Source organism: Bacillus nitratireducens (assembly GCF_001884135.1).
GTDB lineage: Bacteria > Bacillota > Bacilli > Bacillales > Bacillaceae_G > Bacillus_A > Bacillus_A nitratireducens.
In genome coordinates, this window is sequence record NZ_MAOC01000091.1 from 230,687 (window position 1) to 288,357 (window position 57,671).

Genomic DNA, 57,671 nt, shown 5'->3' on the forward strand with positions numbered 1-57,671 from the left:
GTCCTACACTCCCTGGATTTATAATGATTTTTCCGTTCGCTAAATAAACAACTCTAGGAATATGCGTATGACCACATACTATTATTTTTTGTTCTATATTTTGGAGTTGATCCATTATATTTTTTTCACTCTTTAATACCGCACCATTTTCATTCATCTCTTCTAATAAATACACCTCATCTGAAGTCGGTGTACCATGACAAAATAAAATATCGTCTACAATACATTGTGAAAGATGTTGTTTTAACCAATCTATATGATGATTTGTTAATTGATTTCGAACAAAAGCTAGTGTAGTAGATTGCTCTTGTATAGGTTCCCAAAGCATGCGATCACAGTTGCCCTTAATATGTATCATCTCGTTATTCATTAATATTTCAATTGTCCCTAAAGGATCTAACGGCCCATACACGCTATCACCTAAATTTATTATCATTTCGACCTTGCGACGTACAATATCTTTTAATACATATTTTAAAGCGTGACTATTTCCATGGACATCTGAAATTATCGCTATTTTCCTGTTCATTGTAACACCTACTTTGATAAGTTATTTATGACATCTCAATTTCTAAACCTTCTCCTCATAAAATATAATTCTATTTAAAAACGGATCAATTACAGTTAATTCCATTGTATCCCACGGTGTTCTTTCTATATCAGGCTTTGAATAAGCATAATCTTTACTTGAGAAAATAGCATAATAACTTTTTAAATCCTTTATTTTCACACGAATCGCACCGCCTGGCGAAGCATCCCCATGATGTTCTGATAAATGTATTACAGCATCATGTAACGAAATTTGCATATATAATGGCATATGTTCCTCATACCGATGTTCCCAATCCATTTTAAATCCTAAAAAATCTAAGTAAAATAGCTTTGCTTTTTCAATATCAAAAATTCTAAATATAGGTGTAATCATTTATACTCTCCTCCTATTTATAAACATCTGCCGCCAATTCCCTCAAAACATCCACGTTTACTACTTCAAAACATCCATTGTTTTTCTGTATTATCCCTTTATCACAAAAGATATTTAATGTTCTTAATAAATGCCGATAACTCGTTCCTAACAATTCAGCTATTTCCGTTAAATTCCCACTAAACACAATTCTATTTCCGTGCTGAGCAGCTCGTTCCCCTGCTGCTAACATATAACTCGCAAGTCTATTTTCAAGTGGATATAGTAAATTAATTGTACTATTTTTTGAAAGTCGATTTAACTTATGCGCTAACGATCCACAAATACATCGTAAAAATTTCGCATCATGAAATAGTTGATTTCTCACTTTTCCTAAAGGTAAACCAACACAATATGAATCTGCCATCACTTGTACGTTTGAAGCAGTCTTTTGAGAATGAACTAACTCCACATCTCCTAACAGCTGCAAGCTATCATAAAAGCATAATAATACAGACTTCCCGTTACTTAATGTATTAAACGCTTTCGCTTTTCCTTCAACAAAGAAATATAAATAATCTATCTCTTCATTTTCTCTACAAATAAACTCATTCTTTTTAAAAAATATAAGTTCCATATACGGTTTCATATCACTACTAAAAAATGAATCGATATTATTTTGTTTCATATACTCTGCTAATTTATTAGAATTACATACTTTCTTCATAGTTCCCCCGCCTTTACAACTATCCCCATTGTAATTAAAATTTTCTTCTTCCACTATGACATATGTCATAGTAATAGACAATTTCAGCATGATACAGTCATTACAAATATGAAATATAAAGGGGATATTACATTGTATAACTTTTTTTCTGTCTTTATTGGCGTGCTTATCGCCATTATGCTTCCTTTGAACGGGATTTTATCTGAGTTAATTGGCAAGTATACAGCAAGCGTTGTCATTCACCTTGTCGGTTTAATTGCAGTTATTTTCGTTTTAATCATAAACAAAAATAAAATCCATTTTGATAAAGGTATTCCACTTTTTTTATATAGCGCTGGAGCAATTGGGGTATTCACTGTTCTTTTTAATAATATAAGTTTCTCCGTCCTTGGTGCCTCTATTACGATCGCATTAAGTTTACTTGGTCAATCCATTGCTGCAATTGTTATTGATCACTTCGGCTTATTAGGAATGAAGGTTGCAAAGTTTGAAAAGAAAAAACTAATTGGATTATTTTTCATCTCTTCCGGGATTATAATCATGACAATTTATTAATGGAGGCAAGAAAATGTTATATATTACTATCGCTATTTTAGCTGGTGTTTCTATTGTTGTTGCTAGAATTATTAACGCGAATTTAGCAAAGGAAATTGGAAATTGGGAAGGCACGTTTTTTAATTATATTACGGGATTATTTTTCTCTATGTTATTTTTAATTTTCAGTTCAGATTCATTATATATTCCTAGTCATACGTTACAATCTATTCCTATCGCTGTGTACTTAGGCGGATTAGTAGGCGTTATCGTTATTTCATTATCAAACTATATTACTCCTAAAATATCGGCATTTTATTTAACGTTGCTCATCTTTATCGGACAATTATTTGCGGGGACTATCATTGATTTCTTCCTGTCAAACGAACTCTCTTTAGGAAAAGTTGTCGGTGGGATTTTCGTATTAATTGGGCTTACTTACAATTTACTCGTTGATCGCCCTATTAAAACTGTACAGAATAAACACGTTCACCTATAATACTTTGCGCTTACCTATCATATATTAATAGAAAAGCTCTTCACACGAAGTAATAGAGAGGAGAATACCCTATTAAGAAAATCATTATATTGATAGGTAGCGCATTGATTATTTTTGGAACCGTATGGTTTTTAAACTCTGGAAAATCTATTCAAGATCTCTATACAGCAAGTAAACCTAAGAAGAAAGCTACTATTATTTCAACTCAAAGAGACCCGGATGCACCTCCTGTTTTTTTAGGGAAACAGGAAATAAAAGATATACATGTAGAGTCAATTAAAACAAAAAAGGATATCTTTCTCACAAAAACAGATGAGTTAAAAACATTCATTAACAGTATGGACACAGCAAAAAAAGGCGATTTAACGCTAGATGAAGAAGGTTCTGATTTAGTAGATTGTAACATGTGGATTACTTTCCAAGATGGGACTTATAAACAATATTTACTTTGGATAGTAGATAACAACAGTAGTGAAATTATGATTGCCCATCAAAACAATCCTGATGACTTAGATCTTACTTATTATCAATTAAATGAAGGCAATTCAAAAAAAGTATATAACTTATTTAAAAAAATTATATAAAAAAGAAAGTCATGGGCACATTAGCTCATGACTTTCTCTTTTATATATATTCAGGGAACACTTTACAGCTCTTTTCCTGCTCTATATCATGTCCAAAGAAAACAATTGGGTTCTCTTTCCTAACAACTTCTTTTAAACGTTTAATTGAAGATAAAGCTAATTCTGGATCAAATCCTGCGAACGGCACTTCATCTTCAAAATTTTCTTTCGTATACGATGCATCGATCGTTAATAACACTGGGCCAGAGTTCTCTGTCTCAATGAATAGTGACTGATGCCCCGGAGTATGTCCTGGTGTATACAATAATTGAACACCTGGTACGACTTCATAATCCCCTTCAATGATCTTGTATTTCAAATTCGGCAATATACACTCTTTCATATATTCTTCACTATGTTGTGCCGCCTCATATTCAGCACACTGCACAATAATCGGTGTATTTGTAAAAGCACCATTTCCTCCTGCATGATCAAAATGCAAGTGAGAACTAATAATATATAGAAGGTCTTCTGGCTCATACCCTGCACGCTTTAAAATATTTACAATTCTATCTTCTTCATTCATTTTCGGTAAAATCTGCCCCTCAACAAATGTACCGTTAAAAAGGCCTTCATTATTAACCGCACTTTCTGGCATACCTGTATCTACTAAAATAAGTCCTTCTTCAGTCTCCAAAAGATAACACCAAACCGGTAAGTCTAATAATTTTCCTGGTGTTAATGTACTGTTAACAGACGAATGATCCAACATACAACGACCAGCTGGTACGAAATAAAGCTTCTTTACCGTCATTATGTATCCACCTTTACATTTTATTTTGGATAAGGCACACAGTAAAAATTCTTCTTTCTAAAAATAAAATCCTTCTAGACCGTCATTCCATCTTTACTTACTATTTTTTCAATTTCCGAGCAGTAAAAAATACTAGAACAATCGAGATATAACATATAGCAATCCCTAAGAAACTAACGCTAAATCCATCTTCGTGAATAGTCATAATTTTAAAAATATAAATATCCAATAAGTGACCGATGAAAAGGTACATGGTAATAATTGCCGTTACTACGAAATAGTCATTTCTTCTTAACTGCATTGTCATTAGCCCTTCACCTCGCAATGTTTTCTATCAAAAACATACCATATATACTTAATATTTAAAATAATTTCCGATTTCATAAAAATAATTAAAGTATACTTTTTTACATAACAATCTTTCCCCCCTATAATAAAAGAGAAAAAACTCTTACTTTAATGGAGGGAATAGAAATGAAAGCAATTGGTTTACATGAATACTTACCTATTGAAGAAGAAAACAGTTTAATTGATATTGAAGTTGAAAGACCTGTTGCCACAGGAAGAGATATACTTGTTAAAATTAACGCTATTTCCGTTAATCCAGTTGATACAAAAGTTCGATCTCCGAAAGATAAAAAAGAAGAAGTAGCGAAAATACTTGGCTGGGATGCTAGTGGTGTTGTTGTGCAAACGGGCGAAGGTTGTACGTTATTTCAAGAAGGCGACGAAGTGTTTTACGCTGGAAGCATTACGAGACAAGGTACATATAGTGAATACCATTTAGTTGATGAAAGAATTGTTGGTAAAAAACCAAAAACGTTAAGTGATGCTGAATCTGCAGCAATTCCTTTAACAGCCATCACAGCGTGGGAAGGTTTATTTGAACGTTTAGGTATTGATTATAATAAGAAAGATACAAATACATTCAAAAACATTTTAATTATTGGCGGAGCTGGTGGTGTTGGCTCGATTGCTATTCAATTAGCAAAATGGGCTGGACTGAATGTAATCACAACTGCATCCCGCAATGAAACGATACACTGGGTCGAAAAATTCGGTGCCGATTATATCGTTAACCATCACCAACCTTTAAAAGATCAAATATTAGAGTTTGGGCTAAAAGATGTAGATTATATTTTCTGCTTAAACAATACAGATCAACATTGGCAAGCAATATGTGACCTCATTAAACCACAAGGAAAAATTTGCTCTATCGTAGAAAATGAACACCCTCTTGAAATGGGGATTTTAAAAAGTAAAAGTGCTACATTCGTTTGGGAGTTTATGTTTACAAAAGCGATGTATGAAACTGGTGATATGATTACGCAGCACGAACTATTAAATAAAGTGAGTGAGCTATTAGATGAAGGTATTCTTCATACAACTTTAAACGATACGTTAACACCAATTAATGCAGAAAACCTAAAAAAAGCACATGCATTGCTTGAAAGTGGACGTACAATTGGGAAGATCGTAGTAGAAAAATTTTAATCATATTAAATTTTCCTAAACTACACGACAGTGTATGAAATTATATCAACGATTCGACAAGACATATCGGTTTACCGGCAAAAAAACAACAATAAGAAAAGGCTGTTCATCTGGAACAGCCTTTTCTTTACTGACTTTATTTACTTGAAATCCCTTGATCATCTTGAGCGTCTAACGGAGCTCTCTTCCCTATTCCGAAAGCATAGAAACTAATTGTTACGATAGCTAAGAAAACAATACCTACAATTAGTGAAATACGAGTATCATCGTTAAACCACATACCGATTAATACCATAATTAAAAAGGCAATTGTTAAATAGTTTGTAACAGGAGCAAATGGCATTTTGAACGGATGATCTTTCATCGCTGCTCCTTTTTCTTTTCTAAAATTAATTTGACTAATTAAAATGACAAACCATGGCACCATACCAGGAAGTACACTCGCACTATATACATATACGAATAAGTTTTTTGGAGCGATATAACTTAAAACAACACCAACCGCTAAACCGATAATTACACCAACTGTACCGAATAAAGGTACACCGTTACTAGAAATCTTCGTAAAGTATTTCGGTGCTTGTCCATTTACACCTAATGTATAAAGCATACGCCCAGCACTATAAATACCACTGTTACAACCAGACATTGCTGCTGTAATAACAACGAAGTTAATAAGTCCCGCAGCTGCTGTAATACCAACTTTCGCAAAAGTTGCTACGAACGGACTACCAATTGAACTTAATTGATCCCAAGGATAAACAGTTACAATAACGAAAATAGCACCAATATAGAAAATTAGAATACGCCAAATTGTACTTTGAATTGCTCTTGTAAGTGTCTTCTTCGGATTTTTCGCTTCACCAGCAGTAATCCCGATTAATTCCACACCTTGATATGCTCCAACTACAAGTGATAAGGCAAAGAAGAATCCTGAAAAACCACCTGTGAAGAAACCACCATTTTTCCATAGATTAGATATACCAATTGCTTCTCCTCCGTTCCCAATTCCGAAGAAAATGAGACCGAATCCGGCAATAATCATTAATAAAATCGTAACGATTTTAATCATCGCAAACCAAAATTCAAATTCACCAAACGACTTAACCGAAATTAAGTTGGCAGCACCAAGAATGACCATTGCGATAACACCAGGTATCCAAGCTGGTAAATCTGGGAACCAATAGTTCATATACGCTCCAACTGCGATAATCTCTGACATCCCAACGATAACCCACTGGAACCAGTTACTCCACGCTGTCATATAACCAGCTAGCGGATGAATGTACTTGTGACCAAATGTCGCAAATGAACCTGTGCTTGGCTCCATATACAACATTTCTCCCATGGCACGCATAATGAAGAAGATAAAAATACCTGCAATCGCATAGGCAAGCATTACTGACGGACCTGTCCATTTAATCGTGCTGGCTGACCCCATAAACAAACCAACACCAATCGTTCCGCCTAAAGCGATCATTTGAATATGACGTGCTTCTAAGCCCCTTTTCAATTCTTTGTTTGCCACTTCATTTCCCCCTCTTAGATGATTCATAGCCGCATTTAAAGTAAGATGGTGTACCCTAATTCTTCTTTGGTCTGAAAATGATGAAGCGAGTATCATTTTTAGCGCACTTAAAAGTTGTCCTTTCCTTCTTATTAAGTCGTAAAAGCTTCTTCATTTTCCTCCCTTAGCAAAATTGTAAAATTGCTTATTTTATAATAATTCATTTATCTGAAAAATACAATTACTTTTTCTGGCAGATTGTTATATACGAATCGAATACAATTCATCGTCATATTAGTAACTAAATATATAGATAGGTGACAAAAATAAAAGGAACACTACTTTTGTTTTAAAGTAGTGTTCCTTTTTTTATAAACTATTTAATTATAAAAGATAAAACCCCTATAATTATACAAGCAATCCCGCTTAAGAATTGTCCCAGTCCCGCTGTTTCTCCCAAAATCAAGAAATTAAAAATATTTTTTCTCGTTTGTGTTTTTCCTATAAATGCTTCATCAGTTTTCATTCTGTATATCCCCCATAGTACTAAGACTACGCCAAAAAGTATAAATAATAGTTTTAAAATCATCGTATAGTTACCTCTGTTCAATATATTTTTTATTTATCCCTATTAAATCCAATTTCTATTCCTGATCAAATTACTTCATACCACCTATGTTTCTACAAGATAATAGTTTAATTTTTCATTTTAAGAGATTTATTTACTAGTTATAATTACATGCTATTTGGACTAACATCACCAACTGAGTCACCGTTATAAATTGGGAAAAACAGAGTAACAGTAGTTCCTTTCCCAACTTGGCTTTTTATACTTATTTTCCCACCATGACTTTCAATAATTCGGTAACTCATCATAAGCCCAACACCCGTCCCTTTTTCTTTTGTACTATAAAAAGGTTCACCTAGCCTTTTTATTCTTTCTGAAGGAATACCTATTCCTTTATCTAAAATACTAATCTTAATCTCGGTACTATTATGTTTTTTCACGCTTATAATGATCTCTTGACCATTTTGTATAGCCTCAATAGAATTTTGTAAAATACTATAGAAAACTTGTTTTAATTGAATTTCGCAACACTCAACTAATAAGTTTTCAGCATCCACATTTAATGTAATACGAATATTCTTCATTATTGCTTGTGTACTTATTAAGTCCACTACATTATCTAATATAGTACAAAGGTTTTTAGGCTCAAATACTGCAGCATTCGGTTTTGCAATAGATAAAAACTCTTGAATAACCTTTTCAATACTACTGATTTCTGAAAGTATTAGGCTTAAACATTCTTTATCCTTTCCTACTTCCTGTTGCAATAATTGCATGAACCCTTTAATTACTGTTAATGGGTTACGAACTTTATGAGCGACCCCAGCTGCCAATTGCCCTACTGCATTAAGGGTGTCCGATTTCTTTAATAATTCCGTCGTTATTGTACGCTCTGTAATATCACGCACAATAATCATAATTTTATCCTCAAAAAGCGGTAAAAGTCTTGCTTCAAAATAATAAATCTCATCATCTAGTTGTAGAGAATAATCTATTAATACAGGAGCGGACGAAGTTTTTATTTGATTAATAGCCTTCTCAAATTGCTTTATAATAGGAACTGGTAATATCTCTTGGAATTTCTTTCCTATAAATTCTTCAATTGGAACATAAAATTTGGATACAGAATTTACTTTACAATCCTTAATGGTCCCATCAAGTTCTGACAAAAAATACAAATCAGGAATCGCTTTAAAAATTAATTCTAGTTCATTCGAGGTTTGTTTAAGTTTCTCTTCCATCCTCTTACGCTTAGTTATATCAATTCCAATTGCTCCGACATTCCATCCTAAAGTTGGAATACTATGTAAAATATTGGACCACATAATAGTTTTTATCTCACCATTTTTACATGTGATATCCATCTCCCAATCTCTAAAATCGTTACGATTAGGTCTATAAGGATGTAGCAATTTCATCACTTTTGGATTGTTAATTATTTCATCTGCATTATATCCTGTTACTAATTCACATTCCCGATTCCACATAATAATATTTCCTTTTTCATCAATAGCATTAATCATAATCGGCATATTTTGTAATATACTGCCTAAACAATCTCCCTCATGATTTGTTATCGCATTCATTTGTGAATCTTTTTCATGAATTTTTTTAAGGTGTAATTGTTGTGTTGCCATCTCTTCAATTAGATTTGCAATGCATTTAAAATGTGTTATGTGAGAATCCGCAATAACCTCTTTATTCATACTTGCTCCTATAACAAAACTTGCTATATGTTCATTCTCAATAATGATGGGAATATGCATTTCTTGGGGCGTTTGGATTCTTTGGTTATGAAAAAAAGGGTCACCTTTGGTAAATATAACATTTTGATTATTATCAAGGAGACAGAATGGAACTTTAGTTAAATTATAAAATTGCTCTGTTATACTCTTAAACTTGTCTATACTTATAAGATCTTTAAGTGTGTATTTCATTATTTAACCCATCTCCTTTATATTTACTATATCTTTAAGAATCCCAATATAAATTTTCAAACTAGAAACAATTCCCTATTACAATGATGTATTCATTATGAAATACCATAGGATCAACCATATACTTGTATAGAGTAATAATACAAAGGTTTAAACTATAACAAGGGCCGCAAATCTTTCTTGTTTCACCTAAATAAAAATCAATTGTATTTCTTTTTGGATCAACGGCACGCTATAAGTAAATCTATTTTCCTCTTACTTTTATATAGACTATTTAATTCTGAATCATACTTATAAACTTAATTTATAATCTTTGTACAAACAAAAAATAATCTATATTCCCCCTATTACCTTTACTAATTTTACCATTTATAAACTAAGCAATTACTGATATCGTTGTAATCAGAATCATTACACCGTTTCATCATTCCTATCAGATCTCGAAATCTTATGTTGTATTATATCTATCATCTTAAAATGAGCATAAATTTTTGATTAATAATGTTTTCATTTAAATGCTATTGGTTTATTCATACGATTTCCCTTTATGTTTAAATCCATAATATGAGTATGTCCAAGTTTGATAATACATTTTTATTCACCAAAATTTTTTGTCCCCTCCTAAAGACATTTTTTCATGCTCTCCTACGTAATATAAGTCTATTTTGATAACAAAAATAGCTTTTGTAACTTTTGTAACTGATTTTGTAATTAATGAAACCAAACATAAACCAAACGAAAACGAAGCATAAACCAAATATAAACCAATCATAAACCAAACATAAACCAAACACAGAACAAACACAGCCCAATGCCAGGTTTTAGATAAAATCTTATATCTCCCCACATGGTAACTATATTCACAATTTATTGTAGATGATTAAAAACAATTGCTAAAAAATCTCTTGTTTAATAAATAAAATTTGTAAAACTGTAGTACTAAAAAGAGAGTCTCATTTTTCAATGAGACTCTCTTTTTTATATATTTAAACAGAATTTCCAGCTCTATCATTCCAAATAAATACTCGAGTGAAAACTACCATAATTACTACAATAACTAAAAAATATAGGGGCATGACTATTAAGGAACCTGTATGAAGCTGGCTCATTCCCCAAATCGTTATCGTCACTATTATATAATAGCCTAGGCTAAATAAGGCACCTGCAGTACCAATGACATCTTGAAAATCTACTAATGCTAGACTGAGACAGTTAGGTAACGCTATCCCAATTCCGAATAGTAATATAAACATCGCTACTAAAAATCCAATCATATATATTATGTTTGGATTTGATCCAAATGAAGTAATAACAGTTAAGAGGATAGCTCCCCCTGTCATTACAAGACAACCGATATATATAATTTTCTCTGGTTTATAAGTAGCAAGTAACCTTTTTGAAACTTTCGCTCCAATAATAGAAGCTGAAGCAACAACAATTCCTAGAAACCCGTACATACTAGGTGATAACTGAAAGTATTCGATAAAGATAAACGGCGCTTCCGCATAATAGCTAAATAAAACACCATTCGCTCCTCCAATTAATAACCCATATGTTACTACTTTCGGATTTGTAATTAACCTTTTCAATACTGAAAACACATTTATTTTATCAGTTACTGCGCCCGTTTTTGTTTCCGGAAGAGAAACAAACGTATACAGCAAAATCCCAACACTCATAACAACTAAACTTAAAAATACTATTTTAAATCCAAATATTTGATCAAGAAAGCCACCAATTAACGGTCCTATCGCTGGTGTAAAGGCAATAACTGCTGAAATTTGAGCAAACATAACATGACGTTTATGCCCCTCTACACTTTCACGAAGAATCGTTTGTGTCACAACTGAACCAGCACTTGCTCCAAATGCTTGAATAAAACGACTAACCAATAAAAATTCAATTGAATTTGCAATATAGCATAAGAAACTTCCAGCGCCATATACTACAATTCCAAATAACATTGCTGGGCGACGACCAATTATATCTGATAACCATCCAATAAAAAATACACCTAAAGCAAATCCAGCAAAATAAACACTAAGTGTTAGCTGTACCTCATTATTACTTACTTGCAACGCCTTTGAAATGTCCGGTAAAGACGGTGTGTAAATCGTTTCACTAATTTGCGGAAATGCCACCAGAATGATCATTAACCAAAGTGATGGTACTGAGACTTTTTTCACTTTTAATACCCTCCTATAACTTTGAAAATCTCAGAAATGAATAGACTTTCTTAGCTACGGAACAGGAGGGGCCATTATAGAAATTCGATCATAAAACAACAAAGAAAACACCTCAATTACGCATGTTAATACTTATAGGAGGGTAATATTAACATTGATTTTAAAATATAGTCTTTCAATTATATGATAGGTTGTGTTCGTTTTCTAGTGTTCATGATCTGAATATTTGTTAGTACACGAATGTCCTTTCAATTCTCTCGGAAAATTAATACGATTTAAAAAGCACAACTAAACAACTAAAACGCCCCTTCAATTGTTAAAATCAGTCTCACAATTGAAGGGGCGTTTTTTTATTGCTAAATTTTCACTGATTGTTCTTTTTGATAGATAATTTCACCATCAATAATTGTCGTTTCTACTTTTAAATCTTTAATTTCGTTTGGATTGACACTTAAAATGCTGTCATTTAATATAACTAAATCCGCCAGCTTTCCGACCTCTATGCTTCCTTTTATCTCTTCTTCAAAACTCGCATAAGCACCATTCCATGTGTATAGTTTAATAGCTTCCATTACGCTTATAGCTTGATTAGCACCAACCTCTATTCCAAACTTGGTTTTTCTATTGACAGCAACATGAATTCCTAATAAAGGATTATAGTCAGTAACTGGTGCATCCGAACTACCTGCTGCAATGATGCCACGATCAATAAAATCACGAGCAGCGTACATGTGATTCACACGATCGCCATAATGCTGGACATATATCTCTCCAAATTCATATGGAAATGGAGGGTTTGGAATTGGAACCATCTCTAGTTTTTTCATTCTCTCTTGTAAATCCGGTGAAGAAATTCCCGCGTGCTCGATTCGATGGCGATGATTTTTTCTTGGTGATTCCTCTAGCGCCCTTTCTACACAATTCAAATACATTTCAATAGCTTTATCACCTTGTGCATGTACAGTGATTTGATAACCTTTTTTATGCGCTTCACCTAAAACCTTATAGATTTCTTCCTCACTATAATAAAGAATGCCGTAATTGTTAGGGTCACTTGAATATGACTTACGGGTTGCAATTGTAGGGCCAGTGCTACTTCCATCTGTAAATAATTTAGCTGGTCCAACTTTGAATCTCTCATCTCCGGTACCAGTTACCACACCAGCTTCGACCATTTTATTAACAAATTCATGAGAGTTATTTATTTGACATATCATTGCATATATTCGAACACGAATATCCTTACTCTTCACAGCTTTTTGTAGTAAACGAAAACTTTCAGGGCCATCTCCACCTGCGTCATGTATACTTGTAATGCCAGCTGCAACGAAATGATCTGATGCAATTTTCACAGCCTTCATCATTTCACTTTCTGTATAACTTGCAACTTCGCTCATACTCATATTTGCTGCTTCAATTAACTTTCCTGTAAGCCTCCCTTCCTGATTTTTTTCAATAACTCCCCCACTCGTGTTCGGTGTGTTCTCGTTAATTTGCGCAATTTCTAATGCTTTGCTGTTCACCACGCTTATGTGGTGACAAGTACGGGTTATAATAATAGGGTGTTCAACTGAAATTTCATCCAGCTCAGTAATTGTTGGATAACGCTTTTCCTTCACAGCGGTTTCATTAAAGCCCCAAGCACGTATCCATTCACCTTTTGGCGTTTCTAAGGCCTTCTTTTTCAGATCATCTAACAAAGCATCGATAGAATCAATATGTTCAGCTTTACAACTGACAGCCAACTGATTTAGTCCATGAGAAATGATGTGAAGATGGGAATCAATGAATCCAGGAAGAAGTGTTTTTCCTTGCAAGTCAATTACATCCGTTTTTTCTCCTATAAAACTCTTAACCTCCTGATTTGAGCCAACAACTACGATATGATTATCTTTTATTGCTACAGCTTCGACTACTGCATTCTTTTGATCTACTGTAATAACTTCTCCATTTATCAATACAACATCAGCTTTCATAAACTCAACCCTTTCGGAATTACTCTTTTTGAGTAATTCATTCAGTATTTAAAGTTATATCTCCTAATAGGCTCATCCGCTTTTTAACAAGATTTATCAATAATTAATTAAAGTTGAGCTAAACATTCTTTCATTGTTTTAACGATAAAAGTAAAGTCTTCCTCTGTGATGCTTAATGGAGGTGCAAGCTGCAAAATATTATTGTAACCTGCAACAGTGTCACCATTTTTACCAATAATTAGACCTTTTTCTTTACAAGCATTGATGACTTTGTTTATCTTTTCAATGGAAGCCGGTTCTTTTGTTTGCTTATCTTCCACTAGTTCAATACCTAAAAGAAGGCCTTTTCCGCGAACATCTCCTACGTTTGGATGCTCTTTTACATCTTCTAGTTCATATAACAGTCGTTCACCCAATTCTTTGGAACGTTCAATGAGTTTCTCATTCTCCATAATTTCTAAATTCTTCAAAGCTAAGGCGCAAGCAGCAGGATTTCCTCCGAACGTATTTACATGGCGGAAGCGATCATAATCATCACTGCCTACGAATGCCTCATAAACCTCTCGTCTAACTGCTGTTGCTGACAAAGGAAGATACGCACTTGTAATACCTTTTGCCATTGTAATGATATCTGGTTTGACGCCATAATTCATAAATCCAAACGGCTTCCCTGTTCGTCCAAATCCACATATAACTTCATCACAAATGAGCAACGCACCATGCTTCTCGCAAATTTCTTTTACTTTTTCCATATATCCATCAGGAGGCATTAAAATTCCGCCCCCAGTAATGATTGGCTCCATAATCACACCGGCTACTGTTTGGCTTAACTCCCATGTCATGACACGATCGATTTCCTCAGCACTTGCCAGTGTATGAACATCCTCTGGATTGCGATACGTATCAGGCGGTGCTACATGCAAAAAACCTTGTCCTAATGGCTCATATTTATACTTTCTTTGTGCTTGCCCTGTTGCTGCAAGAGCACCCATTGAGTTACCGTGATAAGCGCGGTAGCGGGAAATAAACTTATAGCGTCCATGATCACCTTTTTGCTGATGATATTGACGAGCAATTTTAAATGCTGTTTCATTTGCTTCTGATCCACTGTTAGAAAAGAAAATGACGTATTCATCATCCAGCCATTCATTCAATTTCTCTGCTAATTTAATGGCAGGAACATGACTTTGTGTCAGAGGGAAATATGGCATTTCTTCAAGTTGCTCAAATGCCGCTCTTGCAAGCTCTTTTCGGCCGTATCCAACATTCACACACCAAAGACCAGACATACCGTCTAAATAACGGTTTCCATCAATATCCGTCACCCATGCCCCTTCTGCTTTTGTGATAATTAAATTCGTTGGACTAGGGGCCGCTCCTCTCATCGCATGCCAAAGGTACTTTTCATCTGTTTTTTTCAAACTTTGTGTTTGCTCTGTCACTTGCACAATCATCAGCTCCATTCTATTCTTTTATGATTTCACATGAATCTTTTAATAACGAGCCGTAAGCATTTTCTTGCGAGTATAGAATTCTACGCCATCTTTTCCATTTGCATGGAGATCACCGTAGAAAGATTTCTTATAACCTGAGAATGGGAAGAATGCCATTGGAGCGGGAACTCCAAGATTAACCCCAAGCATACCTGCATCAATTTCTTCACGGAATTGACGAATAGCTTTCGCACTATTTGTGTACAGACATGCACCATTTGCGAATGGTGATGCATTAGCAACATGAATTGCTTCCATCAAGTCTTTTACGCGTACTACAGAAAGAACCGGTGCGAAAATTTCATCTTTCCAGATTTTCATTTCCTGTGTCACATTGTCAAAAATCGTTGGACCAACAAAATAACCTTGGCTGTTTGCTGCATCGTCTTCACGTCCGTCACGAATAAGTGTCGCTCCCTGCTCTACTCCGGATTGAATGTATCCAAGTGTCCGCTCTTTATGTCCGTCACGAATAACAGGACCAAGGAACACACCTTCTTCCAAACCATTACCAATCGTAATAGCATTTGCCTCTTGAAGCAGTCTATTAACAAGCTCATCTGCAACGTCTTCTTCCACGACAACAACTGCCGCTGCCATGCATCGTTCACCAGCTGAACCGAAAGCAGCATTTGTAATTTCTTTCACTGTAGAACTAAGGTCCGCATCTTTTAATACGATTGAATGATTTTTTGCCCCCGCAAGAGCTTGTACACGTTTACCGTTAGCTGCTGCTGTTTTATATATATACTCAGCCACAGGTTGAGAACCAACGAAAGATACAGCTTTTACATCGTCATTGTCAAGAATGCCGTTAACGACGTCATGTGCACCATGTACAATATTTAGTACTCCATCTGGAAGTCCTGCTTCTTTAAACAGTTCAGCTATACGATTAGCCAATAGCGGTGTTCTTTCAGATGGTTTTAATACAAACGTATTTCCGCATGCAATCGCGAGTGGAAACATCCAGCATGGTACCATCATCGGAAAATTAAATGGCGTTATTCCTGCGATTACTCCGATCGGGTAACGATACATCCCTGATTCAACACCAGTTGCAATATCGGGAAGTTGCTCTCCCATCATTAAAGTTGGGGCACCTGCGGCAAATTCAACACATTCAATCCCCCGCTGTACTTCACCGTATGCTTCCTGATAACTTTTTCCATTTTCCAAGGTTACGAGCTTAGCTAACTCTTCCCAGTTTTCAATCAATAGCTGTTGATAGCGAAATAGAATCCGTGCACGCCGAGGTACAGCGATCTTTCTCCATGTTTTGAATGCTTCTTTCGCAGTTGCTACAGCTCTATCTAAATCTTCTTTAGTCGAAAGAGGCACACGAGCAATAATCTCTCCTGTTGCTGGATTTGGTACATCTTCAACTTGCTTACTTGTGGATTCTATCCATTGTCCGCCAATATAATTTTTCAACGTTTGTACATTTTTCGTTACTACCATGGTGAAGCCTCCTATTTTAAGATAACCATCCTATGTTATTGCACCTAAAAAGAAAGCGTATTCATTAGGTGGTATATAAACTTATTTACATACATTTCTTCAACATTACTACTCTAAATTTCTTATCCATTTCACACGCAGGAGTAGTCATCTGCTTAGCATTTGTCAACTCCCCAGTTCACATTATTTCAGAATAATCTCGTGGTTCATTTTATAATTCTTTTTCAAGAACACTGGGCAATCCCATTCACAAACAAGATCCTTAGCCAAAGAAACGACCCAGTCTTTTGTGATATGATACTTTTTCCCATCAACAGTAATAAACACTTCACCGTCTGTCACATAGAAAACTTCCTGTTCCTCTACATGCCAAGTACCTTTATTCGGTTCGCCTATCCATGGTTCCCATGTGTAGGCACCTAGTTGCTCTGCTTCTTCTGCTGTAAGTTTTTTCGCAAAAAACATGAAAATCCTCTCTCTTTCGTATTGGTAATTTTGAAGAAATAAGTCTATAAATCTACCGTCTTAACCTTTGGATCTTTTAAACGTTTAAACTCTTTCGTCATAAAGTATATGGCAATAAGAACACCTGGAATTTCTGCAGCAGGAGCGGCGTACCATACACCTTCTACGCCCCAGAATTTCGGGAATATAAATAGAAACGGTAACATGAACAACAATATTTTACTTACACTAATAAACGTTGCGGACCAGTTTCTCTCTTGTGATTCGAAATAACCGGAGATAAGCAAGCTGACTGCACTAAGCGTAAACAAACAATTGAATACAACTGTCGTCCAAATGCCCAGTTTTTGCAATTCAGGATTACCACCGGAAAAAAATGACACAATTGGATCTGCAAAAATGATTAGTATAGTTGTCACAATCACAAAGAAGGAAACTGTAAAAATGAGTCCCATCTTAATTGCTTGTTTCACACGATCAAGGTTGCCTGCACCGTAATTATAACTAATAATCGGTTGAAGTCCTGTCATCCCACCGAGCGCTGCTAAGGCGAGGAGATTTGTAATATAACCATTTTGAATCGTGAAAGCTGCAACGTGCAGACCACCACCGTAGCTTTGCAGTAAGTTATTGGTGAAAATAATCGCAATAAACATCATGAACTGACTCGAGAAAGATGCAAACCCCGTCCAAACTACTTCACCAATTTTCTTAAAATTAATCATCATGTCTTTCATTTTTGGTTTAAGTTTTGTTTTACCAAACCAGAAATAAAAGATTAAGAGAACAGGAATCGATTGCGAAATCGTATTAGCCCATGAAGAACCCATCATCCCCATGTCATACTTCACTACCATAATCCATTCCATAATCCCAGCAACAACCGCTGCAACTAACCAACTGTTCATTGATAATATAGGTTTTTCATCGATATTAGTTAAAATACTTAATACAACGGCCAATATCGTTAATGGTAACGAAATCCATAGCAGTCGGCTATATTGCACCGCATACGGAAGTGCTTCATCACTTGCTCCAAATAAAATCATAATATCATTTTCAAAGGCCAACCCAAGTATAGCTAACAAAGAAGACAGGAAAAGAGTAAACCATAAAGTTTGTCCCATAATACTTCTAGCTTCTTCGATTTTCCCTTTCCCCAGTCGAAGTGAAATGACCGCTCCGGCCCCCACCCCCAAAAGAACACCAATCATTCGGGTAATAACCATGACCGTAAATCCAATTCCGATCCCTTCGATTTCCAGCTCCTGAAAGCCACTGACGAAATAGCCATCGATAACCGATACAACCCCTAGAATTACGTTAGCCATAATTCCTGCCAAAGCAAACCGTAAATATAGTAACGGAATACTTTTGGTTCCCAGCACTGAATCATCTATCGGTTTATTCATTACTTCTCGTTTCTCTATTTTCGATGACGGACGGTTGTCCACTATTTTCATGAGCATATCCCCTTACAAATAATTTATATAGCAAGTTAAGCTCAATTAATTCGCATACCACCCTACCGGATTTGCATGCTGGTGGATATTGATTTGCTTCGTTTCCATAAAGTGCTCCAGTCCGACAACACCTAACGCTCTGCCGATACCACTTTGCTTATACCCTCCCCAAGGGCCTTCAACATAAGCGAGATGATAACTATTAATCCAAGTAATTCCCGCACGTAATTTACTAATGACACGTTTTGCTCGGTCCATATCTTCAGTAAATACAGCACCGGCTAATCCATAAATGGAATCATTCGCTTTTTGGATGGCATCTTCCTCATCTTTAAATTTCTGTACAACAAGAACTGGACCAAAAATCTCTTCCTTAACAATACACATATTCTCATTTACATCAGCGAAGATGGTTGGTGCAATGAAAAAACCTCGATCAAGCCTATTTTCTGTTAGGCGCTTACCACCGCAAACTAATTTTGCACCTTCTTCGATTCCTCTCTGGATATAATGTAAAACTTCATTCATATGAGACTCAGTTGTGAGAGCTCCCATTTCAATGTTCTCACTTTCCCCGTTGCCAACTACAATTTTGTTCGCACGCTCGGCCAATCTTTCAACAAACTTATCGTAAATAGTCTCTTGTACAAGCAAACGAGATGCAGCTGAACAAACTTGCCCAGCATTGTGGAAAATGCCAAACATCGCATTATCGACTGCGGTTTCAAAATCCACATCGTCGAACACAATAAGTGGAGATTTCCCACCTAGTTCAAGTGTGATTTTTTTCATATTGCCCGCAGCTGCGCGCATAATACTTTGACCTGTTTTTGTTCCACCGGTAAAGGCAACTTTGTCAACATCATGGCTCTCTGCAAGCTCATTCCCAACCTTTGATCCAGGTCCCAATACTAAGTTTGCCACTCCGTCTGGCAGTCCAATCTCTTCAATAATTTCAAATAATTTGTATACGCTTACAGGAGTGACGTCAGCAGGCTTAATTACAATTGTATTTCCTGCGGCAAGTGCAGGAGCAATTTGCCAAACTGCTAACATAAGCGGGAAATTCCAAGGTACAATAAGTCCACAAACACCAATCGGTTCATGAATAATAATCGTTTCCGAATCATCCTCGCGAGTGTAAGATTCTTTTTTCATGCCTTTAATCAGGTCAGCATAATAGCGGAAACATTGAATTGATACAGGAATATCTACATAGTTTGTTGCACGAATAACCTTACCGTTATTTTCAGTTTCCAAACGGGCAATTTCAGCTGTCTTCTCTTCAAGACGGTCTGCAATCTTATATAGATAGTTAGCTCTTTCATCAGCCGATAAGTTTGACCAGATTCCGCTGTCAAACGCTTTACGCGCTGCCTTGATTGCTATCTTCGCATCATCCGCCGATCCATGAGCAGACGTTGCGATAACCTCTCCGGTTGCAGGATTGATAATGTTTCGTCTAGCACCCGATAATGCTTCTACCCATTTCCCGTCAATGAACATGTTAATTTTCATAAACACCTCTCCTTTACGCGATAATATCTACGAGTTTGAAACCAATATGTGCTATATTGACCAGCATCGTTTTCTGATTATAGAATGGGAATGATTTAAGGCGTTCTTTTTCAAATCGATATCCACCTGCACTCCCCGTAACGATCCATTGTGCCAATAACTTACCAAACAATGTCGAGAGAGACGCGCCATGCCCCGTATAACCCGTTGCAAAATATGCGCCTTCTTTGGATCTACCGATAACCGGAAACGTATCAATTGTTACCCCAATAAATCCACCCCAACGGTAATCAATCTTGCTTCCTTCTAGTTTTGGCATTATTTTAACCATGGCATCGTAAACATTTTGATAAACAGCATCACCTAAGTTTGGACGAATATCGCCACCGCCAAATATGATCCGATTATCTGGTGTACGCCTGAAATAGTAAAGGAAACTGCTTGTATCAAAAACCATGCGATCTTTAGGAATGACGGCATTCACTAGTGATTCTGGAAGCTGTTCAGTACCAATAATACGTGCCGAAATTGGCAGTACACCTTTATTCAATTCAGCCATAATTTTTCCGGAGTAACCATCTGTAGCGACAATAATGTCTTTCGCTGTAACAGTACCTTTTTCTGTAATAACTTTCACACTATTTCGGCCGTACTCAATAGATAGTGCTTTCGAATGCTCAAAGATTTTTGCACCGATCGATTTAGCTGCTTCTCCCAAACCAATTGCATAGTTCAGTGGTTGGAACGAGTAACTCGAGTCGTCGACTAAGCAACCATAATATTGCGGGGAATCAATTTCTTGATGCAACTGACTTCGATTAAGCACGCTACATTCATATCCAAAATTTTTGTTTAAGTATTCACTTTCAAGTTTCAACCCTTCAAAATGCTTGGCTTTGTAAGCCGCCACAATGTGACCTGTCTTTCTGAAGTTACAGTTGATTTGATGCTCGTCGATAATGTTTTTAACTAGTTCAACACTAAGCAGAGAAAGATCGTTAAGCTGCCTCGCCTCTTCGGCACCATACTTCTTGGCAAGCTCCTGCATCGTTGACTTATAGCCTGGCAATACCATCCCGCCGTTGCGACCGCTTGCGCCATATCCGATTGTTTCCTGCTCAAGGACAATGACACTCTTCCCTAACTTTTGCAAATGATATGCAGAAGAAAGACCTGTGAAACCTGCGCCAATAATGACAACATCCGCTTCTTCATTTCCTTCAAGAGGTTTTCCTTTTTCATAGCTGTTTGCAGTCGCTTTCCAAAGTGAGAGAGTATCCATTCGATCCATTTTACCCATAGCTAATCCTTCTCCTTTCGTGACATGTATGTTACAATACACTCAAAAATATTCAAAATATTCACATTTATTGAATTAATAATATGACTTGGAGTTTCCTCCAAGTCAATAGCCATTTAAGGGTTTTTTGAATTCATTTTGCGAAAAAAATGGAGTAACTCCATTTTTTTCATTGGGGGGACATCTATGAAAATTGGTACATTTGCGAAGCTTTTTCATGTTACAACTGATACCGTACGTTATTACATTGAACTAGGATTATTAATACCAGACAAAAAAAACACCCAGTATCATATGAACCAATCGTGTTTAGACGACATGGCTTTTATTACTGAGCTGAAAAAATTTCATTTTTCATTGATAGAAATCCAACGAATTTTATCGTATCGTCGTGTCACAAACTTCTCGGACCATGAGGATATCGACTACTACAACAACTTACTCATTGATAAAAAGAACGAGCTGAACATTAAAAAAGAAGACATATCAAAAGCGATTCAATTGATTGAAAAAGCGGTTCAAACTAGCTCACCTTCACAAAAAGAAGAGAATATTACAGGAATCCCGCTTGACTTTGTAAATCTACTCTATTGTCCGAAGTGCCGCATTCCACTTGAAATGAAAGATGTAACAATTAAAAAAGTCTACATTAACACGGGGAGTTTAACTTGTAGCTGTGGATATGAAGCAGCTATCGAGGAGGGTATTATCATTACCGCGAACTTGTACGAGACGTCACCTTATCCATCTTATTTTTACGATAAAGAAACGATTAAAGAGATTAATCCCAAAATGATTAACTTATTTGAAAAAAGTAATTTTCAATTTCAAAAAGTTCTACAAAATATAGATTTAAAAAATAAATTAGTCGTGGAAACGAACGTTGACGCTTTTGTGTCACTACCGAAATATATCGATATTCTTGAACCGAGCGCATCCTATGTATTCAGTGGCTATTCGCTTGCAATGCTTAAGAAGGTGAGAAATAGAATTGAGCGTATGAATCCGAAGCCACGCGTCCTTTATATTTTGAATTCCGATTTAAATCTGCCATTGAAACCGCTTAGCATCGATGTTTTTGTGGATAGTTTTACAATAACTGATTTTTCACTGCTCAACCCAGAGTTCCCAAGTCACGTTCTAAAAAACTATTTACATAACAGTTCAACAATTGTCGGTGGATACTCGTATTATGATAACTCGGCCAAATCCTTGAAAAATATTTCAGCCTTATATCCAAATTCCCATGAGCATATTTTACATCCAAAATACTTAGAAGAAAATTTATCAGTTAACGGATTTCAAATCATGCAAAATGAAAATATTGGTTACTGTACAGATCCAGGACCTTATTTCGATTATCATGTAAGAGACGAAAAATTCCACATGCTCATGTATTTGGCTAGTACGAAACAATAGCACAAAAAAGCGCCATCACAAGTGACGGCGCTTTTTCTATGTAAGAGCTACTAGAAGGTACCCTTCTAGCCTACTCCCATTTATAAGTCCAAAACTGTTCAAGTTGCAGCCATTTTAATGTTGCTGCGTCTTTGTTTTTTATTTTTGCATGTGTTTCTTCTAGCATCGCTTCTGTTTGTGAACGATGCGCGCCTAGTGCAGCTAATTTATGTTCAAATACTTCACTAATATTATTTACAACATCCGGTTCACCGAGTACTGCTTCTCGATTTCTCGTAATCGCAACCGCATGAATGGCTGGACGTTCTTCTTTTGGCATACGTGATACAGCGCGAACTACAGCGCGGCCAAATGCATCATGATCTGGATGTACCCCGTGTTCTGGATAAAATGTAATAATTCGAGATGGATTTACTTCTTGAATAATCGCTTCGATTTTATCTGCAACAAAATCAACATCTTCAAATTCTAACGTTTTATCATGGAAACCGAGCATTCTTAAATCTTGAATCCCCATCGCTTCACATGCATCTTTTAATTCTTTTTCACGGATATTTGGAATCGTTTCACGGTTAGCGAATACGTTTTTCCCCATGTTACGTCCCATTTGTCCAAGAGTACCACATGCGTACGTTACAGGTACTCCTTGATCTGTTAATAAGCGAATTGTTCCTCCCGCAGCAAATGCTTCATCATCTGGATGCGGAAATACAACAAGTACATGTCTCTCCATAAGTTTCCCTCCTTCTTACTTAAATGGCGTTAAGCTTAGCTCAAGCGCTACCGCTAAGCGGCCTTGGTTATCATGCCCTGCTAGTAATAAACGCTCTTTATCGTCTACTTCCCAGTGCGTAATGCCTTCTGCATATACCCAGCCATGATCCATTTTTAAACCAACTCGGTATGGATTTGTTCCAGTTATTTTCCCACGCTCAAAGCGAATAATCGCATTTCGAATGAATGCTCCAACTGTCATCATCTTTTCATTAAAGTGTGACGCATACGCTCCGTTCGTCGTTTCTAAATGAATATATACATCTTTATTTACAAAACGTTCAATTTCATTTTGAATAAGAGAACTATCTTTTACTATTTCCATCGGAATTCACCTCTTTAAACCATTTTACGCAAAAATAATGTAAATTGCTATCTCTATATTAGAGGACAACGCCCACTTTTCCTAATAATTTGCACTGTGTTTTTTATATTTTTTATATGATATGTAAAAATCATATTTTTTCCTTCACTTTGTTAAATAGTTTTCTTTCTTTTTTGAATTTGCTACAATATAAATTACGCAGAGGGATGCATTTTTACAATTGAATACATACTTTAAAGAAGGTGACATGTTTGGAACATTCAGCACATGAAGTAGCAAATTGGCAATATTATTTTGCAATTGCCGTATTTTTAGTCACGTACGGATTTATTATTTCTGAGAAATTGAATCGTGCTGTAATCGCACTATTCGGTGCTGCTATTATGATTATTTTTGGAATTGTAGATTTACATACTGCTTTCACATCACATATTCAATGGGAAACAATCACCCTTTTAATTGGGATGATGATTCTCGTACATATTACGAGTCAATCAGGCGTGTTTGAATTCGTGGCCATTAAAGCGGCTAAAGCAGCTGGCGGAAAACCAATCCGCATTTTATTATTGCTATCCCTATTAACCGCTGTCGGTTCTGCATTTTTGGACAACGTAACAACCGTATTATTAATCGTACCTGTTACACTGTCTATTACACGTATTTTAAAAGTAAATCCTGTTCCTTATTTAATTTCAGAAGTGCTATTTTCAAACATAGGCGGAACAGCAACATTAATTGGTGACCCGCCGAACATTATGATTGGATCAGCTAATAAGCATTTAGACTTTAATGCCTTCTTACTAAACTTAGCTCCCATCGTAATTATTATTTCTATCGTTACACTTGGCATTATTTACTTCATGTATCGTAACAAACTAAAAACAACACCTGAGCAAATCGAAAAATTAATGGCATTAAATGAAAAAGATTATATTAAAGATCAAAGCCTCCTATTAAAATCCATTTCGATTTTAGGACTAACTATTTTAGGCTTTGTACTTCATTCTATTATTCATGTAGACGCTGCCGTAATTGCGATGACAGGTGCTACACTTCTTATGCTAATCGGCGTGAAAGAGCATGATATTGAAGATGTATTTGCCCACGTTGAATGGGTAACTATTTTCTTCTTCGCTGGACTATTCGTTCTAGTTGGCGGGTTAATTGATATCGGACTTATTTCTTCACTCGCAAAAGAAGTAATCGACGTAACAAATGGTGATATCGGTTTCGCTGCTATACTTATCTTATGGGTATCTGGTATCGCATCTGCGACAATTGACAATATCCCATTTGTCGCAACGATGATCCCTCTTATTCAAGATTTAGCTACTGGACTCGGGCTATCTGTCGATTCCCCGCAAATCGAAGTACTATGGTGGGCTTTATCACTTGGAGCTTGCTTAGGAGGAAACGGAACCTTAATCGGCGCATCAGCAAACGTAGTCGTTGCTGGTATTGCAAAACGTGAAGGACATGGGTTCTCTTATATGGACTTCTTAAAAATCGGTTTCCCCTTAACGATCATTGCGCTATTGTTATCACATGCTTATATATATTTACGTTATTTAATGTAAAAGTTGTATTATATGAAATTATATCTTCAAACAAAAAAGGTATGCAGCACTACGCCGCATACCTTTTTCCATCACCAAAATATACCTATAATTGCTAATCCACCTAAAATCATACCACCAATTTGCCCGACGATTGTTGGTGATAATTGAACACCTTTTCTCACTTCAACAACTGGTCTTTCGTGCCTTAATTGCTGCACTTCACTTTGAAGTTGGTGTACACTTCCATGTAATTCTTTAATTAGTTCCTTTAATTCAGCGACCTCTTCATTTACTGGTTTACTTTTTTCTAAATTCATTTTGCATAACTCCTTATAAAGTGAAACTTTAATCAGTGGGGGTTTTGTTCATCCCCCACTGATTATTAGTTGAACCAATCGGGCGTTTACGGGCGGCCCGACTCCCACCTAACTTCTTTGCTCCACCTGAATTTTGAGGTGGGAATTTTACTGCCCGTTCATGCGGGATACATTCAATCAGTTCACTGTAAAATTTCGCCAATTACCGGTATATCTCCTGCATACTACATATATAATATGGAATGTACTTTTAATCTTGCAACTTTATCCATTCATCCCTCAATATCCCCATAATCATACGATCAAAACACTTCCCATCTCTTTGCACCGCTTCTCTCATACAACCTTCCATCTGAAAACCCATCTTTTTATACAGTGTAATGGCAGGTTTATTATACGAAATAACATCGAGACCGATGCGGTGTAAATTCAATTCATAGAAAGCATACTGTAGAATAAGGTGTATTGTTTCCCTTCCATATCCCTTCCCTCTATCATTCGCATCTCCTATACCAATTGCTAATAAACCTGTTCTGTTATTCCACTCTATGCCATGAATCGCCACAAAACCAATTAAGCGATCATCTTGAACTGTCCTTACCATGAAAGAAACACTATTCGATCTCCGTCCCTTTAATAGCCCATCATTTTCTATTTCATGTAAAGATTGCGGGAATGCTAAGTCTGTATCGACATTTCTTAAATACTCACTATCCTCTTGCCACATAGCCATTACTTTAGCATCTGTTTCTCTAATAGCTGATAATTTAATAGTTTTATTTTGAAAAAGATTCATTGTCATTTCAAACTCCCCTTTTATTAAATAGCGGGGACAAGTAGCCTATTTATCCCCTAGTTCCATACACTGCCTTATAAACGGGATACTTACAATAAGCGCTGACATTGGCACAACTCCTCTACATTGAATTAACTTCATTGTATAATTTTTTATTTATTCGAACAATAATAATTACAAAAAGACCCTCCAAATTTAGAGGGTCTTTCCTAATAGAAAAACTGTATTATTTTGTAAACATTTTCTCTGCTTCATCCATTGCCATTTTGTTTCCTAAAGCAGAATAGTCAAGCCATGGTTGGTCATTGATAATGTATACGTGCTTGCCTTTAACAGCTTTTAAGTCTTTCCAAATTGGTGTTTCTTGAAGTTGTTTAAATGCTGCTTTCGCTTTATCATCTCTATTTACAACAACGAAAATAGCATCTGCGTCAAAGTCAGGTAATACTTCTTGTGAAATGACTTCGAAAGGACGGTTTCCGTCAATTTTTTCTACACCATTTGCAGGTTGTAACCCTAAGTCTTGGAATAAAATTGGTCCCATCGGTCTTTTCGTGCTAAATACACGTAATTCTTTTGCAGTAACACGAATTGCCATTACTTTTTCGTTATTACCTAATTCTTTATCTATTAAACTTTTCACTCGTTTTGATTGCTCTTCGTAATCTTGAATATATTTATCCGCTTCTTTCTCACGGTTTACAAGTTTACCAACTTGTTTTAACTGATCTCTCCACGTACCTTCATCTAAATTGAAAGAATGTGTTTTTGCAATTTTTTCGTATTTCGCTAAATCTTTGCCCGCGTATTTTTCATCCACATAAATGTCAGTTGGCTTCAATTGAAGTAATGCTTCCATATTCGGATCCGTTACAACACCAAGTTTCTTCGTATCTTTCAACTGCTCTTTTGCATGCGGTAAGAAATCTTTTAAATCTCCACCAATAACAGAGCCTACAGGTGTAATTCCTAATGCCAGTAAATTATTCGTTAAGTGAATAGACATAGAGGCGATTTTCGGATCATTACTTTTTTCAGTTTTTTTCGTTGCCTCTTCATTAGATTTCGATTGACCACATGCTGCTAATACTAAAATACACATAATGCTAAATAAAATGGAAAGTTTCTTTTTCATATGTTCTCCTCTTTGAAGTATTTATTTTGTTTTTGTAAGTAAATAAAGAAAATACGGCGCTCCTAAAGCCGCTACTACTACACCAGCTGGAATAGAGTTTGGCTCGAATATAGAACGACCTATCGTATCTGCGAGTACTAAAATAATCATTCCAATAATGCCAGCTAACGGGAGGAAGTGCTGATATGTACTACCTACTAACTTCCTTGCAATATGCGGAGAAACTAAGCCGATAAAGCCAATTCCCCCTGCCATTGATACGCTTGCACAAGACAATCCTACCGCTGTAGCTAAAAGCAGTAACCGTTCTTTTTGAACAGATACACCAAGTCCTGCTGCTACACTATCACCTAGTGACAGTGCATTTAACGTTTTAGATTTTAGCCATGCGTATGGAGTTAGTATCAAAATCCAAGGTAATAATGCTAGGACATGAATCCAATCTCTTCCCCACACGTTACCAACTAACCACCTAGAAGCGAACGTATACGTCTCATCATTTAACTTGAGCGAGAAAAATAACGAAAGTGCACTAAAACCAGCTGAAACTGCAATCCCAACAAGAATAAGTCTAATGGGAAGTAAACCTTTTGACCGATCACTCGCAAGCAAAACAATAAGAAATGCAGCTAACACTCCTCCGCCAAATGTAAATAACGGTATTAAAATCGATGCACTCTCGTTAATAGAATGAAAGAAAGTAACAAATACAATAAGCCCGAAAGATGCACCCGAATGTAACCCGAGAATACCAGGATCTGCGAGTGCATTACGAGATAGCCCTTGCAAAATCGCACCGGAAACCCCAAGGCCAATACCTGCTAACATTGTGATTATAATTCTTGGCATACGATAATCGTATAGCACGGTTGCACTCTCAAAATCACCATAGCCAAAAAGCGTTTGAATTACTTTGAGCGGTGCGATGCTCAGCGTCCCCGTATTTAAGCTAATCAAAATTACAGCGATACTTATACATCCGAAAATTGTAGTTACAGTAATAGCCCTCTTTTTATCCGTGTTAAAAAGATCCTTCACTTATAACTCCCTCCCAACTTTACGTGCTATATAAAGGAAGAACGGAACTCCAACAAGAGCTACCATAATTCCTATCGCAAGTTCTTTAGGAGGATTTACTGTTCTTGCCCCTAAATCAGCTAATACCAATAACATAGCTCCTAATAATGCTGACATAGGAATAATAAGCCGATAATTAACACCAACTAATTTTCTAGCAATATGCGGAATGACCAGTCCTACAAATCCAATAGAACCAACAGCTGAAACAGAAACACCTGCAAGAATGACTACTATAATCATCCCAAATATTCTTGTACGGTTCGTTTTCACGCCTAAATTCGTAGCAACATCATCCCCCATTGATATGAGTGAAATAGATCGCCCTATCACTGTCGCAAAAACAATTGTTATGAGAATAATAGGCACTAAAAATTTCAAGTGTTCCCACTTAACGCCTGCAACACCACCAGCGTACCAAAACGCTAAATCTTGACTTAAGTCATAATAAATCGCGACGCCTGAACTTAACGAATGTAAAAGCGCGGCCATAACTGCCCCTGCAATCGTTAACCTCATCGGTGTTAATCCGCCTGATGTTGCTGATCCGATAATAAAAATGAGTACTGTACTTAAAACTGCTCCAATAAAGGAAACAATCATTAAGTAGGAATACGGCATATGCGGGAAAAAAGCAAAACTAAGTGCTACTACAAACATTGCGCCTGCATTTATCCCAAGCACTCCTGCATCCGCTAACGGATTTCGTGTTACCCCTTGCATAACAGCCCCAGCGACTGCAAAAGCTGCTCCTACAACTGCCGCACCAATTACCCTCGGAAGCCTTAATTCATAAATAATTTGATGCTGCGTTAATTTCGGATTATAATCAAAAACCGCTGCCCACACCGTTTGCAAATGAATATCCTTTGCCCCGAATGCAATAGCTAAAAATATAGATCCGATTAAACATAAAATTGTTAAGCTCATGAAACATACGAACTTAATATGTATCCAGCGATTATTGCCAGCATGTACAGTAGACTTATGTAACATGTTTCATTTCATCCTTTATATTCAGTTGTTTTTATAATTACTTTTTATTTATAATCATTATTGATAATAATTATCATTTTCATTTAGATATTATATCCCCACTTTTTTTAAATAGCAAACTATTTTTTTACTTTGCTAAAATATTAAAATACTTATTACAATTCCCTTCTAAAACTTACAAATACATGCAAAATGACGTACTGTTTTATTTCCATATTTGTAGTATACTAAGTTATTATTTTAATTTTCTAAATATATTCATTGAAGGTGAAACAATGTTTTATGTAAAACAACTACTACACTTTACTTACGAACAAGCATTATCCTGCTTGTTCCCTGTTGTTATTTTCTTAACACTAGCCCTTTCAAAAATCATTTCTATTCCGGGATTATATCGCTATGATTTCATACTTATCGTATGTGTTCTTATGCAGTGGGTGATGTATAAGACTGGTCTTGAAACGAAAGACGAACTAAAAGTAATTACTGTCTTCCACCTCATCGGCCTTTTGCTAGAAATATATAAAGTACATTTCGGTTCATGGAGTTACCCCGAAGAGGCGTATTCGAAGATTTTGGGGGTTCCGCTTTACAGTGGTTTTATGTATGCAAGTGTTGCAAGTTACATATGCCAAGCGTGGAGAAGATTGCATTTACAAATGCATCATTGGCCGAAAGCTATTTTTGCAATACCTCTAGGAGCAATGATTTACTTTAATTTTTTTACACATCATTTTCTATACGACTTTAGATGGGTATTAACTTTAATTTTATTCATTGTTTTCTTTCGCACATTTGTGGAATTTTCATTACGAGGCATTACATATAAAATGCCACTCGTTCTCTCCTTTTTCCTTATCGGTTTCTTTATTTGGATTGCAGAGAACATCGCAACATTTTTTGGAGCGTGGCAATATCCAAATCAACGGGAAACGTGGAATCTCGTTCACTTAAGCAAAATTAGCTCATGGTTTTTACTCGTTGTTATTAGCATTATGATTGTTACACAACTCAAACATTTGAAGGAGTCGAAAAGATAATGCTGCTTATCTAAAAGCAGTTAGCCCACCACTCATTAGAGAGTGATGGGCCTTTTTTATTAATATTTTTCAAACTGTTCGTTATAAATTCATCATAATTTACAAGAGCATAAATTATGAACTACTACTAGCAGAAGATGTCGCTGCAGATGAAGCGGCAATCGTTGCCATCATAGCTGCCTGTTGTGCTTGTATGAGGACTTCTATCATAGTTTGTAAACCTGTGTTGGTAGCTTTACTTTCCTCACCTTTCTGACTTACGAACAGTTGAATAGCAATAAGAATATTCGTATCTGTATGCCAACGGAAGAATTTCTCCCCCTGCAATTTTTCAATCAACGCTTTAATAGAATGAATCTCTTTTTCTCCATCCTCAAGTAACGCTAATAGCCCGATAGCTGGGTAATGCATCTGTTTCACTTTTATCTTTTCCTGCTTTAACAAATTCCATATGTTTGTGCATGTTGCAACTAACATTTCTTCACGGACATCCTTCTTTAATGAAAGTATATGACTTAAAAATTGAAGATCATTCCCTTTACGCAAACCAGCTTTCGCTAGTTTTTGATAAAGACGTTCTACTCGATCCATAAGTGTTTCCACATTCTCTGATTGTCCTGCTAGTAAAACCGCGAGCGGATAATCATTTGTACCTGTAAGAAAAAGGTGATCCTCTTTCATACGTTTATATACTTGCATCGAACGCTGAATGTGCGTGCCATGCTGTTCATTTTCTTCTGTTAAAAGCACAGCTGCTGCGAGATAAGTAAATATACTTCGACTAAAACCACCAGCGACCAATTGTTCATATAAATCTAAAAACTCCCGAAAAGCTTTCTTATAATCTGTAAAGTGAATATCTAATGTTGCGGCCACCACAAAGCGATGATAAGACTTTAAGTATGAAAACATCCCTACCTGATTCTTTATATAACTACTAATTTCTAAAAAACGGCCGATATCAAACAATTTATCACTACCTGCATACATAGCAGCAATCATCATACCGGTTCGAGAATCACTCGTTTTCCATTTTAGTTCTCCCTTTAACTGTGCATATGTATGTGTGTATTGCCCCAACTTTTTTTCCGATGTAATCATAGTATTCCCCCATTTTCTAGTTCCTCTCTTTTATTATACGTATATTCCATATTTAGGAATACCCTATTTCATACAGATTTTGCAACCTTATTTCTGTATTATCTTCAATATTTTACTATTATGTAAATAAAAACTAATAACTATTCCTACTTCATCAGTATCACGATGGTAAGCGTTCATAATCCTTCAAGAAGTTCAACAACAAAAAAGATAGATAATAAATTATCTATCTTTTTTGTCTTTATATTATTTAACATTACACCTGTATTGTGAAAAATAAGATTGTAACTACTTACACCTCAATTTTCACAAAACATCTGTGATTTCGTTTTTCATATGCAATTAAAACTAAAGAGCCTTAATAATACGTTCCATCGCCTTCATTTGCCCAATATGATCAGCTTCATGATAAAGCATCATACCGTATAGCTCTCCTACTGTTTCCAATCCTAGGAATGGCTCTGGCAGTTTATTTTCAAATGCTTCTGCTGGAATTTCGTTAATACGTTTTGCTTGTTCTTTTAATTGAGCCGTTAACACTTCTAATGATGGTCCTTCTGTTTTCCATTTAGACGGTTTTGATCCATACCCAAACATACCTGGATATTCAGTTGGTAATTGTTTGAATTCTTTTCCAAACATGAAAACTTCTGCTGCCGTTAACACATGACCGATATGCCAGCGAATTGTATTGTTAAAACCCTCTGGCTGCGTATCCACAGTTTTATCATCTAGCGTCTCCATAAATTTAAGTAATGCCCCGCGCGTTATTTCAAATTGTTTTAAACCAATTATTCTATTCATTTTATCGTTCCCCTTCTTCATGTACAATTTATTATGAACTAAGAATGTTCAACCTATTAAAGTTTCACCTTGTTTAATCTATCAGAAACAATGAAGAAATACATCTAATATGCTTAGCAAAAATAATAAAAAGGTTCACCTCTCGTACATATAGAATTACTTACTACACAAATAGTTTAGTAAATAAAAGAGGAGTGTTAATTTCATGTTACATGTTTTAAAACAGCAATATAATCTTATTAGCGCTACAAGAGAAACTCTATTTTCATTTTTGGAAGAAATCCCACTAGAAAAATTACATAGCACTGTTCCGAATTTCGGGAGCGGTAGCATTATAAAGACACATATTCATGTAGCCGATTGCTACCGATACTGGCTTGGATCATTCGCATTTAAGCAAAAACGAGCAGATTTTTCATTTGCTAGTGATTATGAAATTGAGCATGCAGATGTCGAGAAAGTTCGTGCTAGATTTAAGTTAGTCGATGAGGTTGTAATGCGTTTTTTAGATGAATACAATGACCGTTGGCTCGAAAATATAGCAAATGAAGTGAAATGGCAAAAAGAACCTTGGAGCACAACTCCGCTATGGCTTTTAACTCATACGGAAACACATGAATTTCATCATAAAGGACAAATCGTATCTATGGCTCGTCACCTTGGATATACTCCTCCTGATACAGACCTTATTAGTTGATTCAAAGGCCCTGATTACCGAAAAGATTAAAATGAATACAGATCGAGCATGTTTTGAAAACCAATCAAAACATGCTCTTGAAATATGCTATCTTAAAATTTCTATAATTCCATCAATACCAAATTGTCTCAGCATAATTATACGCGTCACTATTCGGAATGGCGTGTTTCCCCTGCGCTTGTGCCTTTCTTGGATCTAAATCATATACCATTGGCGTATAACATGATGTTTGCCCTTTATTCACAACACCATTTCCTCCAGCACTTCCGCAAGTGTATGCCTTTCCATCTGTTTTTCTAACAATCCTTGCATCAGCTTCATTATTATAAACTGCTGGACGAGTTACAGTAACTTTTGCCCATGCAGTCTTACACGTCGTACTAAACTTTAATTCCACATAAGAATTTGAATCAATCCATTTCTTTTCTTTCGTTACTGCTGATTGATCACAACTATTGTAATACGGACTTTTCCCATCATACGAATGGTCTTCTGCATATGCTTTATCATTATTGGTCGTACTAAACATACTAGTTAAAACGAGCAACGATAGACAGAAACATGCGCTCAGCTTTTTTAAAAGTTTCAAAGTATTCCACTCCTTTTTAATAGCGCCCTGTTTTTCCGTAACCGTTATTAAACGTAACTGCTTCAGCATCTGCTGTGTATCCGAAATCAGCAGTTAAATCAAATACCATTCCTGTATAAGTACTCGTTTGACCTGTTTTTATTGTGCCGTTCCCCTGATTAGAAGTGACTGATTTTTGGAATACACCGTTTTTGTATTTATTCACAACAGCGTACGCATACACTCCTCCCGAAACAGCTGGTGCTGGTTGATCTAAAACAAACTTAGCCCAAGCTGCATGACATTTATTACTGTAACGTAAATACACTGTCCCTACTTTTTTACTACCTTCATACACCGCTGTAGACTTTGCATTAAATCCATCTGCATCACAGGTTGTACTGCCTCCGTATACTTTCGTTGTTGCTGGATTTTTCCCGTCATAGTAACTACTTAAATCAGTAGCTGCAAATGTACTTCCTTGGAAACTAAATAATACACCTACACTCGCTACACTTAACACACATACTTTCATTAGCTTTTTAAACATTTAAATCTCCTCCCTCAAAATAAGAACGTATAATAAAGACAATCTATCTCCTATGTACGCCCTCCTTTCTTACTTCCTAGAGGCATCTTACAGAAACGAATAAACGTTGTAAATTCCCTTATGGTTATTGGAATATACGAAGAAATTTACTTATCCTTGTAAGAAAAAAAGTTGAGAAATACACATTTTATAGCATTCTTTATTTAAAACATAAAAGAACCGATACTTGTTTCATTCAAGCATCGGTTCTTTATACAAAAGTGCCATTTTTTCTTTTATATAAAATAAATATTTCTCCACTTAATCCGTTGTAAAAGACTCCCTCGTTACCTCAATAAATTGCTGTAGCGGAGCTGTCATCCATTTATCTTTATGCCAAGCGATTTGTGTATAAATCGGTGAGATTGCATTTTCTAAATGTAACTCTTTTATCGTCCCCTCTCGTATATCTTTTTCTACTACTATTGCTGGCAAAACTGCTATACCTAAATCTGCAATAACACATTGTTTAATTGCCTCGACACTAACAAACTCAATCTTATTTGCTGGATACACATCTTCTGTACGAAATAGCTCTTCAAATAAAGTCCGATACGAGCAACCGAGTTCTGTTAGTAAAAGTGTCTCGCTCTCCAAATCTTTTGTAGAAACGGAAGTTTGCCCGAGTAAATGATGCGCTGGAGCAGCGACTACTTTTAATTCTTCTTTCATAAGTGGCTCCACATGTAAAACATCCTCTGTTTTACATTCGTCCAAAATAAATGCAAGATCTACTTTCCCTTCCATCAATTGTTCCTTCGCATCTTTATTTGAATGTGCAGGTTTAAATATAAGCTTTATTTGGGGAAATTGTGCTTTAAACCTTTTTAATATGGAAGGAAGCCTATATGTACATTGACTTTCTTGTGCACCAATTATTAACGTACCTGCCATTTCCTCATCATCTTTCACAGCCATTTTCGCTTCGTTACTAAGCGCAATCATCTTATCGGCATATAGTTGAAACTTCTTTCCTGCCTCAGTTAAGAAAAGACGTTTTCCTAATCTCTCAAATAATGGTGTACCGAGCTCAGCCTCTAACGTTTTAATTTGCGCTGTCACGCTCGACTGAGCGAAGTTTAATTTCTTCGCAGTTTGTGTAAAATTCAAACTTTCTGCTGCTACTTTAAATGTAATTAATTGTTTTATCTCCATTTATCATCCCTCTTTTTCAATCGGTATTTCCGATTGATTTTATCGAAATAATCCTCTTTGCCTATTGATATTTGTATTGTATGATAAAGAACATCGACAAACAATATAAATGGAGGTATTCCATATGAAAGCACTTTGCTTCGAAACATTCGGAGACGCTAATGTACTACAATATAAAGAAATACCTGATCCAATCATAAATCCAAATGAAATCCTTGTTCGCATGCAAGCAATCGGTTTAAATTTCGCTGATATTTATAGACGCCGCGGCGATTATCATCTCGCTGGTAACCCGCCTTATATATTAGGTTATGAAGGCGCTGGTATTGTTGAAAAAGTAGGAGCTAACGTTACTACTATCAATCCCGGAGACCGCATTGCATTTGCTGACGTTCCATTTGCAAATGCAGAGCTAGTTGCTGTTCCATCTGAGAAGGCAATTAAGCTTCCGGATGCTATCTCTTTTGAAACAGCCGCTTCTGTCTTATTGCAAGGTCTAACAGCACATTATTTAACGAACGATAGCTATCAAATAAAACAAGGTGATATAGCTTTAGTACATGCCGCAGCTGGTGGCGTTGGTCAACTTCTCATCCAAATGATTAAACTACAAAGCGGAAAAGTAATCGGTCTTACGTCATCAAAAGAAAAAGCACAGATAGCCACGTTAGCTGGTGTTGATCACGTATTTTTATATACTGAAGCATGGCATACGAATGTACTTGAAATGACTAATGGCGCTGGCGTAAATGTTGTGTATGAATCCGTAGGTTCTACATTAGAAGAAAGTTTTAAAGCGACTAAAGTTGGTGGTACTGTCGTATTTTACGGAATGGCTGGCGGTAATCCAACGCCTGTAGATCCACGTATGCTTATGGATACTTCAAAAACTTTAACTGGCGGAGACCTTTGGAACGTACTTACTACGTATGAAGAACGTAAAAAGCGATCTACTCAATTATTTGATTGGATCACTGCAGGAGAATTAAATATCGCGAGTCCAACTACATTCGCTTTACAAGATGGTGCTTTTGCACATGAATTATTAGAGAGCCGTAAAAGTACTGGGAAAATTTTATTAATTCCGTAATCTTTCCACTTTAAAAAGGAAAGATAAGCATACTAAAAGAGCATCGATTCCGATGCTCTTTTAGTATGGAATTTTATTAGTTTCTTTTCATTCCAGTAATTTTCGGCTCATCATATGAAATAATGTCGATGATATGGTTCAAACAAGGAATTTGATAATGAACGAACTGCTCTTCAGGAAATATAAATTCAGCAATTGTTCCTGCTTTAACAAAATCCGAATATCTTGATTTTGAGTAAACTCTAAAAATTCTACCTTCTGAAATTTCGTAGTCATCCATTACAGTAAACGATTCATTAATAACGGAGTAAGCAACATACGATTCAAAATCCAATTGCACAATTGGCAGATTGTCATCAACATCAATGGATGATGCTTCTATTTTAACCTCATCTGTAATTTTCGCGAGTCCCTTAGTTTTGTTAACTTTACACCTATCAATAAGTACCCTCAGTGAATTTTCTTCAGGTTCAAACAATTTGTTTAAATATATATACCCTTTAAATTCCATCAAATCTTGAAAATCCATTATTTCCCCCCATTTTGAAAATCTATCTGAAACAGTTGCGAGTCTCTTTACATAACTGCTCAACCAAGATTTTATACACCTATTCTAATCAACTGTAACATAAATCATTGTACACTCTTACTTTATGTTGAAAGTGGTACTGTTTTTGGTACAAACTCAACGAAAAATGATTTAAATCAATAAAAAAAGACCCTTCCGCTTATGCGAAAAGGCATACGATCTTATTTGTTATTTTGAGTAAAACTCACCCTAAAAAGATCTCGTTAAGATCTTTCTAGCTTCTTTTTCTTATTTCTATTTGAGATATAATTATATTTCCACACTTTCTTTCCCTTTTGCAACATAGCTCATATCTCCAACCGACTCGACTGTGTACTTCCCATCTTGATATACAATCTTCGTCACACTAGCATTTTCCACTCCAAGCTTTGTTTTGCTACTATCTAACAGTTCTATTAAGGTAGTAATTAAAAGCCCATGAACGACAACTAATACGTTACCGCCACCATTTCCAACAGCTTCTTCACTAATTTTATCAATCTCTGCTTTTATACGAGTAGAAAATAATTCCCAATCTTCCGCCTGTTTCGTAGGGTCTGCTGCTCTAATCAGGTTAATCACTTCTTGAATAGAAAACTTCATGAGTTCTTCTGGTGATGCAACGCCCGCAGCTTTTCCAACCACATCCCACATATTTTCAAGTTTTTCACCTTCAAAAATACCAAAATTTAATTCTCGTAAATTTTTCCTTTGCTCAAGTTTCAATTTTGATTGTTCACTATACTTTAATACTAAATTAGCAGTTTCAATCGCTCGACCGCTATCACTACTATACGCTTGCATAAAATGAACATCTTTTAATCCCGTTCCTAAATTAGAGGCAACTTCCACACCTTTTTCTACTAATGGAGAATCTGCCCAACCTTGCGCACGATGATTCGTATTTAATATTGTTTTACCGTGTCTTGTAACATATAACGTAACTACATTCTCATTGCTATCTGTTTCTCGCTTCTTCATTCTATTCTCTCCCTTTACATTTCTATATCAATTTTACCATCTCAATTATTCATTGAGCAAAATATACGTAAGTGAATTTCCTTAATAAAAAAAGCTATCTTTCTGTATATCCCTACAAAAAGATAGCTTCTTTTATGATTACATTTCTTAATCGATACTCCTACTCAGCAAAAGCACTCGAATACTGAACAACTCCTTCTACACCTTCAAGAGCATTCTCTCTTAGCTCCATCACCATAAACACCTCATCAGGCACTTCAAATGGCGCTTTTATATTCCACTCACTTGCTTTCTTAAAACCAAATTTCGGATAATACTCTGGATGTCCTAACACTACAACTGATCCATATCCAAGTTCTTTCGCTTTTTCTAAAGCAGCTACAATAAGCTTCCCACCAATTCCTTTTTTCTGGTGGCCCCTATCAACTGAAATCGGTGCAAGTGCTAACGATTCTACAGAAGTTCCATCCTGTTCTATTGTAATGTTTGACAACAAAATGTGCCCCACTATTCCCTCATCAACCGCAACTAATGATAATTCAGGAATAAACGCGTCACATTCTCTAATACGTTTTACAAGTTCATGTTCCTTTTTATCACTAAATTCTTCATTTAAAAATGCTTGTTGTACAACTTCTTCTGTTTTTCTATAATCGTTTTTTTGCTCTTGTCTAATCGTTACCATCTTAACTTATCCTCTATTCTTTCTTATTTCTTTTTCAATTTTACGAAGCGCTTTTTTCGATCCGCGCTCAATATCGTGTTGCATTTTTCTTTCTTTATAATCGACAAATAGTGTATTTAAATCATATCCTTCTGGGTATAATTCTTTTGCTGCTACCTCTAACGTAATACGTTTTACATTCACTTCAACAAATTCACCGTTATAATATACAACGACGTTATAGAAATTATCTATTTCCTTATAGATGATACCAAAATCATCATAATCTAATAAATTTACACGATCGCCGATTTTGTACTCATAATGGTTTTCTCTTTTTTCTTGCACCATTTTCGGTTTTCTAATCTTACTTTCATTCACTTTTTCTATAGCGTATTCTTTATTTCCCATATACTCTTTCGCTCTTTGCAGTACATGTTCTCTCACATTCATTTTATTCGCAATCCAAAGTGCATTACTTTCACCTGATTTACCGATCACTAATTTATAAAGTGGCTCTAGTGTTTCACTATTAAATTGCATTGCTGCGTTCATAAAATCATCGTGCATTTCTGAAAAGCGTTTGATTTCACCGTAATGCGTACTCGCAATTGTAATACATCCCGCAAGGTAAAATTCTTCTAAAATAGATATCGCAAGCGCCGCACCTTCATTCGGTTCTGTACCGCTTCCTATTTCGTCAAATAACAGTAACGTATTATTATTTGACATCCTCATGATTTCAGAAAGATTTTTCATATGAGATGAAAATGTACTTAGTGCATTTTCGATACTTTGATTATCACCAATGTCTACAAATACATTTTCGAAAATAGCAATTTCCGTTTCTTTATCTCCAGCGATATGAAGGCCTGACATTGTCGCTAATGTTAACAATCCGATTGTTTTTAGCACAATTGTTTTCCCGCCCGCATTTGGTCCTGTAATAATTAAACTTCGGTAGTTTTGACCGATTTCAAAGTTTAATGGTACTACTTTCCCATTTAAAAGCGGATGCTTACAATTCACTAAATGAATATAGCCATGATCATTTAATTTCGGCTCTATTCCATCGATTGATTTACTAAACTTCGCTTTCGCAAATACCATATCATATTGACTAATCAATTCCATATTAATTTTTATATGATAAATGTTTTCTACTACCATTCCTGATAAAGTTGCTAAAATTTGATACTCTTCCATCGCTTCTTCTGCTTTCAAACTTGCGAGTTCCGCATTTAACTTTGTAACCGTATGCGGTTCTATAAATACAGTAGAACCTTTAGCGGATGCTTCAACTATACTTCCCGCAACTTGATTTTTATAAGAAGATTTAATTGGAATCGTATAGCGATCATCCTTTTTACTAATAAAGAATTCCTGAATATATTTCTTATTTGTACTACTATTTAAAAACTTCGTTAAGCGCTCTTTTATTTTTCCGTCTACCGAATCAATGTTATTGCGAATTCGTTTTAATTCTTTACTCGCAGCTGCATCAATACTATTACCTTTAATAGAAAAGTTGATTTCCTCTTCAATACTTTTATATTCAGTCATTGAATTCGCATAAGAAGCTAATACTGGCGCAAAAAATTCTTTATCTAACATAAACTTTTTAATCTTTCTACAGCCACGTAAAAAGTCTGAAACACTTACTAACTCTTCAGGATCTAAAATCATCCCTTTTTCTAATTTTTGAATTGTACTAGCAATATTTGAAATGCCGAAGAAAGGAACATGCCCTTCTGCATCTACTATAGCTCGTGCTTCTGTCGTTTCATTCAAGCGATTCCTCACTACTTTTATACTCGTACTCGGCTCTAATTTATTTAATAATTCCTTACCTAATCCACTTACACAATATGATTTCACTATTTCCTTTAATTCGTTATATTGTAACTTTTCAAAAGTCATCGTATTCATTTTGTTTCTCCTCACTATGATTGATTTTTATCATAAATGAAGATACCTACTCATTAGATTCCAATGAGTTCTACATTATTCATTTACCATTTTTATACATTAAAAAAATATACAAAAAAGCTGCGGGGATACCGCAGCTTTTACATTTACAAGGCATGTGTAATAACATATGAGGAAATAAGCCATAAAAAACAGATGGCAATCCCCTTATTACACGCTTTATAAAGTATTGTAGGTATCTTCATAGGTTTCGAAATAAATCCATGACAAAATTAGGGGTATGATGTACATAAAAATCCCCTGGTCTTATCCGATTTATTTCATTAAATTTTTCCTATTTAGTACCTACCGCACTCACAAAAAGCACCTCTCATTAATTTATATTATAGTCATTGAAATCTAATTTACTGAAATCATCATACTATATGTTTTGCAAGAAGTAAAGGTGTCAGACTATTGCCTTTCACACCTGAGGAAGGTCCCTTTTTTCACTTCGTAGACTGTAAAACTTTCATATAGTCAGCCTTTTTCTCAAGGGTCTTTTTCGCATCTTCAGCCGTTAATATATAATCTACTGCAATATTTTTTAATACATCCTTATTAACGTCTGGCAGCTGAATCGTTATATCTTCCACACTACTCTTACTATTTTCAATCATTTTATTAAATTCCTTCATACTTCTTGCGGCCTCCGCTAATGTTTCCATATGTACAGGATTGTTTACATCTAAAACAGTATTACTTCTAAAAACTGCCGTATAATACTGCTTCAAATTTTTCTTCGCTATTTCTTTCTCGGCATTTTTATCGAAAACAGTATCCCCCGCCTGTATTTGAGCGAAAATAAGGATAGTATTATTCTCTTTTTTTTCATAATATGTATTGAATCTTTCTTGTAAATCATTCGCTTCTTTTTTTATTTTATAGTTATCATTATTTACTTTTGGAGAGATTTGTCCCTCGAAAGAAAATTGAAATTGCAAATACGGTTCATCGACTTGCTGTACAGAAACTATCCGCCACTTTGGACCAAGGAAATCCTTTCCGTTATCCAGTGTTTCAACTTGGTTTAGTTTAACAGAAATACCATACTCCGATTTTGTATAACTTTGTGCTTTTTGTTCAAGTTCTTCATCCGTTATATCACATGATGTTAATAGTAATAAACTAAACATTATACTATATTTCATTATTGTTCTTTTCATAATGCCTCTCCTTTCGCTACTACTGCCTATACAGAAATGTCCTTATAGATTTGAAATTACAATGTATATAAAAAACTTCTTCTAATAATTGCTACACCACTTTGCCTTCTCTGACATTAATAATAAAAACTCATCATTTTGCTTTAGAAGGCCCTAATAACCACAAGTGTAAAAACACCCATTTGTTTTCACTTTACACTTAAAGTGTAATTTTACACTATAAACATTTTATCGTAAAGCAAATATAACATCTATTAAAATCACGTTAAAAACATACTAATATTTAGTTCTATAACAATCACAGTATGGCTTTTATCGTCTCCAACTTTAAAGTAATAACTTTAATTTCGCTGCGAAAAAATTAAATAAGCGCCTCCGCTATTGCGAATGTCATTTACTTTCCCTAATACATTTAATAATTATGACAAGCAATCATAGGGGGTTACTATATGAACGAACAATATATTATTTTACATGGGCCTGCTCTTGAACCAAATTTAATTGGCCCCACACTACCACCAATTCCACCATTTACATTCCCAACCGGACCTACTGGAATCACAGGACCTACCGGTGCGACAGGTTTTACTGGAATTGGAATAACTGGACCCACTGGGTTTACAGGGCCTACCGGAATTGGAATAACTGGGCCCATTGGGATTACAGGACCTACTGGAATTGGAATAACTGGGCCCACTGGAGTTACAGGACCTACTGGTACAACCGGTTTAGGGATCCTCCCCGTATTTGGAGCAATAACTTCTGAAATAGGTATCGGTTTTTCAGTAGTAGTTAATACAAATATTAATTTTACCGTTCCAGGACCTGTTAGTGGAACTACTCTAAACCTAGTAGACAACTCCATTACAATTAATACCACTGGTGTATACTCTGTATCCTTTTCAATCGTATTTGCGATACAAGCTATTTCGTCTAGTATATTAAACCTTACAATAAACGATTCGATTCAATTCGCAATTGAATCACGAGTTGGTGGTGGGTCTGGGGTAAGAGCTACATCCGCCAGAACTGATCTATTACCTTTAAACCAAGGAGATGTTCTTCGAGTACGAATAAGAGAAGCCACGGGTGACATTATTTATTCCAACGCATCTCTTGTTGTTTCAAAAGTCGACTAGTGCATTTATTAAAATAAAGATTTAGGTATGATAACAATATAAAAAGAAGAGGAAGACTTATATTTCAGTCTTCCTCTTCTTTTCTATCACCAACTCACTTCTGAACATATATCGAAACTGAACCTCCACTTACATGGAACTGCCCCCATCCGTCCTTATTAATTGTTACAGTATTTGTTTGATTACCCGTCATATCGTACCATACTTCCCCTGCGTTATTCTTTCCAACCTCCATCCACTTTGATCCTCCTGGTCCATCTGAGATTAATGTCGCTAGACCGGAATCCGCATGTACACCATCACCTTCTCGTGTCCATCCAATTACATCTGGATGGTCTAAATAATCATGCTGCGTACCATATGCAAAGTTTTTTCGTGCCGTCAAAATTGGATCAATTTTATCTTTTAACGCTGGTATTTCATAACTACTATTTCCGTTTGTCCCATAGTAATCACCATAGAAAACTGAAGGATAGCCCTCTGCACGAGTTAAAATAAATGCATATGCCAACGGTTTAAACCACGGACTTACTACAGATTCCAATGACTGCCCAGGCTGAGAATCATGATTCTCAACGAGAGTAACTGCAAGTGCAGGGTGATTTTGCATTACTGTTCCATTTAAAATATTTCTCATATCATAATTCCCATTTCCTTTTGAAGCATAATGAAAGTTGTAATGTAGTGGTGCATCAAATACAGATTGATTATAATTGACCTTCGCTAAATAATTATTTAAAGTTCGGATATCATTTTGCCAATATTCAGCCACCGTAAACATTTCTTTCCCCGTTTGCTGTCTGACATGATTTACCCAATCGCGTAAATATTCATGATCAATATGTTTAACAGCATCTAAACGAAAGCCATCTAAATTTAATTCATTCGCATACCACGTCCCCCAATTTTTCATCTCATTCGCAACATCTGGATGATCAAAATCAAGATCTGCATACATCAAATAATCATAATTTCCATTCTCGCTAGACACTTCCCAGTCCCACGCTTTACCTATCCCCCTAAATTTATAAATTCGATTTAATTTCCTCCCTTCATCCCAATCCGTTCCGTCAAAATGATACCATTTCCATTTAAAATTAGAATAAGTATCTCCGCGCCCGGGAAAGTTAAACCCCGTCCATGCATTAATTTCATAATCACCTGATACCTCAATATTTCGATTATTACGGTCCACCTCAACAGCTGTTACATTTTCAGTATAATCCGCTCCACCTTTATGATTCATAACTACATCACCATATACATCGATGTTTTGCTTATGTAAAGCTTCAATTGCAGATTTCAACTGTGCTTTTGTCCCATATTTTGTCCGCACCGTTCCTTTTTGATTGAATTCCCCTAAGTCATATAAATCATATGCTCCATATCCTACGTCATTTTGCGTAGTTCCTTTATATGCAGGCGGTATCCAGACAGATGTAATTCCTTTCTGAGCTAAATTACCGGCATCTGAATGCAAGCGGTTCCAATGATTCCCATCATTCGGAGCATACCACTCAAAATACTGCATTAACGTTCCATTGTTAACCTTATCTGCATATGCTTTACTCCCTCCATATATACTAGGTAAAAACAAAACAACCAACAATCCGACTACTGTTATTCTTTTCAACATATTTACACCATCCCCTTCCAAGAAAACGTTTGCATAGTTTATCGGAATTATTATAATATTCGTTCTACAATTAGTAAAGTAGCAATCTCTCACTCTCTCATATTATTTTTTAGTCTAACTTCAAATATTCATCAAATACTTCAACGTAGTTTTCATTTCACATCTTATTCAAGATTGTTTACAATTTATCTATAAAAGCATAACGGAGGGATTTCTATGACCGACTTTCAAAAACAATTTTTCACGCGATTACATATAGAAAAAAAAGACAAAGTTTCATTTGAAAATTTATCTGACATTATGTACGCAATGGCACAAACTGTCCCTTTTGAAAACTTAAATATTCTCGAAAACAACTTTATAAAAATATCAAAAGAAAATCTAAAAGAAAAAATTTTAGTAAACAACCGTGGTGGTCTTTGTTATGAACTTAATCCTACTATGTACTACTTCCTTAAAGACGCTGGATTTGATGTTCATCTCGTTTCAGGAACAGTGTACAATACTGCAAATTCTATATGGGCTGTTGATTCTGGTCATATCGCAACTGTTTTAACACACCATAATGAACTTTATTTAATTGAAGTAGGATTCGGATCATACTTACCTCTTGCACCTGTCCCTTTCTCAGGTGAAGTCATTCACTCCATCACAGGAGATTATCGTATTCGTAAAGAAATGACCGAAAAGGGAAACTATATTTTAGAGATGCGTAAAAACAATGAGTTTTTGGATCAATCTTCTACTGATGATTGGACGTTAGGCTATGCATTTTATATAGAGGAAGTGAATGAAGAAAAAGCAAATGCAGCACAAAAAATTATCGTTGAACATGAGGGCTCACCATTTAATAAAGTACCTCTTATTGTAAAACTAACTGAAGATGGGCATGCATCTTTAACAAAGGATAGTCTAACAATAGCGAAAAACGGTAAAAAAACGAAAGAAAACGTTACAGATGTGCAATATAAAAATCTTTTACATTCAAAATTCGGAATTACATTATAATTTTTTAAGCCTTGCCATTTTAGCAAGGCTTTTCATTTTCCAGCAGGGATTTTTTGCAATTTGTTGTATTTCATAGTTATATAGGAATATAACTACATATTTAGAAAGGAAATGATTATGACAGAACTTAAAGATCGACTACAAGTAGATGATAAAGAGAAATGGGATTTAACGGACATTTATCATACAATTGAAGATTGGGAAAGCGATTTTCATAAAATTGAAGTATTAACGAAAGAATTACATGAGTTTAATGGAAATATTTATGATGGTAATAGCTTATTAGCTTATTTAACAAAGAGTGAAGAAATTTCTAGCATAATATCTTTAATGTTCGCTTATGCACGATTACAATCTGATCTTGATACGCGCGATACTGCCGCTCAATCTCTTGTCGATAAAGTATCACAATTACATGTGAAAGTAAGTGCGGCTAAATCTTTCTTTTCCCCATTCTTACTTAGCGTAGATGAAAACACATTACATTCTTACATAGAAGAAGCAGAAGGCTTACAATATTATAAAGAAGACTTATTTGAATTATACCGTTATAAAAAACACGTATTGAATAAGGACCAAGAAGAGATTTTATCCCAAATGGGCGAAGCACTCTCCTCCCCCCAGCATACATTTGGCATGTTAAATAATGCAGATATACTATTTGGTGACGTGACTACTGATGATGGAAAAAAAGTAAATTTAACGCGCGGCATGTATGCAAAGTTAATAGAAGATGAGAATCGTGAGAAACGTAAAGAAGCCTATAAAGCTTATTACAAACCATACGTTCAGTTAAAAAACTCTATCGCTTCTACTTTATCTGCTGCTATTAAAAATAATGTTACTGTTTCAAAGCTAAGAAAATATCCATCAGCTTTAGAAAAATCATTATTTGGCGATATGGTTCCGAAAGAAGTATATGAAAATTTAATCGATACGACGAAAAAAAACATTCAATCATTACATACATATAATGAACTTAGAAAAGAAAAATTAAATGTAGATGAACTAAGACAATACGACTTGAGTGTTGATTTAGTAAAAGGTGTAAAACAAGACATTCCATACGACGAAGCGTTTGACATAATGATCGCGTCACTCGCTCCTTTAGGTGAAGAATATATTGAAACATTAAAAAGCTTTAAAGATAAACGCTATATAGACGTGAGAGAAACACCTGGAAAACGTTCTGGCGCTTATAACTTTGGTGTATACGGTGTTCATCCTTTCATTCTTTTAAATCATCATGATGATTTAAATAGCCTTTTCACTCTTACTCATGAATGCGGTCACGGTATGCATACGCATTACTCACACGGATACCAACCAAGGATTTCTGCACACTATACTATCTTTGTTGCAGAAGTTGCTTCTACAGTAAATGAAGTGTTATTAATTCACTATTTATTAAAAGAAGCAAAAGAAACGAACGTGCGTAATCATTTAATTAACCACTTTATTGAGAGCTTTAAAGGTACTTTCTTTACACAAATCATGTTTGCTGAGTTTGAAAAAATCACACATGAAATGGCCGAGCAAGGTAAACCATTAAATGCCCAAGTCTACAGCGAAGTTTACGAAAACTTATTTAGAGAATATAATGGCGACTCTCTCGTATTTGACGAAGAAGTAAAATACGGCTGGTCTAGAATTCCACACTTCTATCGTCCATTTTACGTATACAAATACGCAACTGGATTTGCCTCTGCAATCCAAATCGCTGATAAATTATTAAGCGGCGACCCAAATGCTCAGAAAAATTATATCGAATTCCTTAAAGGTGGAAGCTCTGATTATCCATTAAACCTACTGAAAAAAGCTGGTGTTGATTTAACTACACCAGAACCGATTGAAAGTGCATTAAATCGTTTTAGCTCACTTGTTGAAGAGTTTTCAGCATTATAAAAAGCATGCAGAGTATATACTCTGCACGCTTTTTTCATTTCGGATACTTTATGCTAAATGTTGCTGCGTCACACAGTGAATCATGCCACCATACGCAAACAGTTCATTTACATAAATACCGACAATTCTTCTTCCTGGAAACTGCCCTTCAATGATTTGAAGCCCTAACTTGTCATGTTCATCGCCATATATAGGAACTAATACAACTTCATTTCCAATATAAAAGTTCAAATATGAGCCCTTACAGTCTGCTTCTTTTACCACTTTTCTTGTCACCGGTACTGGTATGAGCTGAAATGGCTTTCCATCTATATTTCTTGCTTGTCTCAATTCTTGATAATGCTTTTCGTACGCCTCCAAAAGGTATGATTCGCTTTCCCCGAAAGGATCATATTCATAAAGAATTGTATTTTCATTTACAAAACGCGCTGCCCCATCAATATGGTAATCTGTATCTTCATCATAATTATCCTCTCCGCGAATACCAGTTATCCATATAAAATTCGTTACTCCCAAATACTTCGTTAACTCTATTTCAATCTCTTCCTGACTTAGTGTAGGATTTCGATTTTCATTTATAATAGAAGTTTTTGCCGCCATTAAGGTGCCATTTCCATTTATCTCTATTCCTCCACCTTCTATACAAACACTAGATTTAACTTTTGGAATGCTATACATTCCACTTATTTTTTCCGGAATAACAGCATCATTTTCATATGGATATTTCTCCCCCCAGCCATTAAAAATCCAGTGTGTTAAGCAGAGATTGCCTTCCTTATCTTTTACAAAGATCGGTCCATTATCTCTTATCCAAACATCATCCGTTTCTTCAACTAAAAAACTAATTTTGTCCATATTTACGTTTGCTTCCATTAACTTCGATTGGACATGCACTTTTTCTTCCTCATCAAATACAACAATATGCACATTCTCTCCGTAATGAAGCTCCTTTGCCATCGTTACCCAAATATCATCTAACTTAGCTCTATAACCTTCACCTCTATGAGCCTTATCATGAGGCCATTGGAGCCATGTTCCCTCATGTTTTTTCCACTCAGCAGGCATATAAAATAAACTATTTCTCATACGTTTTCACCCCTTCTACGAATGTAAGTTCAGTCTAAACTTTGACATCGTGTTAAGGTCAACAGAAATATATTAACTACTTCATAAACTGATTCTTTATTCTCCCTTGTGATACACTACTTCTCCTTGTAAAACCGTCACTAAAACTTTCGCATTCGGAATCTTATCGGTACTCATTTTAGTAATATCTTCATTTAGTAATATCATATCGGCTGATTTACCTACTTCAATTGAACCAGTAACACTATCAAGACCTAATGCTTTAGCTGGCTTAATTGTATAAGCATCGATAGCTGCGTATACATCAGACAAGCCCTTTTCATCAATGCTTAGTGCATTTGAAATCGTCACAAGTGGATTTACTTCATTTACATCCCAATCACTACTAAGTGATACGTTTGCTCCTGTTTTCCAAATTCGTTCTAACGGCATAATTCGTTTCATCTGTTGATTTGTAAAATACGTACTCGCCCAGCTTTGTTTAGGATCTTCCGCAAAATCATGACCTACTTGAAAATCAGCGCTAATACCTAATTTAACAAAACGATTTATATCACTATCTTCTACCATTTCCACGTGCGTAAGCGTATAAGGTTGATTCGCACCTTCTTTTTTCGCTGCTTCAATTGCATTTAAACTCTCTCTTACCCCGCCATCTCCAATTGTGTGAATGAGTGCACCGTAACCAAGTTTATTAAGTTCAGTTAACCACCATTTCATTTTTTCTTCTGGAATATAGTTCAAACCATACGGGGTTCCTTTAAACCACTCAAATTTATATTTTTCAAGCGTTTTAGCTGTACTATTAATACTAATTCCATCACTATACATTTTCACTTGATTAATAAGCATGCGGGATGACAAATCATCACGTTTAATTTTTTTGAAATACTCCATTTGTTCTGCTTCATTTACATTTGGATATACCCATGGGCGAAGTACTACTCGCGTTGTTAATTTTTTTTCATCATGTACTTTATTCCAAACGTCTAACCAGCCTCGCTTCCAATAAAGACGTCCATCACCGACTGTTGTAATACCATTCTTCGCAACCTCATCTAATCCGTCCAGCAAACCTTCATAATTTTTTTCAAACAGATTGGGCTGAGAATTCCATGCTTTTTCCATCACGATATCTCCTGCTGTATCATAAAGAATCCCAAAAGCTTCTCCTGTCTCTGGATCCCGAATAATTCTTCCGCCTTGCGGATCTTTCGTATCTTTATTTATTCCAGCTAACTCCAGTGCTTTTGAGTTAACCCATACAGAATGAGAGGTTCTTTCCATAATTAATACGGGGTTATTAGGAAATAACTCATCAAGAACTTGTAATGGCGTTTGTTGTTCTGATTTTTCGTCCATATCTTTTAACAGCTCTTCCAAACTAAACCCTGTTCCACTTATCCATTCGCCATCTTTCACATTTTTTTTACAAGCCTTTAAATACGAGCGTTGTTCTTGCAGCGAAGCATCTGATGAGACACTACAATTCCCTGCTGCTGGTGATTTCGCCTCAAATATATGATTATGATTGTCCACAAAACCAGGGAGAATAAAACGTCCTTGTAAATCCACCACTTTCGTATCTTCATTTATAAATTCTTCTACATCTTTGTTTGAACCAACAAATGTAATTTTCCCTTCTTTAACGGCTACAGCCTCTACAATGTCTTGCTTGCCATTTGAAGTATAGATTGTACCATTTTTAAACACTACATTTTTGGGCAACTGATTTGGTAGAACGAAGCTACCATTCTCACCTTCTCCTACTCCAGGAGTACACGCTGAAACCCATGTCATACTTAGAATCAGACAAATAATCATGATTGTTCTTTTCATATTCTTTCTCCTTTTTATTATGATGAATTACTTACATAAATAGAATAAGGATTGACATAATGTTAATGTCAATCCTTATTCTCATTCTATTTTCATAACTAAAAAACAAATTTGTGTGACATACTCTTCTACTAAACAATCACATTCAGATCCCTTTATGTAGACCTCATATGGTGAACCATCTATTACATAACCATTTCTTTCAATCCATTTTTCTAACGCAATATAAGCGTAGCCTATATAGTCATAACTTCCATAATGCATAGTAGTAACGATTTGATGTGGATTTAATTTTTTTATTTCATATTCTTGTACTACATCTTTATTGTTCCCATGCATGACCGGAATCCTTAATTCAACTTCACTTTCATTTGGAATATACTCTTCATCATAAAAGACCGTAGAGGGCGAACCGACCATTTGTAAGTTATGCTTTTGTACTTTTTCATATAAGTCATAAAAATAATCATCCATATCATCTATATTTATTTGCAGTCTTTGAGCAATTACTGTTATTTCATTTCTCATTCCAATAAATATATCGTAATTTCTATGACAAGCAGTATTTAAAGCATGATTCATATTTACCATTTCATTCATTTCTGAAATAACCTGTAAATTTTGTTTTACCTCATGAGACAACTCTATAATTTGCGATTGCATATGTTTAATAAATGAATCTTGATCTGATGACTGAAGAATGATTTTAATTTTCGGTAAAGGGAACTTGTACTCCCTTAGCTTTTTAATTTTCAACGCTATTTCAAGCTGCCCTTGCTCATAATATCTATATCCATTTACTGGATTCACATATGCTGGTTTCAATATTTCCTCTTTATCATAATGCCTTAACATTCGTGTACTCATTTTACAAATCCGTGAAAATTCAGTAATTGTATACATATAAATACCCCTTGAATACATTTTCTTATATATAAGCTTATTTATTAAAACCAATCAAATATTTTTCTGATTGAAGAACCTTCATTCTGATCGTTCAGCCTTTTCATTTTTGAAGGTAACAAATGACTAGGACAATACCACGTTAAACAATTCATGGCGCCTCCCATTGTCGATATTTCTCCTACATGACTTTGAATAACTTGTTTCTCAGTATGCTGTTGAATATATCGTAAAACTTCCTCATCTTTAGCTAATCCAAACTTAGGAACGTAAAGCGTATCACATGTTTCTAACATATTTATATATAAACCTTTTGCTGACGCTATCTCTTCATCGTATTGACCCTTCTCTGTATATGACGAAGGAACAACTATAAATTCAGCCTCTGGCATTTGCTCTTGAATAATCTCTTGAACCTTATATCTAAATTCATGATCCCCTAAAAAATCACTAATAAACATTGTATGTTCATCAATAAATTTAACCATCCCGTCTGCGTGTGCAAATACATCTCCCTCTTCAGCAGGAATAATAATAACCCGACTCACATCCAAATCCCATTCCAGTTGCTCTATAATTTCTTCTTCCGTCCAATCATAATTATCATCAAATATGCGTTCCGTTAATATAACAGTATCTTTTTTATTCCAAATAAGATTTCCACCGTCTAATATCAATGGAGACTTCACATATTCAAAATCGTTCTTTTTCAACCATTTATTAAATTGTTGATCTAAATATCTCCATTGATCTTTCGGTAAGTAATTTGGTTGATATTTAAATTTAACTAAATGATTTGTGACAACTGGTGCAACATCTCTTAGCCAAATATCATCATACTCAAAAAAGCTTGTATGAAAGTCTTGCTCTTCAACGGATAAAGAAACAAGTTGATCAGTAAATGATTTATTTTCATTTAAGTATTCATTAAAATAAATCAGGTCTTCATAAAATGGACGATAATATGCATTTGATTTATCTGGTATTGCAGTAAAAATAATTCCATTATGTTTTTGTTCCATATTATTTACCTCGCTTTTTAATAATGGTTGAATAACTAATTTCACTATGCCAACTATTTCTCTTTTCATAACAATGTTCGAAACGTGCACATTTCATGAATGGATTATAGCACGGAGAAATATTATATATTTATATAAAAAATATAAAGCTGTCGTTAAGCCGTAAACTGACTCTTGACAAGGTTTTTTAATTTTAATCGTCGTACACAATGAGGGATTAGATGATTTTTTTATCAAGATTCAAATCCATTACTTCTAATAGGGCGTTTTGGTTATATAAATTCACTAAATGCGTTTCTACCCCAATGCAAATTCCTTCTAACGGAAGATCGTTTGGATCCTGACCAAATGGATCCTCAATTTCAACTCCTATTGCTTCAATACCTATAAATGCAAAACTTATAAACGTAGTTGCAAGTACTGTAAACCATCCAAGACTATCAACAAGGCCAATCGGTAAAGTCCCACAAAATATGAGCAGTAAAATTTTAATATGAGCAAAATATGCAAAAGGAATAGGCGTTGTTTTGATCCGATCACATCCACCCACAGCCGTGAGCAGAGTATTCAAATCAGCTTCCATATTAATTATCGCATTTGGATGAATTTGACCCGTTTTTAAACCTTTTGATAGTATAGTTTTTAACATAAAAACTATACTAATCGGTAAATGAATAGACTCAGCCAACATCTCTTTTTCCTTCTCAGAACAAATATCAAACAATGCTTTTATTTCGGATAAATCTTTTTCGTCTCTCAAATGTCCTTTCGCTATCTTTGGAAAAGCAATTAACAAATGTAAAAATTTTAATTTTTCCTGATCCGTCTTTTTCCCTTCAGACTCCCAGTAACATAAAAAACTAACTGCCAAATTTCTAGTACAAGCACCAACCGTGCCAAATAACTTTCTACCTTCCCAATACCTATCATAGGCAGTGTTAGTACGAAAAACTAACAGTAGACCTAAAGCTCCTCCAACAATTACCCAAGGAGTTTGATTCATTTTTATTTCTACATAATAATAATGAATCACAGTTACTATCGCTGAAACACATATATATAATAAAATTTGCGGGAAAATATCTCTTATAACCGTTCCCTTTAATGTAAATATTTGATGTGAACTATTCTGATTATTGTAATGTACCATATTTACAAAAACCTCTTTCTTTATTAACTTTCTTTAAATTATGAAAGTATACAATTAAATAGTAGAATCATAAATCCTATTATTATGAAACTAGTTAAGATTATTTCTTTCAATACCATTACTCCTTTTTATCAAAAGATAAAACATCTTTTTTGATTTAAACAACAAATGTTCACTCTTCTAAATCACGACGCATTATTTTAGAATTTGCAATAAATAAAGCACTAATTAACACAAGAATCGCGCAAGCATATAACAATGAATCCATTGGACTATCATGGTCTATAATAATTAGACGAACAATGGCCGTAATACCTATATATATAAAATAACGTAATGGAAAATGAAAGTTCATTTGAAAATACTTTATAATCATTACAATGAATTCAAAATATAAAAAGAATACGACAATGCTATCAATTAAATGATAACCAGATTCCTCACCACTCAATTTCAGTTCTTGTATAAATTGAATGACTTCTTTCATAAGAAACACACTTAAAACAATTCCCAAACAGATCAAAGCTACATTTATAATGTACTGTAGAACGATAGGGAACAACGAAAATACTCTCTTTAAATTCTTTAACACAAAAATTTTTCTCCTTTTCCATATAAAACAATAATGACAATATATTTTTATTTAATTATCATTACATTAAAATTATACATTTCATTCTTATTACAGTTGTTAAAACAAGACAAAATAGGTAAAGATAGCATTTCACCTATTTTGTCTATAAAGCAACATAACGAAACTATAATCGATTACTTCAATTGAATCGGTTGTTGCTGTGTCACACAATGGATCATTCCACCATTTTTATAAAGTTCTCTCACATCAATTCCCACTACTTTACGATCCGGATATAACTTCTGAATCGTATCGTTTGCGATTTTGTCATTTGGATCGTTATAGTTAGGCACCAATACAACTTTATTTCCAATATAATAATTGATATACGACCCTTTATAATCAAGAGTTTTTCCATCTTCTAAAGTAACTTTATCTTTACTAAGTGGTAAGTATTCATACTTATATTTCTGTCCTGAAGCATTTTTTGCATCTAACAATTTATCCATATCTTTGTTTGACAAGCCCCATTCAGCCAAGTCATCTTCTGCCATCGTTACGATTGTAGATTTATCATGAAATTTAGCAAATCCATCAATATGAAAATCAGTAATATCTAAATTAGGCACCCCATCTAACCAAATAAAGTTTGTCACCCCAAGGTCACTTATATATTTTTCAATTTCCTCTTCTGATAAATCAGGATTTCTATTTTTATTCGTTACTGCGCTTCGAGTTAATAAAGCAGTCCCATTGCTGTCTAATTCAATTGCGCCACCTTCAAGGACAAATTTCCCCCAATCAATTCTTTCAATCCCTAATTGTTTACTAACATTCTCACGTATACGGGCATCATTTTTATAAGGAGTTTTCTTTCCCCAACCATTAAATGCTGGATCTAATATTTTTAGGTTTTTATTATTATCATAAACAAAAATCGGTCCACTATCTCTTGCCCACACATCATCTGTAGGAGCGATAAAGAAATCAACTTTAGCCATATTCAGCCCTTTATCTATTAAAAGCTTATTGATTCGCTCTTTCTCCTCCTCATCATATGCAACAATGTGGACTTTTTCACCCTCAGTTAAAGCACTTGCCATCTTAATCCAAATAGGTTCGACTTCTTGTTTATACTCTTGACCATATGTGTATTCATGAGGCCATTGTAGCCATGTACCTTCATGTTTATCTTTTTCATCCGGCATCGTATATTTTCCAGCGTTTTTCTGTACCTCTACTTTTTTATCCTCTTTCCCTTTGACATTTTCATTATTCCCTTCAAAAGAACATCCACTAATAATCGTTATAGATAATGTAGCGATTAAACAAAACTTTACTACTTTTTTCATTTTTCAACCTCCTGTTCATGTCTACAATAATGTAAGGCTTAACATAGTGTGAAGCTCAAGCTTTTTCATCAATGTAAAAATTACCAATTATTCTCCCGCATGATAATCACATAATTTCAATACAAATAGATGACATTCACAAAAAAATTCCCTATATTTAACATTAATATCATTTAACTTCCTTCATAAATTTATTCTAATATTAATTCCCTCTCATACACGCTTGTTCACTAAATAAAACTTTACTAAATAAAAAAATCGGTATTGATAATTTTATATCAATACCGATTTTTAAATAATTATTTTCCTTCTATTAAATCTTTCGCCATCTTTCTAAACTCTTGATTAAATGTATCGTTCATCCCATTCTGTACGTTAGAGAAAAGAATCACATAAATCCGTTTATCTCCATTAAAATTATTAAATGTGTTCCATCCAGCTAATACTCCATGATTATGATTATAATCTGCATTAATGTAGAAACTAAATCCATACTTCCTAGCGGGTGATACAGTAAACATATCTGATAAATTTTGTTTAGAAAGTAGCTTACCATCCATAATTGCCTCATCTAACCTTTTCATATCATCAACAGTGGTGTACATTTCACCACAACCATATAGCCAATTCATTCTTAAACGAGACGTAGTTACTAACTCATTATCTTTTTTCGTATACCCTGTTGCTAAAAACATATCTCCAGGAAAAGTTGCCCCCATCCCAGATTCATACATCCCAACAGGAGTAAAAATATTTTCTTTCACATATTCAGAAAGCGGTTTATTCGATAACTTTTCTACAATATATGCAAGCACCATATAATTATAATCTGTATATCTCCATCCCGTTCCTGCAGGAAATTCAAGCTTTTGTGATCCAATCCATGTTACTAACTTTAAGCGTGATGCTGCATCAACACCACCTTGTCCCTGCTCTGGCAATCCAGAAGTGTGTGTTAACAAATTTCTTAACGTAATATTTTTATCTGCCGGAAACGACGGAATATATTTATTCACATTATCCTCTATATTTAATTTCCCTTTTTCTCTTAGCTGTAATATAGATATTGCAACTACCGTTTTCGTAATGGAACCGATGCGATATTTTGTTCTTGGCGTTGTTAAAACTTTATCTTTTATATTCGCATACCCGTAGCCTTTTCGTAAAACCACATTATTTTTATCCGTTACGAGAACCGTTCCGTTAAATCCTTTATCTTTTAAATATTGATCGAGTTTCGTTGCTGCAATATCATAACGTTTTTGCTGATTCGCATCAACTTTATCCTCAAAATTTGAAAATGCCTTCAAACTGTATTTCTTTTCTTTATTTGCATGTATGAGTGCAGCGACACTTCCACAAAAAATAGCAAAAACAAAGAAAGCGATTAACCATTTCTTAAACATATGGGAACCCTCTTTTATCTAGTTTCACTTTATACTTTTCCATTCTATTCTATATCTTTTAGTTTTTAAATATCTTATAATCTATCTACTCTATTATTCCTCATATTAAACTAGATTCCTTTTTCTAACGTTCAAATTTTAACTACTCTCTATTGTAGTTCTTTTTTACAAAATTTCCACCTTACAATCGGATACATCCAACTTTAATTTAAATTTTTTATGTAACATTCGTTACACATTAACAAGAATGGGGGCGTTAATTTGAAAAAGACCGATAAACGCAATCGTTTAGATGATATGATGTTTCATTATCGAGTAACAAAAAACAATATAGTTTCAATTGAATATTACGGAAAACAGATTATAATTTTAAAAGGAAATGATGCTGAAAAATTTTTAAACAAAATAAATCGGGCAAATAACGAAAAAGAAAAACAACTTATTATGGCTAAA

54 protein-coding genes and 1 pseudogene (2 of these 55 running past the window's edge) are annotated in these 57,671 nt (G+C 35.0%); 13 read left to right on the forward strand and 42 right to left on the reverse strand.

Annotated elements, in window-relative coordinates:
- The 3 genes in view from BAU23_RS26050 to yeiL are tightly spaced (at most 42 nt apart) and all read right to left on the reverse strand, a layout consistent with a single transcriptional unit that may run on beyond the window.
- Window positions 1–529: the 5' portion of a metallophosphoesterase family protein gene (locus tag BAU23_RS26050; protein WP_071735474.1), read on the reverse strand. It extends 209 nt beyond the left edge of the window; 529 of the gene's 738 nt are visible here — the first part of the coding sequence; its start codon is at window positions 527–529; its stop codon lies beyond the left edge, outside the window.
- A gap of 42 nt (window positions 530–571) precedes the next feature.
- Entirely contained in the window at window positions 572–925 is a 354-nt protein-coding gene (locus BAU23_RS26055; protein WP_000632396.1) for a glyoxalase superfamily protein, read from the reverse strand.
- A gap of 13 nt (window positions 926–938) precedes the next feature.
- Window positions 939–1,631, reverse strand: coding sequence for a transcriptional regulator YeiL (gene yeiL / locus BAU23_RS26060; RefSeq protein WP_016130009.1), 693 nt, complete (start codon window positions 1,629–1,631; stop codon window positions 939–941).
- Window positions 1,632–1,739: 108 nt separating this feature from the next.
- Here yeiL and BAU23_RS26065 point away from each other — a divergent pair, with 108 nt between their 5' ends.
- The 3 genes from BAU23_RS26065 to BAU23_RS26075 all read left to right on the forward strand — a co-directional run bounded on the left by BAU23_RS26065 (window position 1,740) and on the right by BAU23_RS26075 (window position 3,248).
- Entirely contained in the window at window positions 1,740–2,186 is a 447-nt protein-coding gene (locus BAU23_RS26065) for a DMT family transporter (protein ID WP_002078536.1), read from the forward strand.
- A 13-nt stretch (window positions 2,187–2,199) separates the two neighbouring features.
- Window positions 2,200–2,664: a DMT family transporter gene (locus BAU23_RS26070; protein WP_071735476.1), complete on the forward strand. Its 465-nt coding sequence runs from the start codon at window positions 2,200–2,202 to the stop codon at window positions 2,662–2,664.
- 104 nt (window positions 2,665–2,768) lie between these two features.
- Entirely contained in the window at window positions 2,769–3,248 is a 480-nt protein-coding gene (locus tag BAU23_RS26075; protein ID WP_002079440.1) for a YhfM domain-containing protein, read from the forward strand.
- 40 nt (window positions 3,249–3,288) lie between these two features.
- Here BAU23_RS26075 and aiiA read toward each other — a convergent pair whose 3' ends face one another.
- Window positions 3,289–4,041 (reverse strand): quorum-quenching N-acyl homoserine lactonase AiiA, encoded by a 753-nt coding sequence (aiiA, locus tag BAU23_RS26080; protein WP_000216611.1) that lies wholly within the window; start codon window positions 4,039–4,041, stop codon window positions 3,289–3,291.
- A gap of 100 nt (window positions 4,042–4,141) precedes the next feature.
- The gene (locus BAU23_RS26085) at window positions 4,142–4,348 is read right to left on the reverse strand and encodes a hypothetical protein (RefSeq protein WP_071735478.1); all 207 of its coding nucleotides are present in this window, start codon (window positions 4,346–4,348) and stop codon (window positions 4,142–4,144) included.
- 167 nt (window positions 4,349–4,515) lie between these two features.
- On the opposite strand from BAU23_RS26085, the gene BAU23_RS26090 reads away from it, so the two are divergent.
- On the forward strand, window positions 4,516–5,535 hold the full coding sequence (locus tag BAU23_RS26090) for a zinc-binding alcohol dehydrogenase family protein (RefSeq protein WP_000643753.1): 1,020 nt from the start codon (window positions 4,516–4,518) through the stop codon (window positions 5,533–5,535).
- A gap of 136 nt (window positions 5,536–5,671) precedes the next feature.
- Here BAU23_RS26090 and BAU23_RS26095 read toward each other — a convergent pair whose 3' ends face one another.
- From BAU23_RS26095 to BAU23_RS26150, 11 genes are all read right to left on the reverse strand, one after another.
- Entirely contained in the window at window positions 5,672–7,063 is a 1,392-nt protein-coding gene (locus BAU23_RS26095) for an amino acid permease (RefSeq protein ID WP_001284401.1), read from the reverse strand.
- Window positions 7,064–7,418: 355 nt separating this feature from the next.
- The gene (locus tag BAU23_RS26100) at window positions 7,419–7,631 is read right to left on the reverse strand and encodes a hypothetical protein (protein WP_016130010.1); all 213 of its coding nucleotides are present in this window, start codon (window positions 7,629–7,631) and stop codon (window positions 7,419–7,421) included.
- 146 nt (window positions 7,632–7,777) lie between these two features.
- Window positions 7,778–9,547 carry a PAS domain-containing sensor histidine kinase gene (locus tag BAU23_RS26105; RefSeq protein WP_000877996.1) on the reverse strand — a complete coding sequence of 590 codons (1,770 nt, stop codon included), beginning with the start codon at window positions 9,545–9,547 and terminating at the stop codon, window positions 7,778–7,780.
- Window positions 9,548–10,533: 986 nt separating this feature from the next.
- Window positions 10,534–11,733, reverse strand: a complete 1,200-nt coding sequence (locus tag BAU23_RS26115; protein ID WP_016130012.1) for a multidrug effflux MFS transporter — start codon at window positions 11,731–11,733, stop codon at window positions 10,534–10,536.
- A 356-nt stretch (window positions 11,734–12,089) separates the two neighbouring features.
- Window positions 12,090–13,709 (reverse strand): amidohydrolase, encoded by a 1,620-nt coding sequence (locus tag BAU23_RS26120; protein ID WP_071735479.1) that lies wholly within the window; start codon window positions 13,707–13,709, stop codon window positions 12,090–12,092.
- A gap of 107 nt (window positions 13,710–13,816) precedes the next feature.
- Window positions 13,817–15,172, reverse strand: coding sequence for an aspartate aminotransferase family protein (locus BAU23_RS26125; RefSeq protein WP_165615107.1), 1,356 nt, complete (start codon window positions 15,170–15,172; stop codon window positions 13,817–13,819).
- Window positions 15,173–15,202: 30 nt separating this feature from the next.
- On the reverse strand, window positions 15,203–16,663 hold the full coding sequence (locus BAU23_RS26130; protein ID WP_016130014.1) for a CoA-acylating methylmalonate-semialdehyde dehydrogenase: 1,461 nt from the start codon (window positions 16,661–16,663) through the stop codon (window positions 15,203–15,205).
- Window positions 16,664–16,846: 183 nt separating this feature from the next.
- Entirely contained in the window at window positions 16,847–17,128 is a 282-nt protein-coding gene (locus BAU23_RS26135; RefSeq protein WP_000464528.1) for a cupin domain-containing protein, read from the reverse strand.
- Window positions 17,129–17,172: 44 nt separating this feature from the next.
- Window positions 17,173–18,591, reverse strand: a complete 1,419-nt coding sequence (locus tag BAU23_RS26140; protein ID WP_000706163.1) for an MATE family efflux transporter — start codon at window positions 18,589–18,591, stop codon at window positions 17,173–17,175.
- Between the two features lie 45 nt (window positions 18,592–18,636).
- Window positions 18,637–20,109, reverse strand: coding sequence for an aldehyde dehydrogenase family protein (locus tag BAU23_RS26145; protein WP_071735482.1), 1,473 nt, complete (start codon window positions 20,107–20,109; stop codon window positions 18,637–18,639).
- Window positions 20,110–20,122: 13 nt separating this feature from the next.
- Window positions 20,123–21,409, reverse strand: a complete 1,287-nt coding sequence (locus tag BAU23_RS26150; RefSeq protein ID WP_000517544.1) for an NAD(P)/FAD-dependent oxidoreductase — start codon at window positions 21,407–21,409, stop codon at window positions 20,123–20,125.
- Between the two features lie 186 nt (window positions 21,410–21,595).
- Between BAU23_RS26150 and BAU23_RS26155 the strand changes: the two genes are divergently transcribed.
- Complete coding sequence (locus BAU23_RS26155) at window positions 21,596–22,828, forward strand: MerR family transcriptional regulator (RefSeq protein WP_000690185.1); 1,233 nt, start codon at window positions 21,596–21,598, stop codon at window positions 22,826–22,828.
- Window positions 22,829–22,898: 70 nt separating this feature from the next.
- Here BAU23_RS26155 and bshB2 read toward each other — a convergent pair whose 3' ends face one another.
- Window positions 22,899–23,561: a bacillithiol biosynthesis deacetylase BshB2 gene (gene bshB2, locus BAU23_RS26160; protein ID WP_000439465.1), complete on the reverse strand. Its 663-nt coding sequence runs from the start codon at window positions 23,559–23,561 to the stop codon at window positions 22,899–22,901.
- A gap of 15 nt (window positions 23,562–23,576) precedes the next feature.
- A complete protein-coding gene (locus BAU23_RS26165) occupies window positions 23,577–23,927 on the reverse strand; it encodes a YojF family protein (RefSeq protein ID WP_000407039.1) in 351 nt (116 codons plus the stop codon).
- 251 nt (window positions 23,928–24,178) lie between these two features.
- Between BAU23_RS26165 and BAU23_RS26170 the strand changes: the two genes are divergently transcribed.
- The gene (locus tag BAU23_RS26170; RefSeq protein WP_000401242.1) at window positions 24,179–25,504 is read left to right on the forward strand and encodes an ArsB/NhaD family transporter; all 1,326 of its coding nucleotides are present in this window, start codon (window positions 24,179–24,181) and stop codon (window positions 25,502–25,504) included.
- Between the two features lie 71 nt (window positions 25,505–25,575).
- Here BAU23_RS26170 and BAU23_RS26175 read toward each other — a convergent pair whose 3' ends face one another.
- The 5 genes from BAU23_RS26175 to BAU23_RS26195 all read right to left on the reverse strand — a co-directional run bounded on the left by BAU23_RS26175 (window position 25,576) and on the right by BAU23_RS26195 (window position 29,807).
- A complete protein-coding gene (locus BAU23_RS26175; RefSeq protein ID WP_001047525.1) occupies window positions 25,576–25,803 on the reverse strand; it encodes a coiled-coil domain-containing protein in 228 nt (75 codons plus the stop codon).
- Window positions 25,804–26,053: 250 nt separating this feature from the next.
- Window positions 26,054–26,605: a GNAT family N-acetyltransferase gene (locus BAU23_RS26180; RefSeq protein WP_016130017.1), complete on the reverse strand. Its 552-nt coding sequence runs from the start codon at window positions 26,603–26,605 to the stop codon at window positions 26,054–26,056.
- A 220-nt stretch (window positions 26,606–26,825) separates the two neighbouring features.
- A complete protein-coding gene (locus BAU23_RS26185) occupies window positions 26,826–27,734 on the reverse strand; it encodes an iron-hydroxamate ABC transporter substrate-binding protein (RefSeq protein ID WP_000728110.1) in 909 nt (302 codons plus the stop codon).
- 21 nt (window positions 27,735–27,755) lie between these two features.
- Window positions 27,756–28,772, reverse strand: a complete 1,017-nt coding sequence (locus BAU23_RS26190; RefSeq protein ID WP_000653814.1) for a FecCD family ABC transporter permease — start codon at window positions 28,770–28,772, stop codon at window positions 27,756–27,758.
- Window positions 28,773–29,807, reverse strand: coding sequence for a FecCD family ABC transporter permease (locus BAU23_RS26195; RefSeq protein WP_000902733.1), 1,035 nt, complete (start codon window positions 29,805–29,807; stop codon window positions 28,773–28,775).
- Between the two features lie 275 nt (window positions 29,808–30,082).
- Here BAU23_RS26195 and BAU23_RS26200 point away from each other — a divergent pair, with 275 nt between their 5' ends.
- A complete protein-coding gene (locus BAU23_RS26200; protein WP_000500240.1) occupies window positions 30,083–30,847 on the forward strand; it encodes a DUF817 domain-containing protein in 765 nt (254 codons plus the stop codon).
- Between the two features lie 114 nt (window positions 30,848–30,961).
- Here the strand turns inward: BAU23_RS26200 and BAU23_RS26205 are convergent.
- Both BAU23_RS26205 and BAU23_RS26210 read right to left on the reverse strand, forming a co-directional pair.
- Window positions 30,962–31,998: pseudogene (locus tag BAU23_RS26205) on the reverse strand (DUF4003 domain-containing protein).
- A 298-nt stretch (window positions 31,999–32,296) separates the two neighbouring features.
- Window positions 32,297–32,773 carry a DinB family protein gene (locus tag BAU23_RS26210; RefSeq protein WP_002076733.1) on the reverse strand — a complete coding sequence of 159 codons (477 nt, stop codon included), beginning with the start codon at window positions 32,771–32,773 and terminating at the stop codon, window positions 32,297–32,299.
- A 184-nt stretch (window positions 32,774–32,957) separates the two neighbouring features.
- Here BAU23_RS26210 and BAU23_RS26215 point away from each other — a divergent pair, with 184 nt between their 5' ends.
- On the forward strand, window positions 32,958–33,449 hold the full coding sequence (locus tag BAU23_RS26215; protein WP_016130018.1) for a DinB family protein: 492 nt from the start codon (window positions 32,958–32,960) through the stop codon (window positions 33,447–33,449).
- 112 nt (window positions 33,450–33,561) lie between these two features.
- Here the strand turns inward: BAU23_RS26215 and BAU23_RS26220 are convergent, their stop codons facing one another.
- The 3 genes from BAU23_RS26220 to BAU23_RS26230 form a co-directional block, all read right to left on the reverse strand.
- Window positions 33,562–34,038, reverse strand: coding sequence for a DUF2690 domain-containing protein (locus BAU23_RS26220; protein WP_000771042.1), 477 nt, complete (start codon window positions 34,036–34,038; stop codon window positions 33,562–33,564).
- A gap of 16 nt (window positions 34,039–34,054) precedes the next feature.
- Complete coding sequence (locus tag BAU23_RS26225) at window positions 34,055–34,567, reverse strand: YjfA family protein (RefSeq protein ID WP_000473750.1); 513 nt, start codon at window positions 34,565–34,567, stop codon at window positions 34,055–34,057.
- Between the two features lie 300 nt (window positions 34,568–34,867).
- A complete protein-coding gene (locus BAU23_RS26230) occupies window positions 34,868–35,761 on the reverse strand; it encodes a LysR family transcriptional regulator (RefSeq protein WP_016130019.1) in 894 nt (297 codons plus the stop codon).
- Between the two features lie 124 nt (window positions 35,762–35,885).
- Between BAU23_RS26230 and BAU23_RS26235 the strand changes: the two genes are divergently transcribed.
- Complete coding sequence (locus BAU23_RS26235) at window positions 35,886–36,851, forward strand: quinone oxidoreductase family protein (protein ID WP_016130020.1); 966 nt, start codon at window positions 35,886–35,888, stop codon at window positions 36,849–36,851.
- Between the two features lie 76 nt (window positions 36,852–36,927).
- Here the strand turns inward: BAU23_RS26235 and BAU23_RS26240 are convergent, their stop codons facing one another.
- The 5 genes from BAU23_RS26240 to BAU23_RS26260 form a co-directional block, all read right to left on the reverse strand.
- Entirely contained in the window at window positions 36,928–37,380 is a 453-nt protein-coding gene (locus BAU23_RS26240) for a hypothetical protein (protein ID WP_071735484.1), read from the reverse strand.
- Window positions 37,381–37,689: 309 nt separating this feature from the next.
- Window positions 37,690–38,400 carry a histidine phosphatase family protein gene (locus BAU23_RS26245; protein WP_000745510.1) on the reverse strand — a complete coding sequence of 237 codons (711 nt, stop codon included), beginning with the start codon at window positions 38,398–38,400 and terminating at the stop codon, window positions 37,690–37,692.
- Between the two features lie 160 nt (window positions 38,401–38,560).
- The gene (locus BAU23_RS26250) at window positions 38,561–39,085 is read right to left on the reverse strand and encodes a GNAT family N-acetyltransferase (protein WP_016130022.1); all 525 of its coding nucleotides are present in this window, start codon (window positions 39,083–39,085) and stop codon (window positions 38,561–38,563) included.
- Window positions 39,086–39,091: 6 nt separating this feature from the next.
- Window positions 39,092–40,993, reverse strand: a complete 1,902-nt coding sequence (locus tag BAU23_RS26255; RefSeq protein WP_001095212.1) for an endonuclease MutS2 — start codon at window positions 40,991–40,993, stop codon at window positions 39,092–39,094.
- Between the two features lie 488 nt (window positions 40,994–41,481).
- Window positions 41,482–42,198 (reverse strand): hypothetical protein, encoded by a 717-nt coding sequence (locus tag BAU23_RS26260; RefSeq protein ID WP_000831442.1) that lies wholly within the window; start codon window positions 42,196–42,198, stop codon window positions 41,482–41,484.
- 449 nt (window positions 42,199–42,647) lie between these two features.
- Between BAU23_RS26260 and betA the strand changes: the two genes are divergently transcribed.
- Window positions 42,648–43,337, forward strand: coding sequence for a collagen-like exosporium glycoprotein BetA (betA, locus tag BAU23_RS26265; protein ID WP_016130024.1), 690 nt, complete (start codon window positions 42,648–42,650; stop codon window positions 43,335–43,337).
- 94 nt (window positions 43,338–43,431) lie between these two features.
- Here betA and amyS read toward each other — a convergent pair whose 3' ends face one another.
- On the reverse strand, window positions 43,432–44,973 hold the full coding sequence (amyS, locus tag BAU23_RS26270) for an alpha-amylase (protein ID WP_000919650.1): 1,542 nt from the start codon (window positions 44,971–44,973) through the stop codon (window positions 43,432–43,434).
- Window positions 44,974–45,189: 216 nt separating this feature from the next.
- Between amyS and BAU23_RS26275 the strand changes: the two genes are divergently transcribed.
- Together BAU23_RS26275 and pepF are read left to right on the forward strand one after the other, a co-directional pair.
- Window positions 45,190–45,981, forward strand: coding sequence for an arylamine N-acetyltransferase family protein (locus BAU23_RS26275; protein ID WP_000129229.1), 792 nt, complete (start codon window positions 45,190–45,192; stop codon window positions 45,979–45,981).
- A 117-nt stretch (window positions 45,982–46,098) separates the two neighbouring features.
- On the forward strand, window positions 46,099–47,886 hold the full coding sequence (gene pepF / locus BAU23_RS26280; RefSeq protein ID WP_016130026.1) for an oligoendopeptidase F: 1,788 nt from the start codon (window positions 46,099–46,101) through the stop codon (window positions 47,884–47,886).
- 48 nt (window positions 47,887–47,934) lie between these two features.
- Here the strand turns inward: pepF and BAU23_RS26285 are convergent, their stop codons facing one another.
- From BAU23_RS26285 to BAU23_RS26320, 8 genes are all read right to left on the reverse strand, one after another.
- Window positions 47,935–48,972, reverse strand: coding sequence for an agmatine deiminase family protein (locus BAU23_RS26285; protein WP_001246149.1), 1,038 nt, complete (start codon window positions 48,970–48,972; stop codon window positions 47,935–47,937).
- Between the two features lie 96 nt (window positions 48,973–49,068).
- Window positions 49,069–50,811, reverse strand: a complete 1,743-nt coding sequence (locus BAU23_RS26290; protein WP_071735485.1) for an amidohydrolase — start codon at window positions 50,809–50,811, stop codon at window positions 49,069–49,071.
- An 81-nt stretch (window positions 50,812–50,892) separates the two neighbouring features.
- The gene (locus BAU23_RS26295) at window positions 50,893–51,714 is read right to left on the reverse strand and encodes a MerR family transcriptional regulator (RefSeq protein ID WP_016130030.1); all 822 of its coding nucleotides are present in this window, start codon (window positions 51,712–51,714) and stop codon (window positions 50,893–50,895) included.
- Between the two features lie 44 nt (window positions 51,715–51,758).
- Window positions 51,759–52,736 carry an agmatine deiminase family protein gene (locus tag BAU23_RS26300; RefSeq protein WP_071735605.1) on the reverse strand — a complete coding sequence of 326 codons (978 nt, stop codon included), beginning with the start codon at window positions 52,734–52,736 and terminating at the stop codon, window positions 51,759–51,761.
- A 217-nt stretch (window positions 52,737–52,953) separates the two neighbouring features.
- Complete coding sequence (locus tag BAU23_RS26305) at window positions 52,954–53,886, reverse strand: bestrophin family protein (RefSeq protein ID WP_000233835.1); 933 nt, start codon at window positions 53,884–53,886, stop codon at window positions 52,954–52,956.
- Window positions 53,887–54,058: 172 nt separating this feature from the next.
- Entirely contained in the window at window positions 54,059–54,478 is a 420-nt protein-coding gene (gene psiE / locus BAU23_RS26310; protein ID WP_000916787.1) for a phosphate-starvation-inducible protein PsiE, read from the reverse strand.
- Window positions 54,479–54,654: 176 nt separating this feature from the next.
- The gene (locus BAU23_RS26315; protein ID WP_000758198.1) at window positions 54,655–55,812 is read right to left on the reverse strand and encodes an agmatine deiminase family protein; all 1,158 of its coding nucleotides are present in this window, start codon (window positions 55,810–55,812) and stop codon (window positions 54,655–54,657) included.
- Between the two features lie 299 nt (window positions 55,813–56,111).
- Window positions 56,112–57,218 (reverse strand): serine hydrolase domain-containing protein, encoded by a 1,107-nt coding sequence (locus BAU23_RS26320; protein WP_000475308.1) that lies wholly within the window; start codon window positions 57,216–57,218, stop codon window positions 56,112–56,114.
- A gap of 261 nt (window positions 57,219–57,479) precedes the next feature.
- Between BAU23_RS26320 and BAU23_RS26325 the strand changes: the two genes are divergently transcribed.
- On the forward strand, window positions 57,480–57,671 hold the 5' portion of the coding sequence (locus BAU23_RS26325) for a hypothetical protein (protein WP_016130033.1). It continues 36 nt past the right edge of the window; only the first 192 of its 228 coding nucleotides appear in the window; its start codon is at window positions 57,480–57,482; its stop codon lies off the right edge, out of view.

Excerpts from the sequence above, each read along its gene's own strand:
- BAU23_RS26055 (WP_000632396.1), bottom strand. The coding sequence starts at position 925 with ATGATTACACCTATATTTAGAATTTTTGATATTGAAAAAGCAAAGCTA.
- yeiL (WP_016130009.1), bottom strand. The coding sequence starts at position 1,631 with ATGAAGAAAGTATGTAATTCTAATAAATTAGCAGAGTATATGAAACAA.
- BAU23_RS26065 (WP_002078536.1), top strand. The coding sequence starts at position 1,740 with ATGAAATATAAAGGGGATATTACATTGTATAACTTTTTTTCTGTCTTT.
- BAU23_RS26070 (WP_071735476.1), top strand. The coding sequence starts at position 2,200 with ATGTTATATATTACTATCGCTATTTTAGCTGGTGTTTCTATTGTTGTT.
- aiiA (WP_000216611.1), bottom strand. The coding sequence starts at position 4,041 with ATGACGGTAAAGAAGCTTTATTTCGTACCAGCTGGTCGTTGTATGTTG.
- BAU23_RS26085 (WP_071735478.1), bottom strand. The coding sequence starts at position 4,348 with ATGACAATGCAGTTAAGAAGAAATGACTATTTCGTAGTAACGGCAATT.
- BAU23_RS26090 (WP_000643753.1), top strand. The coding sequence starts at position 4,516 with ATGAAAGCAATTGGTTTACATGAATACTTACCTATTGAAGAAGAAAAC.
- BAU23_RS26100 (WP_016130010.1), bottom strand. The coding sequence starts at position 7,631 with ATGATTTTAAAACTATTATTTATACTTTTTGGCGTAGTCTTAGTACTA.
- BAU23_RS26105 (WP_000877996.1), bottom strand. The coding sequence starts at position 9,547 with ATGAAATACACACTTAAAGATCTTATAAGTATAGACAAGTTTAAGAGT.
- BAU23_RS26120 (WP_071735479.1), bottom strand. The coding sequence starts at position 13,709 with ATGAAAGCTGATGTTGTATTGATAAATGGAGAAGTTATTACAGTAGAT.
- BAU23_RS26125 (WP_165615107.1), bottom strand. The coding sequence starts at position 15,172 with ATGGAGCTGATGATTGTGCAAGTGACAGAGCAAACACAAAGTTTGAAA.
- BAU23_RS26130 (WP_016130014.1), bottom strand. The coding sequence starts at position 16,663 with ATGGTAGTAACGAAAAATGTACAAACGTTGAAAAATTATATTGGCGGA.
- BAU23_RS26135 (WP_000464528.1), bottom strand. The coding sequence starts at position 17,128 with ATGTTTTTTGCGAAAAAACTTACAGCAGAAGAAGCAGAGCAACTAGGT.
- BAU23_RS26140 (WP_000706163.1), bottom strand. The coding sequence starts at position 18,591 with ATGAAAATAGTGGACAACCGTCCGTCATCGAAAATAGAGAAACGAGAA.
- BAU23_RS26145 (WP_071735482.1), bottom strand. The coding sequence starts at position 20,109 with ATGAAAATTAACATGTTCATTGACGGGAAATGGGTAGAAGCATTATCG.
- BAU23_RS26150 (WP_000517544.1), bottom strand. The coding sequence starts at position 21,409 with ATGGGTAAAATGGATCGAATGGATACTCTCTCACTTTGGAAAGCGACT.
- BAU23_RS26155 (WP_000690185.1), top strand. The coding sequence starts at position 21,596 with ATGAAAATTGGTACATTTGCGAAGCTTTTTCATGTTACAACTGATACC.
- bshB2 (WP_000439465.1), bottom strand. The coding sequence starts at position 23,561 with ATGGAGAGACATGTACTTGTTGTATTTCCGCATCCAGATGATGAAGCA.
- BAU23_RS26165 (WP_000407039.1), bottom strand. The coding sequence starts at position 23,927 with ATGGAAATAGTAAAAGATAGTTCTCTTATTCAAAATGAAATTGAACGT.
- BAU23_RS26175 (WP_001047525.1), bottom strand. The coding sequence starts at position 25,803 with ATGAATTTAGAAAAAAGTAAACCAGTAAATGAAGAGGTCGCTGAATTA.
- BAU23_RS26180 (WP_016130017.1), bottom strand. The coding sequence starts at position 26,605 with ATGACAATGAATCTTTTTCAAAATAAAACTATTAAATTATCAGCTATT.
- BAU23_RS26185 (WP_000728110.1), bottom strand. The coding sequence starts at position 27,734 with ATGAAAAAGAAACTTTCCATTTTATTTAGCATTATGTGTATTTTAGTA.
- BAU23_RS26195 (WP_000902733.1), bottom strand. The coding sequence starts at position 29,807 with ATGTTACATAAGTCTACTGTACATGCTGGCAATAATCGCTGGATACAT.
- BAU23_RS26200 (WP_000500240.1), top strand. The coding sequence starts at position 30,083 with ATGTTTTATGTAAAACAACTACTACACTTTACTTACGAACAAGCATTA.
- BAU23_RS26210 (WP_002076733.1), bottom strand. The coding sequence starts at position 32,773 with ATGAAGAAGGGGAACGATAAAATGAATAGAATAATTGGTTTAAAACAA.
- BAU23_RS26215 (WP_016130018.1), top strand. The coding sequence starts at position 32,958 with ATGTTACATGTTTTAAAACAGCAATATAATCTTATTAGCGCTACAAGA.
- BAU23_RS26225 (WP_000473750.1), bottom strand. The coding sequence starts at position 34,567 with ATGTTTAAAAAGCTAATGAAAGTATGTGTGTTAAGTGTAGCGAGTGTA.
- BAU23_RS26230 (WP_016130019.1), bottom strand. The coding sequence starts at position 35,761 with ATGGAGATAAAACAATTAATTACATTTAAAGTAGCAGCAGAAAGTTTG.
- BAU23_RS26235 (WP_016130020.1), top strand. The coding sequence starts at position 35,886 with ATGAAAGCACTTTGCTTCGAAACATTCGGAGACGCTAATGTACTACAA.
- BAU23_RS26240 (WP_071735484.1), bottom strand. The coding sequence starts at position 37,380 with ATGGATTTTCAAGATTTGATGGAATTTAAAGGGTATATATATTTAAAC.
- BAU23_RS26245 (WP_000745510.1), bottom strand. The coding sequence starts at position 38,400 with ATGAAGAAGCGAGAAACAGATAGCAATGAGAATGTAGTTACGTTATAT.
- BAU23_RS26250 (WP_016130022.1), bottom strand. The coding sequence starts at position 39,085 with ATGGTAACGATTAGACAAGAGCAAAAAAACGATTATAGAAAAACAGAA.
- BAU23_RS26255 (WP_001095212.1), bottom strand. The coding sequence starts at position 40,993 with ATGAATACGATGACTTTTGAAAAGTTACAATATAACGAATTAAAGGAA.
- BAU23_RS26260 (WP_000831442.1), bottom strand. The coding sequence starts at position 42,198 with ATGAAAAGAACAATAATGAAATATAGTATAATGTTTAGTTTATTACTA.
- betA (WP_016130024.1), top strand. The coding sequence starts at position 42,648 with ATGAACGAACAATATATTATTTTACATGGGCCTGCTCTTGAACCAAAT.
- amyS (WP_000919650.1), bottom strand. The coding sequence starts at position 44,973 with ATGTTGAAAAGAATAACAGTAGTCGGATTGTTGGTTGTTTTGTTTTTA.
- BAU23_RS26275 (WP_000129229.1), top strand. The coding sequence starts at position 45,190 with ATGACCGACTTTCAAAAACAATTTTTCACGCGATTACATATAGAAAAA.
- pepF (WP_016130026.1), top strand. The coding sequence starts at position 46,099 with ATGACAGAACTTAAAGATCGACTACAAGTAGATGATAAAGAGAAATGG.
- BAU23_RS26285 (WP_001246149.1), bottom strand. The coding sequence starts at position 48,972 with ATGAGAAATAGTTTATTTTATATGCCTGCTGAGTGGAAAAAACATGAG.
- BAU23_RS26290 (WP_071735485.1), bottom strand. The coding sequence starts at position 50,811 with ATGAAAAGAACAATCATGATTATTTGTCTGATTCTAAGTATGACATGG.
- BAU23_RS26295 (WP_016130030.1), bottom strand. The coding sequence starts at position 51,714 with ATGTATACAATTACTGAATTTTCACGGATTTGTAAAATGAGTACACGA.
- BAU23_RS26300 (WP_071735605.1), bottom strand. The coding sequence starts at position 52,736 with ATGGAACAAAAACATAATGGAATTATTTTTACTGCAATACCAGATAAA.
- BAU23_RS26305 (WP_000233835.1), bottom strand. The coding sequence starts at position 53,886 with ATGGTACATTACAATAATCAGAATAGTTCACATCAAATATTTACATTA.
- BAU23_RS26315 (WP_000758198.1), bottom strand. The coding sequence starts at position 55,812 with ATGAAAAAAGTAGTAAAGTTTTGTTTAATCGCTACATTATCTATAACG.
- BAU23_RS26320 (WP_000475308.1), bottom strand. The coding sequence starts at position 57,218 with ATGTTTAAGAAATGGTTAATCGCTTTCTTTGTTTTTGCTATTTTTTGT.